This is a genomic window from Microbispora bryophytorum, from assembly GCF_043197435.1.
Classification (GTDB): domain Bacteria; phylum Actinomycetota; class Actinomycetes; order Streptosporangiales; family Streptosporangiaceae; genus Microbispora; species Microbispora bryophytorum.
Genome location: NZ_JBICTF010000002.1, coordinates 730066 through 785674, shown reverse-complemented (window position 1 = coordinate 785674; position 55609 = coordinate 730066). Strand labels below are relative to the sequence as shown.

Annotated in this window: 54 protein-coding genes (2 of these 54 running past the window's edge); 23 read left to right on the top strand and 31 right to left on the bottom strand. The window is 70.2% G+C overall.

Annotated features, from left to right (window positions below; genetic code table 11):
- Nucleotides 1–294: the end of a hypothetical protein gene (locus ACGFIB_RS08625; RefSeq protein ID WP_357238249.1), read on the top strand. 348 nt of this gene lie to the left of the window's left edge; the window shows 294 of its 642 coding nt (coding positions 349–642); its start codon lies off the left edge, out of view; the stop codon is at nt 292–294.
- A gap of 417 nt (nt 295–711) precedes the next feature.
- Here ACGFIB_RS08625 and ACGFIB_RS08620 read toward each other — a convergent pair whose 3' ends face one another.
- From ACGFIB_RS08620 to ACGFIB_RS08585, 8 genes are all read right to left on the bottom strand, one after another.
- On the bottom strand, nt 712–1701 hold the full coding sequence (locus tag ACGFIB_RS08620) for an outer membrane protein assembly factor BamB family protein (RefSeq protein ID WP_393369684.1): 990 nt from the start codon (nt 1699–1701) through the stop codon (nt 712–714).
- Between the two features lie 428 nt (nt 1702–2129).
- Nucleotides 2130–2489, bottom strand: coding sequence for a ribbon-helix-helix protein, CopG family (locus ACGFIB_RS08615; protein ID WP_393369681.1), 360 nt, complete (start codon nt 2487–2489; stop codon nt 2130–2132).
- Nucleotides 2486–2731 carry a hypothetical protein gene (locus tag ACGFIB_RS08610; protein ID WP_357258206.1) on the bottom strand — a complete coding sequence of 82 codons (246 nt, stop codon included), beginning with the start codon at nt 2729–2731 and terminating at the stop codon, nt 2486–2488. The genes ACGFIB_RS08615 and ACGFIB_RS08610 overlap by 4 nt, the downstream gene beginning before the upstream one ends.
- A gap of 387 nt (nt 2732–3118) precedes the next feature.
- Nucleotides 3119–3541 carry a type II toxin-antitoxin system VapC family toxin gene (locus ACGFIB_RS08605; protein ID WP_393369677.1) on the bottom strand — a complete coding sequence of 141 codons (423 nt, stop codon included), beginning with the start codon at nt 3539–3541 and terminating at the stop codon, nt 3119–3121.
- Nucleotides 3538–3858, bottom strand: coding sequence for a type II toxin-antitoxin system Phd/YefM family antitoxin (locus ACGFIB_RS08600; RefSeq protein ID WP_393369674.1), 321 nt, complete (start codon nt 3856–3858; stop codon nt 3538–3540). The genes ACGFIB_RS08605 and ACGFIB_RS08600 overlap by 4 nt, the downstream gene beginning before the upstream one ends.
- Before the next feature lie 300 nt (nt 3859–4158).
- Entirely contained in the window at nt 4159–5022 is an 864-nt protein-coding gene (locus ACGFIB_RS08595) for a hypothetical protein (protein WP_393369671.1), read from the bottom strand.
- Nucleotides 5019–5525, bottom strand: coding sequence for a SigE family RNA polymerase sigma factor (locus tag ACGFIB_RS08590; RefSeq protein WP_393369668.1), 507 nt, complete (start codon nt 5523–5525; stop codon nt 5019–5021). The genes ACGFIB_RS08595 and ACGFIB_RS08590 overlap by 4 nt, the downstream gene beginning before the upstream one ends.
- Before the next feature lie 871 nt (nt 5526–6396).
- The gene (locus ACGFIB_RS08585; protein WP_357258219.1) at nt 6397–7035 is read right to left on the bottom strand and encodes a FadR/GntR family transcriptional regulator; all 639 of its coding nucleotides are present in this window, start codon (nt 7033–7035) and stop codon (nt 6397–6399) included.
- Between the two features lie 83 nt (nt 7036–7118).
- Between ACGFIB_RS08585 and ACGFIB_RS08580 the strand changes: the two genes are divergently transcribed.
- Nucleotides 7119–8375 (top strand): MFS transporter, encoded by a 1257-nt coding sequence (locus ACGFIB_RS08580; RefSeq protein ID WP_393369664.1) that lies wholly within the window; start codon nt 7119–7121, stop codon nt 8373–8375.
- Between the two features lie 336 nt (nt 8376–8711).
- On the opposite strand, the gene ACGFIB_RS08575 is transcribed toward ACGFIB_RS08580, so the two are convergent.
- Together ACGFIB_RS08575 and ACGFIB_RS08570 are read right to left on the bottom strand one after the other, a co-directional pair.
- Nucleotides 8712–9623 carry a helix-turn-helix domain-containing protein gene (locus ACGFIB_RS08575; RefSeq protein WP_357238243.1) on the bottom strand — a complete coding sequence of 304 codons (912 nt, stop codon included), beginning with the start codon at nt 9621–9623 and terminating at the stop codon, nt 8712–8714.
- A 527-nt stretch (nt 9624–10150) separates the two neighbouring features.
- Nucleotides 10151–10648, bottom strand: coding sequence for a hypothetical protein (locus ACGFIB_RS08570; RefSeq protein WP_142567998.1), 498 nt, complete (start codon nt 10646–10648; stop codon nt 10151–10153).
- A 1016-nt stretch (nt 10649–11664) separates the two neighbouring features.
- Here ACGFIB_RS08570 and ACGFIB_RS08565 point away from each other — a divergent pair.
- From ACGFIB_RS08565 to ACGFIB_RS08555, 3 genes are all read left to right on the top strand, one after another.
- On the top strand, nt 11665–12888 hold the full coding sequence (locus tag ACGFIB_RS08565; RefSeq protein WP_223853778.1) for an ABC transporter substrate-binding protein: 1224 nt from the start codon (nt 11665–11667) through the stop codon (nt 12886–12888).
- A 93-nt stretch (nt 12889–12981) separates the two neighbouring features.
- Nucleotides 12982–13938, top strand: coding sequence for a carbohydrate ABC transporter permease (locus ACGFIB_RS08560; RefSeq protein WP_357258225.1), 957 nt, complete (start codon nt 12982–12984; stop codon nt 13936–13938).
- Between the two features lie 10 nt (nt 13939–13948).
- Entirely contained in the window at nt 13949–14791 is an 843-nt protein-coding gene (locus ACGFIB_RS08555; protein WP_142567994.1) for a carbohydrate ABC transporter permease, read from the top strand.
- A 196-nt stretch (nt 14792–14987) separates the two neighbouring features.
- Here ACGFIB_RS08555 and ACGFIB_RS08550 read toward each other — a convergent pair whose 3' ends face one another.
- The gene (locus tag ACGFIB_RS08550) at nt 14988–15419 is read right to left on the bottom strand and encodes a hypothetical protein (RefSeq protein ID WP_393369658.1); all 432 of its coding nucleotides are present in this window, start codon (nt 15417–15419) and stop codon (nt 14988–14990) included.
- A 168-nt stretch (nt 15420–15587) separates the two neighbouring features.
- On the opposite strand from ACGFIB_RS08550, the gene ACGFIB_RS08545 reads away from it, so the two are divergent.
- Nucleotides 15588–15926 (top strand): cytochrome P450, encoded by a 339-nt coding sequence (locus tag ACGFIB_RS08545; RefSeq protein ID WP_393369656.1) that lies wholly within the window; start codon nt 15588–15590, stop codon nt 15924–15926.
- A gap of 115 nt (nt 15927–16041) precedes the next feature.
- Here the strand turns inward: ACGFIB_RS08545 and ACGFIB_RS08540 are convergent, their stop codons facing one another.
- Nucleotides 16042–16920, bottom strand: coding sequence for an alpha/beta fold hydrolase (locus ACGFIB_RS08540; RefSeq protein WP_393369653.1), 879 nt, complete (start codon nt 16918–16920; stop codon nt 16042–16044).
- A 126-nt stretch (nt 16921–17046) separates the two neighbouring features.
- On the bottom strand, nt 17047–17412 hold the full coding sequence (locus ACGFIB_RS08535) for a DUF1330 domain-containing protein (RefSeq protein WP_142567989.1): 366 nt from the start codon (nt 17410–17412) through the stop codon (nt 17047–17049).
- A gap of 346 nt (nt 17413–17758) precedes the next feature.
- Between ACGFIB_RS08535 and ACGFIB_RS08530 the strand changes: the two genes are divergently transcribed.
- Nucleotides 17759–18310 carry a TetR/AcrR family transcriptional regulator gene (locus ACGFIB_RS08530; RefSeq protein ID WP_393369649.1) on the top strand — a complete coding sequence of 184 codons (552 nt, stop codon included), beginning with the start codon at nt 17759–17761 and terminating at the stop codon, nt 18308–18310.
- A 72-nt stretch (nt 18311–18382) separates the two neighbouring features.
- Here the strand turns inward: ACGFIB_RS08530 and ACGFIB_RS08525 are convergent, their stop codons facing one another.
- Nucleotides 18383–18634: a mycothiol transferase gene (locus ACGFIB_RS08525; RefSeq protein WP_393369646.1), complete on the bottom strand. Its 252-nt coding sequence runs from the start codon at nt 18632–18634 to the stop codon at nt 18383–18385.
- A complete protein-coding gene (locus tag ACGFIB_RS08520; RefSeq protein WP_393369644.1) occupies nt 18621–18950 on the bottom strand; it encodes a mycothiol transferase in 330 nt (109 codons plus the stop codon). The genes ACGFIB_RS08525 and ACGFIB_RS08520 overlap by 14 nt, the downstream gene beginning before the upstream one ends.
- Before the next feature lie 95 nt (nt 18951–19045).
- Here ACGFIB_RS08520 and ACGFIB_RS08515 point away from each other — a divergent pair, with 95 nt between their 5' ends.
- Nucleotides 19046–19999: a helix-turn-helix transcriptional regulator gene (locus ACGFIB_RS08515; RefSeq protein WP_393369641.1), complete on the top strand. Its 954-nt coding sequence runs from the start codon at nt 19046–19048 to the stop codon at nt 19997–19999.
- A gap of 68 nt (nt 20000–20067) precedes the next feature.
- On the opposite strand, the gene ACGFIB_RS08510 is transcribed toward ACGFIB_RS08515, so the two are convergent.
- Nucleotides 20068–22335, bottom strand: coding sequence for an LLM class flavin-dependent oxidoreductase (locus ACGFIB_RS08510; protein ID WP_393369638.1), 2268 nt, complete (start codon nt 22333–22335; stop codon nt 20068–20070).
- Nucleotides 22336–22424: 89 nt separating this feature from the next.
- Here ACGFIB_RS08510 and ACGFIB_RS08505 point away from each other — a divergent pair, with 89 nt between their 5' ends.
- The 3 genes from ACGFIB_RS08505 (at nt 22425) to ACGFIB_RS08495 (ending at nt 24431) form a co-directional block, all read left to right on the top strand.
- A complete protein-coding gene (locus tag ACGFIB_RS08505) occupies nt 22425–22937 on the top strand; it encodes a MarR family winged helix-turn-helix transcriptional regulator (protein ID WP_393369636.1) in 513 nt (170 codons plus the stop codon).
- Between the two features lie 223 nt (nt 22938–23160).
- Nucleotides 23161–24009, top strand: coding sequence for a TIGR03619 family F420-dependent LLM class oxidoreductase (locus tag ACGFIB_RS08500; protein WP_393369633.1), 849 nt, complete (start codon nt 23161–23163; stop codon nt 24007–24009).
- Nucleotides 24006–24431, top strand: coding sequence for a nucleoside deaminase (locus ACGFIB_RS08495; RefSeq protein ID WP_142567983.1), 426 nt, complete (start codon nt 24006–24008; stop codon nt 24429–24431). Before ACGFIB_RS08500 ends, ACGFIB_RS08495 begins: the two co-directional genes overlap by 4 nt.
- Nucleotides 24432–24440: 9 nt before the next feature.
- On the opposite strand, the gene ACGFIB_RS08490 is transcribed toward ACGFIB_RS08495, so the two are convergent.
- The 3 genes from ACGFIB_RS08490 to ACGFIB_RS08480 all read right to left on the bottom strand — a co-directional run bounded on the left by ACGFIB_RS08490 (nt 24441) and on the right by ACGFIB_RS08480 (nt 26450).
- On the bottom strand, nt 24441–24989 hold the full coding sequence (locus ACGFIB_RS08490) for a dihydrofolate reductase family protein (protein WP_393369629.1): 549 nt from the start codon (nt 24987–24989) through the stop codon (nt 24441–24443).
- A gap of 154 nt (nt 24990–25143) precedes the next feature.
- A complete protein-coding gene (locus tag ACGFIB_RS08485) occupies nt 25144–25707 on the bottom strand; it encodes a dihydrofolate reductase family protein (protein WP_357238216.1) in 564 nt (187 codons plus the stop codon).
- A gap of 164 nt (nt 25708–25871) precedes the next feature.
- Nucleotides 25872–26450, bottom strand: coding sequence for a peptidase inhibitor family I36 protein (locus ACGFIB_RS08480; RefSeq protein WP_142567980.1), 579 nt, complete (start codon nt 26448–26450; stop codon nt 25872–25874).
- Between the two features lie 281 nt (nt 26451–26731).
- Between ACGFIB_RS08480 and ACGFIB_RS08475 the strand changes: the two genes are divergently transcribed.
- On the top strand, nt 26732–31240 hold the full coding sequence (locus ACGFIB_RS08475; RefSeq protein ID WP_393369625.1) for an nSTAND1 domain-containing NTPase: 4509 nt from the start codon (nt 26732–26734) through the stop codon (nt 31238–31240).
- A gap of 52 nt (nt 31241–31292) precedes the next feature.
- A complete protein-coding gene (locus ACGFIB_RS08470; RefSeq protein WP_393369623.1) occupies nt 31293–31958 on the top strand; it encodes a hypothetical protein in 666 nt (221 codons plus the stop codon).
- A gap of 144 nt (nt 31959–32102) precedes the next feature.
- On the opposite strand, the gene ACGFIB_RS08465 is transcribed toward ACGFIB_RS08470, so the two are convergent.
- Genes ACGFIB_RS08465 through ACGFIB_RS08440 form a run of 6 tightly spaced genes read right to left on the bottom strand, consistent with a single transcriptional unit; the run spans nt 32103 to nt 37186 of the window.
- Entirely contained in the window at nt 32103–32981 is an 879-nt protein-coding gene (locus tag ACGFIB_RS08465; protein ID WP_357238208.1) for an SMP-30/gluconolactonase/LRE family protein, read from the bottom strand.
- Complete coding sequence (locus tag ACGFIB_RS08460; RefSeq protein ID WP_393369619.1) at nt 32978–33922, bottom strand: sugar kinase; 945 nt, start codon at nt 33920–33922, stop codon at nt 32978–32980. The genes ACGFIB_RS08465 and ACGFIB_RS08460 overlap by 4 nt, the downstream gene beginning before the upstream one ends.
- Entirely contained in the window at nt 33919–34551 is a 633-nt protein-coding gene (locus ACGFIB_RS08455; protein WP_357238204.1) for a bifunctional 4-hydroxy-2-oxoglutarate aldolase/2-dehydro-3-deoxy-phosphogluconate aldolase, read from the bottom strand. Before ACGFIB_RS08455 ends, ACGFIB_RS08460 begins: the two co-directional genes overlap by 4 nt.
- Nucleotides 34552–34556: 5 nt before the next feature.
- Nucleotides 34557–35702: a galactonate dehydratase gene (gene dgoD, locus ACGFIB_RS08450; protein ID WP_357238202.1), complete on the bottom strand. Its 1146-nt coding sequence runs from the start codon at nt 35700–35702 to the stop codon at nt 34557–34559.
- Nucleotides 35699–36403 (bottom strand): FadR/GntR family transcriptional regulator, encoded by a 705-nt coding sequence (locus ACGFIB_RS08445; protein ID WP_357238200.1) that lies wholly within the window; start codon nt 36401–36403, stop codon nt 35699–35701. Before ACGFIB_RS08445 ends, dgoD begins: the two co-directional genes overlap by 4 nt.
- Nucleotides 36404–36421: 18 nt before the next feature.
- Nucleotides 36422–37186, bottom strand: a complete 765-nt coding sequence (locus tag ACGFIB_RS08440) for an SDR family NAD(P)-dependent oxidoreductase (protein ID WP_393369614.1) — start codon at nt 37184–37186, stop codon at nt 36422–36424.
- A gap of 139 nt (nt 37187–37325) precedes the next feature.
- Here ACGFIB_RS08440 and ACGFIB_RS08435 point away from each other — a divergent pair, with 139 nt between their 5' ends.
- The 6 genes from ACGFIB_RS08435 to ACGFIB_RS08410 are packed head-to-tail and all read left to right on the top strand — an operon-like array spanning nt 37326 to nt 43812.
- Entirely contained in the window at nt 37326–38339 is a 1014-nt protein-coding gene (locus tag ACGFIB_RS08435; protein ID WP_357238196.1) for a substrate-binding domain-containing protein, read from the top strand.
- 49 nt (nt 38340–38388) lie between these two features.
- Complete coding sequence (locus tag ACGFIB_RS08430) at nt 38389–39882, top strand: sugar ABC transporter ATP-binding protein (RefSeq protein WP_357238194.1); 1494 nt, start codon at nt 38389–38391, stop codon at nt 39880–39882.
- A gap of 8 nt (nt 39883–39890) precedes the next feature.
- Nucleotides 39891–40904, top strand: coding sequence for an ABC transporter permease (locus ACGFIB_RS08425; protein ID WP_357238192.1), 1014 nt, complete (start codon nt 39891–39893; stop codon nt 40902–40904).
- Complete coding sequence (locus ACGFIB_RS08420) at nt 40901–41968, top strand: zinc-dependent alcohol dehydrogenase family protein (protein WP_357238190.1); 1068 nt, start codon at nt 40901–40903, stop codon at nt 41966–41968. Before ACGFIB_RS08425 ends, ACGFIB_RS08420 begins: the two co-directional genes overlap by 4 nt.
- A complete protein-coding gene (locus ACGFIB_RS08415) occupies nt 41965–42918 on the top strand; it encodes a DUF4380 domain-containing protein (protein WP_357258252.1) in 954 nt (317 codons plus the stop codon). The genes ACGFIB_RS08420 and ACGFIB_RS08415 overlap by 4 nt, the downstream gene beginning before the upstream one ends.
- Before the next feature lie 24 nt (nt 42919–42942).
- Complete coding sequence (locus ACGFIB_RS08410; RefSeq protein WP_393369609.1) at nt 42943–43812, top strand: DUF72 domain-containing protein; 870 nt, start codon at nt 42943–42945, stop codon at nt 43810–43812.
- A 17-nt stretch (nt 43813–43829) separates the two neighbouring features.
- Here ACGFIB_RS08410 and ACGFIB_RS08405 read toward each other — a convergent pair whose 3' ends face one another.
- Nucleotides 43830–45044, bottom strand: coding sequence for a methyltransferase (locus tag ACGFIB_RS08405; RefSeq protein WP_393369606.1), 1215 nt, complete (start codon nt 45042–45044; stop codon nt 43830–43832).
- 160 nt (nt 45045–45204) lie between these two features.
- Nucleotides 45205–45939 carry a GbsR/MarR family transcriptional regulator gene (locus ACGFIB_RS08400; RefSeq protein WP_142567971.1) on the bottom strand — a complete coding sequence of 245 codons (735 nt, stop codon included), beginning with the start codon at nt 45937–45939 and terminating at the stop codon, nt 45205–45207.
- Between the two features lie 297 nt (nt 45940–46236).
- On the opposite strand from ACGFIB_RS08400, the gene ACGFIB_RS08395 reads away from it, so the two are divergent.
- Together ACGFIB_RS08395 and thrS are read left to right on the top strand one after the other, a co-directional pair.
- A complete protein-coding gene (locus ACGFIB_RS08395; RefSeq protein WP_357238182.1) occupies nt 46237–47364 on the top strand; it encodes a serine hydrolase domain-containing protein in 1128 nt (375 codons plus the stop codon).
- A gap of 67 nt (nt 47365–47431) precedes the next feature.
- Nucleotides 47432–48787 (top strand): threonine--tRNA ligase, encoded by a 1356-nt coding sequence (gene thrS, locus ACGFIB_RS08390; RefSeq protein WP_393370042.1) that lies wholly within the window; start codon nt 47432–47434, stop codon nt 48785–48787.
- Nucleotide 48788: 1 nt separating this feature from the next.
- Here the strand turns inward: thrS and ACGFIB_RS08385 are convergent, their stop codons facing one another.
- Entirely contained in the window at nt 48789–49859 is a 1071-nt protein-coding gene (locus tag ACGFIB_RS08385) for an LCP family protein (RefSeq protein ID WP_357258260.1), read from the bottom strand.
- Between the two features lie 2 nt (nt 49860–49861).
- On the bottom strand, nt 49862–50440 hold the full coding sequence (locus ACGFIB_RS08380; protein ID WP_357238178.1) for an RNA polymerase sigma factor: 579 nt from the start codon (nt 50438–50440) through the stop codon (nt 49862–49864).
- 544 nt (nt 50441–50984) lie between these two features.
- Between ACGFIB_RS08380 and ACGFIB_RS08375 the strand changes: the two genes are divergently transcribed.
- Nucleotides 50985–51653: a class I SAM-dependent methyltransferase gene (locus tag ACGFIB_RS08375; RefSeq protein WP_393369602.1), complete on the top strand. Its 669-nt coding sequence runs from the start codon at nt 50985–50987 to the stop codon at nt 51651–51653.
- A 64-nt stretch (nt 51654–51717) separates the two neighbouring features.
- Here the strand turns inward: ACGFIB_RS08375 and ACGFIB_RS08370 are convergent, their stop codons facing one another.
- Nucleotides 51718–52974: an MFS transporter gene (locus ACGFIB_RS08370; RefSeq protein WP_393369599.1), complete on the bottom strand. Its 1257-nt coding sequence runs from the start codon at nt 52972–52974 to the stop codon at nt 51718–51720.
- An 82-nt stretch (nt 52975–53056) separates the two neighbouring features.
- Nucleotides 53057–53923, bottom strand: coding sequence for a glycerophosphodiester phosphodiesterase (locus tag ACGFIB_RS08365; protein WP_393369596.1), 867 nt, complete (start codon nt 53921–53923; stop codon nt 53057–53059).
- Between the two features lie 432 nt (nt 53924–54355).
- Between ACGFIB_RS08365 and ACGFIB_RS08360 the strand changes: the two genes are divergently transcribed.
- Nucleotides 54356–55609, top strand: partial view of a PP2C family protein-serine/threonine phosphatase gene (locus tag ACGFIB_RS08360; protein WP_393369594.1) — the 5' portion only. Its footprint extends 246 nt past the window's final position; the window shows 1254 of its 1500 coding nt (coding positions 1–1254); it begins with the start codon at nt 54356–54358; its stop codon lies beyond the right edge, outside the window.

The window sequence follows — 55609 nt, the reverse complement described above, 5'->3', positions numbered from 1 at the left end:
GACTACATCCCCAGAGGCAAGAAGTGCAGCCCGCAGCCTCGTAGTCAGAGCTTCCTATCCAAGGAAGACGCTCCCCTCACCGTTTGGCCGGGACCGGAGAGTCAGGAGTCCGGCTTCACGATCGACCCCAAGGTCGTCAGGGACGGCCAGGTCGCGGTGCTGGAGTTCAGCGTCTCTGAGCAGCCGGAGAGGACGGTCGCCGGTATTTGGGCGAGAGTCTCCAACGGACCCGTGGCCGACTGCAAGCTGGTCGACAGCACCGAGGCTCCGCTCGGCCCGCCCGAGGGCAGCTGACCATTCCCTCCAAAGGCGCGGCAGGCCGGTCATCCCCACAGGGGCGCCTACCGCACCTCTGGAGGCCCTGGGGGGTCGATGGCTTGGCGATGAGTCTCTTCTTCAACAACCGTGCGATCTTGGAAATCGCCGCAACGGGAAAATCGTTCCTGGAGGATCGAAGGCTGCCCGTGGTGTTTTCCTCTTGGATGACGAACTGAGTGACAACCGCCTCGGACGGGGGCGGACGACGGTGGATCACCGCGGACCGTAAGCCCAGGTAGGAGCGGGTATTACCCATGGTCCCGCCCCTACCTGGGTTGCTTTGCAAGCAGGAAGTCAGGGATTCGAATCCCCTAGGCTTCACCCACGTCAGGGGCCACCTCTCGTGATCGGGAAGTGGCCTTGGCAGTAGCGGATTGCGGTAGCGAGAGTGGTCTAGCTGGAGCGGTCGATAACGATCATCCGCAGCGTTCCCTTAGTGATCATAAGTACCTCTCCCGCTCCAAGGTCGCGCAGTGCGATAACCCTGGCAGCCGATGAGGACCGCTCGAGAACGTGCCCGTCAGAACTCAGGCGAAAGAGCACGCCGCCTTGACTGATTATCACGAACCCCTTGTCGTCTCGACCGACACCTTCGGCGAGTGGCTGCCCGACGCCTACGTTCCACAACGCTGATCCGTTCTCAGGGTTGACGGCGACATAACCGGCGCCCCGCTCCCGCAACAAGATCACACCACCGGTGAACTCGGCAGCCGAGGCCGTGAGGTCGGCATCATGCTGAAAGAGCCGATCCGCGAGAGCCGACGAGAACTGAATGTTGACAAGGGACCGGGGTCCGCATAACGCTAGGCAACGGTCAGGGTCGATGAGGGTGAACGCGGGGCGGTTATCGGGGTCCGCCAGTGGTTCCGGCAGGCGCCACCGGTCAAGCTCCCTGCCATCTCGTGGATCGATCAGCCACGCTTTCGTGCCGCTCCCGAGCAGTACGCCGCCGCCCCACGGCAGAGGGAGCACCGTGTTCGTGCGGTGCTGTGTCAGCCATAAAGGCCGTCCGTCGTCCGAGTTGAACCCCGCCATAGGCGTGTAACCACGCCAGCCGCCCACGATGATCGCGTCTGCGGTGGCCACGACATGCCCCGAGTACCTTGGCAGGCCAACCTGCCACACCAGCGATCCCGTCATGAGATCGACGCAGGACAGTTGATCGCTGTCCTGCGCGGGACAGAGACAGCGGTCGCTGGCGATGACCACTCCTCGCGGCCACGTTCCTATCGGGATGTCCCAGCGGACCGAGCCGTCATGGCGATTCAGGCAGACAAGCCGAGTGTGTCGTTCATGGACGACGATGCAGTCTTGCGCGACTGCCAGTGCGGAAGCGGAACCCCTTTGGTGAAGCTGCCGCTCCCACAGCGTCATCCCGATCACGCAACCAGTTCACCAGGCGGTAGCCGGTCACTTCAACCGCAGGTGGACGGGACTCGGAGGATCCCCGCCTGACGAGGCTAGAACAAGGGTCGGCGGCAGGACCGCCGTGCCATTAGCGTGCCATTGGTTAAGGGCGGTCAATAGCGGGCACTCACGGTCACTCGCGAGCGGCTTCCTGTCCAGGTGGTTGCCGTTTCCGCTGTGATCAGGCCGTTTTGCAAGCGGGAAGTCAGGGGTTCGAATCCCCTAGGCTCCACCCACTCATAAGCCCAGGCCAGGGACCGTTCCCCGTGCCGGGGCTTTGATCGTTATTCGGCCTTCGCGCTCTTCCGTGCCCGTTGCGTGCCCGATCCACTCTTGAGTTGTCCTCGCGCGAGGCTGTCGAGCTGCTTGGCCACCCGGTGCCGTCGCTCGTCCGTCGCACGGACTCATCCCGCTCTGAGGAATTGCTCAAAGGCTTCCCGTGCCAGCGCCGACACACTCTTCCCTTCTTGCTCGGCGCGGGCCTTCGCGCGTTCACGCAACTCCTCTGGAACTCTGAAGGAGACCCTTGGGGAATGTGTGCCCTCGCCTGTGAGCGATGGACGTCCGGGGCGGCCGGTAGGCACGGGTACGCGGCCCTCGTCGATCGCGCGATGAACGTCGCTGATTGCATCCCGTACGTACTCGTCGTTGATCAGGTTGCCTTTGGCGTCGTAGATCTCTTCAGAGCCGCTGTCGATATCGGAGTCGTGGTCCAGGGCGAGTTCGATGTCTTCGGGTGGCCAGGCTGCCTCGTGCTCAGTCATGGCGTCCTTCTCCGTAGCGCGGTTGGCATCACGTGGATGATCACTAAAGCTTTTTCGGTGAGGATGCCGATCACCTCCAGCTCTATGCCCCGATCATCGGGGCCGATCCAGACCCATCGGTCCTCCAGCGTCGGGTCGGTGGCCGGGACGATCGCTGGCGGCCCAGATCGGACGACATGTAAGGCATGCGCCTGTCCGATGCGGTGCTTCCGCGCCGACCGGTAGAAGCGCAACTTTTTCATGCCCATATTATGTCGGACACAACCTCTGTAGGTAGGGGGTTCCGGTCTGCAGCGCGCGCGACCCTTGAAACGGGTCGCGTCCTGGGTGTCGGGGCTACGAAGAGGACGGGGCGGACCAGGGGTTGCGGCCCGCACCCGCCGGCAGGTCGGGAGCGTGATCGCCGGGCCATTAGCGGGCCATCAAGGGCGGTCAATAGGGGGCACTCACGGTCACTCGCGGACTGCCCCTCGCCCAGGTCGGGGCCGTTGTCCCTGGTGATCAGGCCGATTTGCAAGCAGTAAGTCAGGGGTCGGCTCCACCCACTCAAAGCCCAGGCCAGGGACTGTTTTCCCCGCCCGCGCTTTGATTTGGTTCCTGCGGGCGGAAGCAACTTATGGTAGGCGCGGTCACGTGCCGTCTCGCCGGGGTCGAGTGACTGGAACCACGTTGAGCAGATGATCCAAGCCTTTGAAGTCCTTTGGGTTGCAGGTGTAGAGCGGCAGTTGGTTGGCGATCGCCACGCAAGCGATCATGTAATCGGCTATGCGGGGACGCGGTTTGCGGCCTGAGGCGATGACAGCGGTCCAGAGTTGGCCGTACTCACGGGCGGCGGTTTCGTCGAAGGGAAGCGGGTCGAACTCAGCCTCGGCGGCCTGCAAGATCTTCATCCGCTGGGCGAGTTCCTGCGGCCCGGACGCCACGAGTACGCCGACCGACATCTCTGCCGTTGTAATGGCGCTGATCGTCATCTCGTCGGGCAATTCGTCCGGGTTGATCCCAGCGCGCAGGATGAGGATGTTGGTGTCGAGCAGCCCTTGCGTGAGGGTCATTGCCCGCCCTCGGTGAACTCGCCTCTGCCGTACGCGCGATCGTAGGGGTCGTAGAGCTCGTCGTTGACGTGTCGGTCTGTGTCCTCGCGGTACTTCCGGTCATCGAGACGCGGCATACCTCGGGACAAGGCGGCGAACTCCGCTCGTGAGACGGCCCGGTGCCCGCGACGAATCGGCACGAGGTCGCCGATGTGGTGGCCATTACGAGTCACGGCGTACCGTTCGCCGCGTTCCAGGCCATCCATGATCTCTGCAGAGCGGTTGCGGAGATCGCGCTGCGAGATCTGATGGGACCGTTCAGGCTCAGAGATGCTCACCCCACAAGTGTGGAGGGGGCGTGCTATCCGGTGCCACCAAGTAGCACCACGCTATCCATCGTCGGGATGTGGGGGCCGCAAAGTCGGGCTATTAGCAGGCCATTATGGGCGGCCAACAGGGGGTGCTCACGGTCACTCGCGGACGCCCGCTCGCGGTCGTAGAGACGAGTCTGGTCTCGTGCCAGCCCTCCCCTATCGACATCGGTTACACGGGTTTCCTAGTACGACAGCTGGGCGGCGGAGCCGGTCGCGCCCCCACGCTGACCGGCTTAGCCATATCCGCCCAATTTATGTTCCGGTTCAGTCCGCGTTGTCGTAATCGGGACCGAGAGGGGCGAAGAGGACCTCCGCCTTCCGGCTGATGACCTGGCCCGTCTCGTCGTACGCGGTCACGGTCACGGCGGGGGTGTCGAGGTGCTTGCCGTCCGCTTTCAGGCGCGCCGGCACCCGCCCGATGAAGAAGCCGTTGGCCACTACGGCGTCCGTGTGCCTGCCGTCCGCCCAGTCGATCTCGACGCGGGTCACCTCCTGCGTCACGCGCCCTGCCGCGACGCGGTAGCCGCCGCCGCTCTGGTCGTCGTCCGACATGGCGTTGGAGTCGGTCCCCGTCGTGTACGCGTCCACGGTCAGCGGTCCGGAGACGCCCGCGTTGAGGTTGCCGGGCGGGGTGGATCCCCAAGGGGTGAAGACGGGGACGCTGGGAAACGCCTCCTTGTACTTCTGCGGTGTGCAGAGGACGAAGCCGGCCTTGCTCCCGACGAGTGCGGTCGAGCCGACGGCGTCGCGGTACACCACCAGCTCGCGGAAGTCCTTGACGTCGGCGTCCAGCGGGTACCGCTTGCGGGGGTCCATGCCGTCCACCGGCCCTCCCAGCGGCATGCAGTCCCGTACGGCCTGGAGCTGCACGGGGGTGTTCGTCGGCAGGCCGGCGGGGCCGCTCGCCGGCGGATCCGCCGTGACGATGGTCGTGTTCCGGGCGATGGGGACCACGACCAGCGTCCCGGCCGCGGCGGCGGCGAGCGCGCCGGCGGCCAGCGTCCAGCTCAGGCGGCGGCGTCTGGACCCCGCGACGGCCCGGGCCGCCATGGCCTGGCCGTTCACGGAGCGGGAGGCGTCCGCCAGCCGCCGTAGCTCAGTGGCGATCGTTGTTTCGTCGACGTTCATTTCCAGACCTCCTGCATGACGGGTTCGCGGACCAGTTCGCGGAGCCGGGCAATAGCGTGATGGGTCTGGCTGCGTACGGTTCCCACCGAGCAGCCCATGATCTTGGCGACCTCGGATTCCGGGAGATCCTCGTAGTAACGCAACACCAGCACGGCGCGCTTGCGCGGTGGCAGCGCGCGCAAAGCCTGCTGGAGGGTGAGGTGGTCGTCCACCTGGGCCGTGCGATCGCCCGTCATCCGCTCAGGGGGCGACTCCACCACCTTCTCCCTGCCCCAGCGGGGACTTCGCCAGCGGCTGACCTGTTCGTGGTACATGACCTTCCGCACGTACGCCTCGGGGTTGTCGCGGATCTTGTTCCAGCGGCCCGCGGTCTTGGTCAGCGCGGTCTGGAGCAGGTCCTCGGCCGCGTACTGGTCGTGGGTGAGGACATAGGCGAGCCTTATCAGGCTGTCCGACCGAGCCGACACGAAGTCGGCGAAGTCGCGTTTCTGCTCGTTGTTCAACAGATCTCCTCTGGTCGCCTCCTAAGACGCGATCCCCTACCGGACCTATGGCGTGCCGACGAGACAGCCTTGCGGGGAGGCCACCGTGCCCGTTCACCCACGAGGGGCTCGGTGGACCGCGACATGATGATTCCGGTTGTCGACCGTATCCGCGTCCCCCCGCCACAGCCGCGGCCACCCGCGCACCCGGCCTGACCATCTTGGAAGGGACAGGGCGTACTCATCCCGCAGGAACCGGCGTTACCTGTATAGGCACCAGATCAAGCACACGAGGGTGAACCAGGGGACGGGCCGTGCTTGGGCGGCCGCTGCAGGTCGCGAACATGATCGCCGGGCCATTAGTGGGCCATCAAGGGCGGTCATCAGGGGTCAGCCGCGGTCACTCGCGGACTGCCCCTCGCCCAGGCCGGGGCCGTTGTTCCTGGTGATCAGGCGGATTTGAAGCAGGAAGTCAGGGGTTCGAATCCCCTAGGCTCCACCTCGAAAAACAGCGCCTCCCTGATCGATGAGCGCGGCCCGGTCGCTGTCGTGCCCCATCCGCGCCTTGAGGTCGATGTCCGAGCGCCGCAGCGCGATCACCTCACCCACCCCAGGCTCGCGAAGGTGGTCAGCAGGATCAGCGCGCGTATGCGCCGGTCGGCCATCCGGTCGGCCGGCTCGATGACCTGGGCGATGGTGAGATGGGCCGCTCTGGCGTCTGCTCGTTGTCCGCCCGTGATCCGGCAGGGGTTCCGGCCCAGCTTGTCCTCTTAGACGGCCGTCATCAACACGGCCCGTACGGCAACACGGCCCGTACCGCCTGCTGCGGGCGCTTCGCGTTGCGGGGCAATCGTCAAAGACGCCTCGCCCGAGCGGGTGGCGATTGCGTGGTTCAGCGCATGAAGGGTTTGAAGATGGAAGCCACCTTCGTGGCAGCACGGTCGGCGTCCCGGTCCGCGATCGCCTCGACCAGCTCGTGGTGATAGCGGTGTGCCGCGTCCTCGTCCTCGCTCTTCTCGTCGCGCATGTGGGCAGCGAAGACGTCGAGCATGCTGGAGTACAGCTTGACGTAGAGAGGGTTGTGCGTCGCTGCCACGATCGCGCGATGCAGGGCGAGGTCCGCGCTCGCTCGCTGGTCGAGATCATTGGTCGACCAGCTCGCTTCTCGACGGTCGCGCAGCTCGCGCAGCAGTTCGACGTCGGCATCTGAGCGGTTCGATGCGGCCAGTGACGCTGCAGAGCTGTCAAGGGCAAGGCGTAGTTCCAGGTAGTGGCGACGGGTGCCACCGGCGAGCTGACGTTCAAGAGTGCCGGTCAGCTCGGAGTCGGAGATGACGAAGGTGCCGCGGCCCTGCTCACGGCGCAGCAGACCTGCGTGCACCAGCGACTGCACCGCCTCGCGCACCGTGTTCCGGCCGATCCCGAACTCCGACACCAGTGCGGCCTCGGTCGGTATCCGCTCACCGACCGGCCAGCGTCCAGAGGCCACCTCCTCGCGGAAGCGCTCGGCAGCCTGGTCGATGAGTCCCACTCGACGCATCGGCTGTTGCGTGTCAGACTCTTCGCAACTCATCCCATAATCCCATCATCTGCTGACCTCTACCGGAGTATAACGTGGCATTGCTCTCCTCATCGGTCGTTCCGTTACACCGTAGGCGTCTGACCTTGTGGGCCTGGCTCGCCATCGCCCTGACGGCGGTCAACCTGCGAACGGCCGTGACCGGGTTCACTCCGCTCCTGGAGATCATCGGAGCCGATCTCGGCTTCGGGGTGACGCTGTCCGGCCTGCTCGGCACTGTGCCGGCGGTGTCCTTCGGCATCTTCGGGTTTCTCGCCCCAGCGGTGACGAGGAAGTTCGGACTCGAGCGCACGGCCACTGTGGCGCTGGGACTGACGGCTCTGTCGCTCCTGATGCGCGCCTTCTCTCCAACGCCCGTGTTGCTGGTCCTTTCGACCGTGCTGGCACTGGCCGGAATCGGAGCCGCGAACGTCGTGGTCGTTCCGTTGGTGAAGGCATGGTTCGCCGATCGGCTGGCCCTGGGGACCTCGCTTTACCTGATCCTCATGCAGGCGGGCCAGTTCATCGCCCCGCTCCTCGCGGTCCCGGTAGCAGAGGCGGCGACGTGGCGGTTCTCGGTAGGGATCTGGGCGGGACCAGCTGCTGTGGCCGGTGTGGTCTGGCTCATCCTGGCAGTCAGGCTGCCCGCCGATCACCACGCGCCCACGGCCGTGACGGCGACCGATGCGGGACCGAGGATCAGCCGATCATCAACCGTCTGGGGCCTGGTGATCCTCTTCGCGATGATCTCGCTGTCCAACTACGGGATCATCACCTGGGTCCCGGCAGTGCTCACCGACGCAGGAGGCAGTGCGGCCCTGGGCGGCTCCATGGTCGCGCTCTACTCGGCATGGGGCATGCTCGCGGCCTTGGTGGTTCCGCACCTGGCCACGCGCATGACGAACCCGTTCATCGTGGTCGTCGGGTGCGCGATCTTCCTGGTAGCGGGATACCTGGGCCTGCTCCTGTCCCCGCTCGACGGCACGTTGATGTGGATGTGCGCGCTGGGAATCGGAGTGAGCACCTTCCCGCTCTGCATGACCCTCATCAACCGCCGAACCAAGAGCCCGCAGACGGCCTCCGCCGTGTCGGGCTTCGTGCAAGGCATCGGCTATGGGCTGGCGTGCCTGGGCCCGATCGGTCTGGGCCTTCTGCGCGAGGCGACCGGATCATGGTCGGTCTCGCTCCTGGTGCTCGCTGCGACCGCCGTCCCAGGGGTGATCGCCGGCTGGTTCGCTTGCCGTCCTCGCTTCGTGGAGGACTCTGAGCCACAGCCGACGAAGCGCGACGCTGACCAGCAGTCGCGACGATAGGAGTCAGCCCAGGCAGGGAACGTTTTCCCTGCCTGGGTTTTGACCGTTGATCGGCCTTCGTGCTCTTCCGGCATGCGCTGGTGCGATCGCCACTCCTGCGGCGATGACCGCCGACGACACAACGGCGATGATGTTGCCCAACATGTGGTTCAGATTCCTGGAAACGGCACCTCAGGCACATCGCCGAAGCCACCCATCTTGACATCCCTCCCGCGAGGGAATGCTCCGGTCGGGCAGGTGGTGAGCCTGGTCGCGGGGCCGTCAGCGCCATTGCTTTGATCGTCAGCCGCCTTGGCGCTCTTGCGATGGTGGGTGGCAACGACGAGGACGGGCGGCTCAGCCGTGGGCGCGCATGGCGGCAAGCAACCAGGTGAAAGCGGGCATGGCCGATGGATCGGGCTCACGGCCGTTGAGCACGGCTATCAACTGCCAGTAGCGCTCCACCTGGGCGTCGGCGACGGTCTCAAGCCACTGATGCAGCTCGCTGCGCTCACCGGCCGGCGTACCGGGGTCGATGATTCGATTCAGGACCGACCGGCCTTCGGCCGAGGCCGGTGCGATCGATTCGGCTACCGCCCGGTCAGCGTGCTCCAGGGTCAATGCGCGGAGCTCATAGCCGTGGCGCGAGGCGACCGATGATGTGCCGGCCAGTGCGATCTGCCGGAGCCGTTGCCGGAAGTCCTCGCTGGTCACCAGGTCGGCCAGCTCGATCCAGGCGTCGACCTGGCGTGGCGTCGGGTCATCCGGCAGCTCATCGGGCAGCTCTCGCATCCACTGTGCAACCACCTTGGCGTCGTCATCCAGAGTGATCCCCGCAAACGTGCTTTCGATGAACTCGTCGATGACCTGCTGCCGCTGCGTGGCGGACACCTGGGCGAGTTTGTGCGTCATAACCGTCTCCTCGGTTGTGCTGCCGCGCTTGGCAATCGTGCGGAGGATGGCGCGGCGAAGCTTCAAAGCCTTGATCTCCGCGTCCAGCGCTCGGGCGTGTACCTCGGCCGTCTCAGCCACCGTTGCCTGCTGCGCCAGGATCTTCTTGATGGCCTCCAGTCCGATACCGAGTTCGCGCAGCGTCCGGACCAGGTCAAATCGGGCCACGGCGGCGGCGTCGTACAGGCGGTACCCGCCGGCCGAGCGCTCGGTCGGAACTATCAGGCCGTTGTCGGACCAGAAGCGGATGGTATGCACCGAAAGACCGCTACGCCGAGCGAGTTGGCCTACGGTGTACAGCTCTGTTCCGTCACTCACGAGGACGAGCCTGCACCTTCGAGCCACTCGAGACTCAAGGCGGTCGGCGTCCGTCTTGGTCGCGAGATCGTGGAGCCTTTGTGGATACGTCCATCGGGACCGGGACAGCCAATCTGAAAGCGGCGATGGTGGACACGTACCTCTTCAACGATCACGAATGTGGTGCGCCGGAGTCGGCGAGGGGCGTCCCGAGGCTTCCTCGTATTGGGCGGAGGCCACCTGGGAGGAGGACCCGGATCGGCGCCGGGCCTTGGACGAGGTGGCTGGGGAGAAGCTGATCGCGGGGCTGTTGTCCCTGGTGAGCGGGCCGAATCGCAAGCAGGAAGTCAGGGGTTCGAATCCCCTGGGCTGCACCGATTGAAACGCACTCTCGCCGAAGGTCGTTGGCGAGAGTGCGTGACTATCTGAGTGGCTACGATCCCGCTTCCGCTGGAACTCGTGTATTTCGGCGCCGGCAAGCTGTCTGCACACGCTGCCTCAGCGAGGCTGCACGGTGTCTGTCCAGAAGTGGTGGCTTTTCGGACGGGTCAGTTGTAGGGGTTGTCGTAGGTCACGGACTTGGTGCGGCTGTTGTAAGTGTTGCCGGGATAGAACCAGCCGCCCGTCACGTACAAGGTGACGTTCGCGACGGTGGTGGAGTGGGTGTATTCACCGTCGTAGAGGAACAGGGACACCTGACACCCGGAGGGGGCGGTTGTCGTACTTGTCAGGGTCGGATAGAGGGCGGTATTGCCGTTGATGGAGATGTGGAAGTTCGGCATGGGGTAGGCCCCGCTCCCCCAGCACAGCCGGAGGGCGTACCTGAACTTCGTGTTCCCGTTGTCGAAGGCCAGCGTGCCGGTCAGCTGGGCGAGCGTGAGCGACGGGCCGGAGTTCGAATTCACCGTAAGGGACACGGTCTGGTCTGGGCCGTAGGCGGCGTGCGCGGGAGTGACTGGCATCAGGATCGCCGCGAGTGTTGCGATGGCGATGGCGACGGAGCTGACGACACGACGCACTTTGGAACGTTTCAATTCCAACCTCATCTCTTTTATGATTTTGGCGGATTGAACAGGAATTTATTGTCGCGGCCTCCAGGCGTCCAGGCAGACGATTGAGAGCCACTGATTCGGCCCGGCGGTAACCTATCGCCATGGCAGCTCTCGCGAGGGTAGGCCAGGGATGCCACCAGGTCGGGGGTCATTCCTGCAGAGCCGTAATACCGGCGTGGTGGGTGAAATTTTCATTCCACCCGGAGGCGGTCTAAACCGCCACCGGAGACGGCTAATAATCCTGAAAGGAGCAATCGTCAATACCGGTGGATCAGGATCTTTTGTCGGTTGGTGACGTTGGTCTGGTGCCGGACGGCGGCGTAGGTGGGCTCGGTGGGGTTGGTGGTGCGCAGGTGCACTCGTGCTCGGCCCGCAAGCACCTCGTCCAGCAAGCACCTCGTCCAGCAAGCACCTCGGCCCGCAAGCACCCCGGCCCGCAAACACCTCGTCCAGCGCGGACCAGAAGCCGATCATCACCAGCAGGCACAGCTTGCGCTCCTCCGGCCGGATGTTGACGTGGATGCCGGATCTCTCCTTCGGTTCTGGTGACCTGCCGGGCGGGCCGCTTCCGTCGTCCCGGCGGAGGGGCGCGGCGTGGTCCCGAAACATAAAACCGGCGGGCCGATTGTTTCAGACGCGTCACCTCAGAAATATTGACGCTCAGGTCGGCAGAGGCCTAATGTCCTGGAGCATTGATCGACATGACATCCCGAAAGTTTCATGCTCAGGAGTGATGTCAGAAGGCTCTGTAGGTGAAACACCAGGTCGGCATGGCGCTGCTGAACCTGTCCGGGCGCTCGCGGTCCGGAGCCTGAAGTAGCACGGCAGCGTCGCCGTCCCACGCTCCAGGCACGCAACGGGTCCTGAAGGTAGGAGGTGCCCGGCGAGCGCAGCGCACTCTCTCGCTGCCGGGCCGCACATCAATCCCTGACCACAGCAAGCGAAAAGAGGTCGCCGTGAAGTTTCGCAACGTCTCAGCGGTCGTGTTAACCGTTACCGCGGCCCTCGGCATGGCAGCGTGCTCAGGCTCGTCGTCCGAGACTTCCTCCGGCGCGTCGGCCGGCTCGTCGTTCGAGTTCTGGTCGTTCACCGGGATCGACGCGAAGGGGTCCGCCGCCGAGTACAAGGCGAAGAGGCCGGACGTCGAGATCAAGCTGACCGAGGTGGGGAACGCGCAGGAGACGGCGCAGGCGCTCACGACGGCGCTGGCCGGCGGCAAGGTGCCCGACCTGGTGCTGATCCAGGGCGACGACCTGCCCAAGTTCGTCCAGCAACCGCAGAACTTCGTCGACCTGCGCACGCTGGGCGCCGACAAGATCAAGGGCGACTACCTCGACTGGGTGATCAGCCAGCCCACGGCCAAGGACGGCTCGATCATCGGCATCCCTACCGACGTCGGCGGCATGGCCATCGCCTACCGCGCCGACCTGTTCAAGAAGGCCGGGCTGCCGACCGACCGCGAGGAGGTGGCCAAGCTCTGGCCCACCTGGGACGCCTTCATCGAGACCGGTAAGAAGTACACGGCGGCCACCGGCAAGGCGTTCGTCGACAACGCCGCCACGAGCGTCTACTCGCAGGTGGTCAACCAGGGGGAGGAGAAGTACTACGACCCCGCGGGCAATCTGGTGTACGAACAGAGCCCCCAGGTCAAAGCCGCCTTCGACCAGGCGCTCAAGGCCGTCGCCGCCGGGATCACCGCCAAGCAGAGCACCTTCACCGAGGGCTGGAGCGCCGCGATGAAGAAGGGGGACTTCGCCGTCATCGCCGCACCGGTCTGGATGCTCGGCTCCATCCGCGACAACGCCCCCGACACCAAGGGCGAGTGGGACATCGCCACGATCCCCGGCGGCTCGGGCAACTGGGGCGGCAGCTTCCTCGCCATCCCCAAGGGCGCCAAGAACCCGAAGGCCGCCTGGGAATACATCGCCGCCACGCAGTCGCCGCAGGGCCAGCTCGACCACTTCGCCCAGGCCAGGTCGCTGCCCGCGACCCCGTCGGTCTACAAGGACCCCAAGCTCACCTCTGCCAAGGACGAGTTCTTCTCCGGCGCATCGATCGGCACGATCTACACCGACTCGCTGCTCGGCCTCAAGCCGTTCCTCATCGGGCCGGACAGCACCACGATCGGCACGGAGTTCACGAACGCCCTCACCAACGTCGAGCAGGGCAAGGGTGACCCCGCGAAGGCGTGGGACGCGGCGGTGACCAACATCAAGGCCGCGATCGGCGGCTAGGGAGTGTCAGACACGACCTAGGACCCTTCACGAGCGCCGCCGGCGCGAGCCGTCCGCGACGGCACGCACCGGCGGCGGGGAAGCGAGCAGACCGTGACGACGAGCATCAGCCCCACCAAGGCGGGCCTGCCCCCCGCCCCGCCGGTGGACGCGGCGCGGCGCGGTTTCACCGAGATCATCGCCCCCTACGCCTACATCACCCCGTTCTTCGTGATCTTCGCGGTGTTCGGCCTCATCCCGCTGCTGTTCACCTTCTACGTGGCGCTGTTCGACTGGAATCCGATCGGCGAGCACGTGTTCGTCGGCCTCGACAACTTCAGCCGGCTGCTCGCGGACACGCGGTTCTGGAACGCGGCGCGCAACACCGTGAGCATCTGGTTGCTGTCGACCGTGCCGCAGTTGCTGATCGCGCTGGTGCTCGCCCACATGCTCAACCACGTACGGCTGCGCCTCGCCGTGTTCTTCCGCATGACGATGCTCGTGCCGTACATCACCTCGGTGGCCGCCACGGCCATCGTGTTCGCCCAGATGTTCGACCGCGACTACGGGTTGCTGAACTGGCTGCTCAGCCTCATGGGCTTCGAGCACATCGACTTCATCCAGTCGGTGACGGGCAGCCACGTGCTGATCGCCGTCATGGTGACCTGGCGGTGGTTCGGCTACACGACGCTGCTCTACCTGGCTTCCCTGCAGGCCGTTCCCCGAGCGATCTACGAGGCGGCCGCCGTCGACGGAGCGGGAGGTGTGCGGCAGTTCCTGCACATCTCCCTCCCCGCGTTACGCCCTGTGATCGTGTTCACGATCGTGACCTCGACGATCGGCGGGCTGCAGATCTTCACCGAGCCCCTGCTCATCAACCGTGGTGCGGCCAACACCTGCGGGCCGATCCGCCAGTGCCAGACGCTCACTCTCTTCCTGTTCGAGCAGGGGTTCACCCAGTTCAAGTTCGGTTACGCCGCGGCGATCGGCGTGGCGCTGTTCGTGATGGTCGTCGCACTCGCCGGCCTCAACTACTTCCTGTCCACCCGTATCCGCCCGGTCAAGGGCTGAGGGGGCGATCATGCGCACGACGAGGCCACGCTCCGGCGATCGGGTCCGATGGTGGGCCTACGCGCTGCTCGCGCTCGCCGCCTTCGCCTGCCTGTTCCCTCTGTACTGGATGTTCATCGTCGCCACCACCGACACCGCGACGGCGATAAAGCTGCCGCCCGAGATCGTGCCGGGCGGCAACTTCTTCCACCTCGCGGGCCTGGTGTTCTCGACCGTGCCGTTCGTCCGGTCGATCGTCAACAGCCTGGTCGTGGCCGGGACGATCGGCGTGGGCCAGGCGGTGCTGTGCGCGCTGGCGGGCTTCGCGTTCGCCAAGATGCGCTTCCGTGGCCGCGACGCGTTGTTCCTGTTCGTCGTCCTGACGATGACCGTGCCGACCCAGCTCGCCATCGTCCCCCAGTACATGATCATCTCGGCGCTGAACTGGGTGGACACCCTCCAGGCGCTGATCGTCCCCGGCCTGGCCAACGCCTTCGGCATCTTCTGGATGCGCCAGCACATATCGTCCGCCATCAGCGACGAGATCCTCCAGGCGGCCCGCATCGACGGGGCGTCGACCTGGCAGACCTTCTGGCACATCGCATTCCCGTTGGTGCGTCCGGCGGCCTTCGTGCTCGGCCTGCTGGGCTTCGTCACGGCGTGGAACGACTTCCTGTGGCCGTTCGTGGTGCTGAAGTCGCCGGAGATGTACACCGTCCAGATCGCGATCAAGGCGCTGCAGAACAGCTTCAACATCGACCTCGGGCTCGCGATGTCCGGCTCCTTCCTCGCCACCCTCCCGCTGCTCGTCCTTTTCGTCTTCGTCGGGCGGCGCATGGTGGCCGGCATCATGAACGGCGCCTTCAAGGGCTGAGGCCGCGGAAGTGGCCGTTGCGACCTCGTACGGCAGCGGAGTGCACAACTGCGCATTCATTCGCTCGCCGAGCGGCTTGAAAGGTTCGGAATCAGACGGAATTCGAACCCGGGATAAGCGGACTTGTGGGCCGATGGGGAGCGGCAGGGCCGGCCGCCTCGCCAAGCGCCGAGTGTGGCAGCCGGCCCGTTCCGAGTCAGGCCGCGAGCTGCTTCTCGTTCCAGGTGTAGTAGACGTAGGTGCTGCCGGGCCCGGTCAACGTGCCGTAGACCTGCCAGAAGCTGTTGGGGCCGATCGAGTAGCGGAAGACCTTGTCCCCGGGCCGGTCGTCCGTGAACACGGTCTGTGACCCGTTGGACCAGATCCGTACCTCGATCGTGAAGGTCTCGGTGTCCGGGATGTCGAGGCAGACCTCGTACGTGTACGCGGACGGACCGCCGATGTTGTAGCTGTGACCGTCCACGGCCGGTCGCTCGATGTTGGAGGGGACGTAGCTGTTCAGAACGCGGGTGTACCCGCCCGTGGAACAGTCGACCGCGGGGGTGTCCGCGGACGCGGGACCGATGCCGGTGAGCGTGGCGCCGAGGGCGCCGGTGATGACGGCGAGAACGGAGATGGTGCGCTTCATGCCTCTCCTCATCCGTGCAGTGACCCTCCAACTAAGTAGTTGAAGACTGAACTGATTCTGACCCATTTGCCACATTCGGACAAGTCTGGGAAAAGTATCGTGGAGATTCGAGTCAAGAGTCGCGTTCAGCCCTAAGGGTCCCTTTCTCCGTACGAGCGCATCGATCAATTGATCGCCACCAAGCGCAGTGACCCCGGCGACGACATGACCTCCTTCCTCATCGCGGCACGCGACGAGGAGTCGGCCGGCGCCGGCTTCACGGATCAGGAGCTCCGCGACACGCTGGTTCTGATGATCAACGCAGGGTGCGAGACGACCGTCAACGTCATCGACCAGGCCGTCTTCGCGATGCTGACGTCCCCCGACCGGCTTCGCCTCGTCAGCACGCTCTTCGAGCGTTTCCCTGCCATGTCACTCGCGGTGCCGGCCGCCGCACTGCGGCCGATCCCCACCCTCATCAGCAACGGTCACCGTGAGCTGCCCGTGCACCTGCGCGCCGTCGAATAGCACCACCGAATAGCACCACCGAATAGCACCGCCGAGGAGCACCGTCGAAAAACGCCGCCGAGTGGCGCCGTCGACGCCGGAGGCACCGACGGCCTCCGGCATCGACGGCTGGTGGTCAGGCGCGAACGAACTCGACGATCGCGCGGGCGAACTCCTGAGGCTGCTCAAGATGGCCCATGTGCCCGCTGTTCTCGAGCACCGTCAGGCGGGAACCGGCGATGCTCTCATGGGCGACGCGTGCCCAGCGCGTGCCGCCGAAGAAGTCGTGCACACCCGAGATGATCAGCGCCGGGACCTTGAAGTCAGGCAGTCGGTCCCGCACGTCGAACGGCGCGGGCTCCTCGCCGTGCATCGGGCCGATCCACGCGTTCAGACCGGCGCGCATCGGCTCCAGGTCCTGCTCGTGCGCCCAGTAGTCGGCGAAGTACGCCGGGAGGATCTCCCGTAGGGAGGTGGTGTACGCCTCGTCGTCCTGCGCCGCCAGCGCTCGCTGGAACGCGTCCGGAATCTCGCCGGCCGCGGGCCGGTGCGGGAGTCGCTGCGGAAACCCGCTGATGTTCGCCATCGCGTCGGCCCAGAACTCCTCTCCTGTCACCGGCGAGGTGGAGTAGAGGATCGCCCCGGCGACGCGGTCCGGGTGGTCGAGCGCGTAGCGCTGGACGACGAATCCGCCGTGCGAATGGCCGAGCAGGAAGACCGTGGGCACGCCCAGATGCTCGACCACGCCATGGACGAACCGGGTATAGGTGTCGATCCGGTAGTCGCGGTGGTCGTCGAGGCGGCCGGAGGATCCCGTGCCGATCGGCTCCAGATACACCATGGTCAGGTGCTCTTCCAGGGCCGGCAGCCGCAGGTACTCCCAGGCGATGCCCGGACCGCCGGAATGCACCAGGCACACCGGCCCGGTGCCCGCGACATGGAAGACCTGCCGCGTGCCCTCGATGTCGATCTCATGCCTGCCCCGCGCGATGGGGCGGGAGGTGGTGGAACTCATTCGTCATCCCTTGTATCTCGGCCGGCGATCGGTGACGCCTGCTGAACTCGAAGGCTTCTTCCGGCAGGGGCCCGGGGGGCCGGCCCCGGCAAGCGGATCGGGGCCGTACGCCCGTCTCCTTGCCGCTCAGTTGTGGGAGTCGGAAGCCGCCTGAACGGCCGCCCGGACCTGCTGGGCGAATCCCCGCACGGTGTAGTCCGCAGGAAGGCTGTCGATCAGTACGACATCGGAGATGGCGTTGTTGAGACGCAGGGGCAGGATCTCCTGGTATTCCGGCGAGTTGTACCACTGGTCGGCGGCGGCACGGTCGGGGAACTCCATGAGGACGACCAGGCCCGGCCACGCTCCCTCCACGACGCTGGCCTCGCCGTTGGCGAGCCACCTGCCGCCGTAGGGCTTCACGGTGGCCTCGACCTGTTCGAGGTAGGACAGGCCCGCGTCGTTCGGGACGTCCCCGGGGATGCGGAGGTGGTTGATCAGGTAGGTGCTCATGTCGAACCTTTCGGTGAGTGGCTGCGCACACAGGCCCGGCGCAGCGACACTTAGATTACAGATGTAATCTAACAAAGGCTCCCATATGACCGGTTTCGTGACGCACCTCACGGTGCTCTCGGGCGATCCCCTGGCCGTGCCGGCGAGTCCGGGGTCTGGCGTCGGCCACGAAGGCTATGCCTCGTACGTGATCGGGTGGTGCTCGGGTGCGCCCCAAGGGGTCTCCGGAACATGCGGCGGCGCGCATAGATTTTGGCTATAATCTAATTTGCGCGGCCAGATCGGGACGCCTGGGATGAAGCCTCCGACACGTTCTCGTGTGAATCGAAACGACGAGGGATCGAAGATGAGCCGAGTATCGCAGGCCGAGGCCCGGGCCAACCGAAAGCGTGTGGTGGAATCCGCCTCGCGCCTCTTCCGCGAGAAGGGGGTGCGCGAGGTGAGCGTCGCCGACGTCATGCGGTCGATCGGCATGACGCAGGGCGGCTTCTACAAGCAGTTCGCCTCCAAGACGGCGCTCGTCGACGAGGCCACGGCCGAGGCCTTCTCCGACATGCTGCGGCGTCTGGAGGCCATGGACGACACCCACGACGGTCACGATGCCGCGTGGTCGTCGCTCATCGACTCCTACTTGTCACCCGAGACACGTGACAATCCCGGCAGCGGATGCCCGGCAGCCGGGTTCGCCGGTGATTTCGCCCGGGAACCGGAATGGCGCGACACCTACGCCGCCGGAATTCGCGACATGGCCGGCTGGATCGCTCCGGAGGACACCGGCCTGGCGGCCCTGTCCACCCTTGTGGGCGCTCTCCTGCTCGCGCGGGCGACGGCGGGCTCCCCTCTCTCCGAAGAGATCCTGCGAGCAGCGCGAAAGGCGGCGGCTCGGCTGACCGAGTGAACGCCGGCGGAGCCGGCCGCTCCGTGTCCCCCCATGCACCATGTCAGGCGCCGTGTCCGCCCATGCTCCGTGTCACCCCATGCTTTTGGCGCCGTCCAGGGACTCGCGGATGATGTCGGCGTGGCCGGCGTGCTGGGCGGTCTCGGCGGCGATCTGCATCAGCACTCGGCGGGCCGACCACCGCGCGCCGGCCTCGAACCACGGGGCCTTCGGCAGTGGCTGGTCCGCGTCCAGGTCGGGCAGGGTGGCCACCAGCTCGTCCGTACGGCGGGCCACCTCGGCGTAGGCGGCGAGCAGAGCGGCGAGTGTCTCACCGGGCAGCATCCGGAACTTGTCGGCCCATTGGCCCCAGTCGGCCCCAGTCGGCCTCGGTCATCGCCGTGGCGTCGCCCATCGCCGACGGGCCGTCCAGGATGAAGCCCGTCCAGCTCCGCTCGACCAGAGTGACGTGCTTGATCGGCCCGCCCAGGCAGAGCTCACTGGCGGTGGTCCGCTGCGCGGCCTGCTCGTCGGTGATGTCGCGGGTCGTGAGGCGCAGGAAGTGCCGGCTCTGGGCCAGTGCCGCCAGCAGGTCCGCGCGCTCGCCGGTGACGGCCGGCGCGTCGGTGAGGTCGGGAGTGGTCAGCTCGTTGCCGGTCACAGTCCTCTGCCTTCCGTCGTTCCGCTTCGGTCGAGTGCCACGTTAGGAGTCATAGCGGTCACTTTCTGACCTGAATCGACGAGACAATCGCCACCATGGCGAACACCAGCACACGGACGCTGCGACTGCTCTCCCTGCTCCAGACCCACCGCTACTGGCAGGGCAGTGAACTGGCCGAACGGCTGGGAGTCTCCGTTCGCACCCTGCGCCGGGACATCGACCGGCTGCGTGAGCTGGGTTATCCGGTCGAGGCGCAGCGCGGTGCCGACGGCGGTTACCAGCTCGCCGCGGGCGCCGCGCTGCCGCCGCTGGTGATCGACGACGAGGAGGCGGTCGCGCTGGCCGTGGGACTGCAGACCGCCGTCCAGGGGGCGGTGGAGGGCATCGCCGAGTCCTCGGTGCGGGTGCTGGCCAAGGTGGTGCAGGTGATGCCCACCCGGTTGCGGCACCGGGTCGAGGCGCTGCGCACGATGACCGTACCCGCCGGGTGGGACGGCCAGGCCGCCACCAGCGTCGACCCGGACGTGCTCACCACGGTCGCGCTGGCGTGCCGCGACCATGAACGGCTTCGCTTCACCTACACCCCCGCGGACGGCCGGCGGACGGACCGGCACGTCGAGCCGCACCGGCTGGTCCGGCTCGGCCGCCGCTGGTACCTGGTCGCGTACGACCTCACCCGGCACGACTGGCGGAGTTTCCGGGTCGACCGGCTGACCGAGCCTGAGGGCGCCGGTTCCCGATTCCGTCCCCGGGACCTGCCCGCCGCCGACGCCGCCGCGTTCGTCCGCGCCGCCATGGAGAACCTGCCCCGTTCGTACCGGGTGGAGGCGCTCGTCGACGCTCCGGCGGTCACTGTGCGCCAACGCATCGGCCAATGGTGCACGGTCGAGGAGGTCGACGCCGAACGCTGCCGGATGCGGATGGTCACCCCGTCTCTGCACTGGCCGGCCATGGCACTGGGCATGGCCGACGCGGAGTTCCGCATCCTCCACCCGCCCGAACTGCTCGACCAAATCCATGAGTGGGGGGCCCGGTTCCAACGCGCCTGACCCCGGCCGACGCATGGACAAGCGGGCGGATCACACGCACGCGTGCGCGTGATCCGCCCGGATGACGCTCAGCCGTCGGCCGGCTGGATGGGGAAGTTGGCGCGGAACACGTTGTCGGGGTCGTAGGCGCGTTTGACCTGCCGCAGCCGGTCGAGGTTCGGACCGAACGCGTCGGCCAGCCGCTCCGGCCGGGTGTCGGTGTCGAAGGACAGGTAGAGGCCGTCAGTGTACGGCGCGACCTCGGCGTCCCAGGCGGTGTTCAGGGCCGGCTGCGCCGCGCCCATGGCCGTGAGCAGGAAGTTCTGGTGCCGGTGCGGATAGGCGGTCGCGTCGGGAGCCAGGTCGTGGGCGGCGCCGCCGGTGGCGCGTATCTGCAGGAAGTAGGACAGCCCAGAGCGTGCGACCCTCTCGAAGGCGCGGCTCACGTCGCCGTCGAGGTGGGTGACCAGGCCGGAGCGTACGGCGGGGTCGCCGCCGCCGGTGTGGTGCCTGTCGGCTGGCTGCACCACGCCCGAATAGGGCAGCACGTATCCCTGGTGCCCCAGCAGCGGGCCCGCCTCGGCGAGCCGTTCGAGCTCGTGCACCGCGGCCTCGGTGTCCGCGCCGGCGTAGACGGTCATGAGCTGGGCGACCGCGTCCTGGCCGCGGCGCGGCGGGGACAGGATCAGGAAGCTCGTCAGCTCGCGCGGGGCCTTCTCCACCGCGGCGCCCCAGCGTTCGAGCAGCCCGGCCGTGTCGCGGGCGTCCAGGGTCATCTGGGAGAAGACGACGTCGCCGAGCTCCATCGCCTCGATCTCGACCCAGGTGACCACGCCGAGGTTGCCCCCGGCGCCGCGCAGGCCCCAGAACAGGTCGGGGTTGTCCTCCCGCGAGGCGTGCAGCACCCGCCCGTCGGCGGTCACGACCTGCGCGGCGACGACGTGGTCGATCGTCAGGCCGAACGTGCGGCCGAGCAGGCCGACGCCGCCTGTCGTCGCGAGGCCGCCCACGCCCACGCCGCCGTAGTCGCCGGAGCTGATCGCCCATCCGTGCGGCACCAGCGTCTCGGCGACCGCGCCCCAGGTCGCGCCCGCGCCCAGCCGCACCCTGCGCGTGGCCGGATCCACGACCTCGACGGTGTCGAACGCGCCGAGGTCGAGCACGATGCCGCCATCGTTGGTGGAACGGCCGCTGATCCCGTGCCCGCCGGAGCGTACGCCGAGCGGGACGTCCTGGGACCGGGCGTACGCGAGCCCCTCGACGACCTGGTCGACCGTCCGGGGGCGCAGCACCAGGCCGGGGGACCCGGCGCGCAGGTAGTTGTGCCGCACGGACTCGTAGGCGCGGTCGCCGGGCTCGACGGCGCCGGCCGCGAGGCTCGCCGGGACCGCGTCGTAGTCGATGCCGTCGCGGCGCAGCGCGATCGCGGCGGCTCCGCGACGGGCGGCCGCGGGGACGGTCCCGGTGGTCGCCCGCTCGCGCGCCACCGCGTCCCGTACGGCGGGAGCGATCTCCTCGCCGTACACCTGGATGAGCCGCGGGTCGTCGGTGCCCAGGACGAACGTGCCGATGCCGTCCTCCAGCGCCAACGCGGTCAGCTCCGCCACCCACTGATCGACCGGTCCGTGCAGGAACCCTTGGCGGGTCTCGGCGACCGCGCCGCTGATGTTCAGCAGGCGGCGCACCTGCGCCGGATCGCGGCCGGCCTCCGCGGCGGCCTCGTCGATGATCGTGTTGCCGCGCCGCAGGTCGCCGTCCTTGAGGTAGGCGAGCGAGGGCAGCCAGCCGTCGGCCGCACGCGCCACCAGGCGCAGCATCCGCGGCTTGTAGGCGCCGAGCCAGATGGGGATGTCGTGCGCGGGGGCCGGGCCGCGTTTGGCCCCCGCGACGCGGTGGTGCGCGCCGTCCACGCGCAGGATGCGGCGCTCACGCGCGTCCCAGATGCCGCGGATGATCTCGATGGCCTCCTCCAGCGCGGTCACGGACTCGGTCGGCGTCAGGCGGGTGCCGCCCATCGACTCGATCGCGTCCCAGAAGGCGCCCGCGCCGATGCCGAGCGCGAACCGGCCGCCGGACAGCAGGTCGAGCGACGCCGCGGCCCGGGCCAGCACCGCCGGGGGGCGCAGCGGCAGGTTCAGCACGTTGCCGGAGACGGTGACCCGCTCGGTCTGCGCGGCCACCCAGGACAGCAACGTCCAGGTGTCCAGGAACCCCGGCTGGTAGGGGTGGTCCTGGAACGTCACGAGATCCAGCCCGGCGGCCTCGGAGACCTGGGCGAGCCGGACCGGCGTCTGCGGGTCCTGGTTCTGGGGTGTGAGGAACGTGCCGAAGGCCAGTTCGTGGCCGTAGTCCGTCATTCCGGGCCTCTCGGAAAGTAATCTGTCGTACAGACTATATGCGACACAACTTATCGAGGGCTCAGCGTATTCCGGGTTAGGGTGGAGGTGTGACCGCGCGCGAACAGACCGACACCCCTCCACCGTCGACGCAGGGTCCCGTGCTCGGATGGTCCCTCGCCGTGCTGCTGCGGGAGTGGAACGCGCGCGTCGAGGGCGCTTCACACGACCTGCCGCACGGCGTGCGCGGCTACCAGGTGCTTTCCGCGGTCGTGCACGACGCTCCGCCCACGCAGGCCGCGCTCGCCGCCCGCCTCGGCATCGATCGCACGGTCATGACCTATCTGCTCGACAAGTTCGAGGGGTGTGGTCTCCTGGAGCGCCGCCAGGACCCGGCCGACCGCCGGGCACGGCGCATCGTGCCGACCGACCACGGCCGGCGGGTCCTCGCCGACGTGAACGCGCGGGTCGCGCGGGCCGAGGACGAGCTGTTGTCCGCCCTCCCGCCCGGGGACCGGCGTGTCCTCCTGGCGCTGCTGGAGCACGCCGCCGCCGGGGCGGCTCCGGGCGTGGACCGCTGCGCCGCCGCCGCGGGATCGGCCGGACTGACGCGGGAGGCGTGACCCGGGACGTCCCGGCCCGGCACGTCCCGGCCACCCGTGCAGCAGTCGTCGCCGGTGGTGCGCAGGCACTCCCAGGATCTCCGTACGCTCGCCGAGCAGCCGGTGCAGCGGGCTCGTGCCGCGCGCGCATCGGCCGCATATGCCGGCGAATCCACGGCCGGACAGCCGATGAGCGGGGACTTCTTTCTTCACGACGGCCTGATCGCCTGAATACTCTGATTTCGTGAAACTAGGCGTCAACGTCCCGAACTTCGGGCCGGGCACCCGCCCCGGCGTGCTGCGCGGCTGGGCCGAGACGGTGGAGGGGCTCGGGTTCGACCTGCTCATGGTCTCCGATCACGTCGTGGTGACCCCCGACGTGGCCGAGCAGTATCCCGCCCCGTTCTACGAGCCCTTCACCACGCTGTCCTGGCTCGCCGGGATCACGACCAGGGTCAGGCTGGGCACCACCGTGCTGATCATGCCCTACCGGCACCCGCTGCTGACCGCCCGGATGGCGGCCAACCTCCAGGACCTGAGCGGGGGACGGCTGGTGCTCGGTGTGGGCGTGGGCTGGGCCCGGCAGGAGTTCGAGGCGCTGGGCGTGCCGTACGAGCGGCGCGGGGCGCTGACCGACGAGCACCTGCGGGCGATGCGCCTGGCCTGGCAGGACGAGGAGGACTACCGGGCCGGGCACGTTCCGATCTGGGTCGGCGGCGGCAGCGACGCCGCTCTCCGCAGGGCGGTGCTCCTCGGCGACGCATGGCATCCCCTGCGCTTCACCCTCCCGTGGCTGGGCGAGCGGATGGACCGGCTGGCCGCCGTCGCGGAGAGCCTGGGGCGTCCCGCACCCGTGCTCGCCCCGCGCATCATGCTCCGGCTCACCGGCACCCCGGTGACGGGCGAGGGACGCCGAGCCGGCGAGGGCACCCTCGACCAGGTGATGGACGACCTGGAACGGCTGCGCGCCCTGGGCGCCGAGACCGTCCTGCTGGACCCCTTCTGTGGGGACCCGCAGGAGACGAACCACCCGGAGACGGCGTGGTACATGCTTGAGACGGTGGCCGCCGCGTACGCGAAGGAGCATCCATGACCCCCGGCGACGAGAAGTTCCTCCGCAGGGCGATCGAGCTGGCCGCCGAGGCACGGGCGGGCGGCAACCCGCCGTTCGGCTCGCTGCTCGTGGGCCCCGGCGGCGACGTACTCGCCGAGGAGCGCAACACCTCGCTCACGGAGGCGGACATCACCGCTCATCCCGAGCTGAAGCTCGCGCGCTGGGCCGCCCGCGAGCTCGACCCGGCCGCCGCGGCCGGCACGACCATGTACACGAGCTGCCAGCCGTGCGGCATGTGCGCGGGTGCCATCGAGCGCTCCGGGCTCGGCCGCGTCGTCTTCGCGCTGTCCACCGACCAGCTCGGCGGGCTCAAGCCGCAGGCCGCTCCGTCGTCCTTCCGGCAGGAGGGGCCGGCGCTCTTCGACGAGGCGCGCGTGCCCGTCGAGGGCTACTACCTCTGACGCGCGCCGTCAGCCCGCGTCCGGGACATAGCGCAGGTTGAGCACGCCGGTCGTGAACGTCTCGGACTTCACCAGCGTCAGCCTGTGCGTCGGGGTGTCCTCGAACAGCCGCTGCCCCCGGCCGACGACGATCGGGTGGACGAGCAGGTTCAGCTCGTCGAGCAGCCCGTTGGCGAGAAGCCACCGCACGGTCGTCGCGCTGCCGGACATCTGGAGGTCGCCGCCCTCGGTCCGCTCCTTGAGCGCGCGCAGCCCGGCCGCGACGTCACCGTTGACGACGGTGGTGTTGTTCCAGTCCGCCTTCTCCAGGGTCGTCGACACGACGTACTTGGGGGCGTTGTTGAACGCCTCGGCGATCTCCGGGTCCTGGTCCGTCGTCGTCCAGTAGGCGGACCACTCCTCGTACAGCGTGCGGCCCATCAGCATCCCGGCCGAGTTCTGCATGCCCGCCTGGACCACGGCGCCCATCTCGTCGTTCCAGTACGGGAAGTGCCACTGGTCGGGCGACTCGACGACGCCGTCCAGGGAGATGAAGAAGTTCGCGACGATCCTGGCCATGTGCTGCGCTCCTTTGGTCGTATGACGGTGGCCGCGAACGGAAGACTAGGCGGGAACGCTCGCGCGGGTCTTGTACCGAAACGACACGGCCGTACGGCTCCTCCATAACGTCCGGCGGAGCCGCCGCAGCAGGTGGGCGGCGGTTCCCTGTGGACTAACCGGCGACGGGCTGGTCGGCGACGGGCTGGTAGGAGAGGGACAGCACGCCGGTCGGGAAGGTTTCCGAGGACGTGAGTGTCATCGGGATCCGCAGGCCCTCCTCGAACAGGCGCTGGCCCTTGCCCACCACGATGGGGTGGACCAGCAGCCGAAGCTCGTCGAGCAGGTTGTGCCGCATCAGCGAGCGGACGAGGTTCGTGCTGCCGCTGATGCCGATGGTCTTGCCCGGCTGCTGCTTGAGCTCGGTGATCTCCTTGACGAAGTCACCGGTGACGAGGGTCGAGTTCTGCCATTCGACCGTGTCGAGGGTCGAGGAGACGACGTACTTGCGGACGTTGTTGATGAAGTCGGCGAAGGGGTCGTCCGTGCCGGCCTTGTCCGGCCAGTAGGCCGCCCAGCTCTCGTACATGACCCGGCCCATCATCATCGCGTCGGACTCGGACATCAGTGCGCCGACGGCCGCGCCCATCTCCTCGCTGAAGTAGGGGAAGTGCCACTGGTCGGGCGCCTCGACGACGCCGTCGAGCGACATGAAGAAGCTGGCGACGATCTTGCGCATCTGGATCTCCTCGGTCTCGCGCTTGCGTGACTCCAGAGTCGCATCCGACGAGTCAGATTGTCAAGACAGTTTTTATTGTCGGACTGACCGTGTCCTCCAGGCCCCGGACTGGAGGACACGGCTCCGGGCGGGACGGAAGGCGCCCGCCCGGGTGGGGGGCGTCGTCAGCAGAACAGCTCCACGTGGTCCGCCCGGTTGTTGTTCACGTCCCCCACGTAGCTCCAGCCGGCATGCGGGCTGGAGCTCCAGAGTGAGTAGTCGAACTGATGGCCGTACGCCGGGTCGCCCAGGTCATCGTGCTCGATGAAGGCCACCTGCCAGTTGGTGTTGTTGTGCACCGAGGTCGTGCGGTCGCTCCACCCGTAGGTGGCGAGGTCCTGCCGGCCGCAGTCGTGGAGCTTTCCCCGGGGGTATCCGAAGTTCTTCCCGTCGTAGAAGCAGTACCAGGCGGACGGGCAGTCGGCGGTCCCGGCCGCCACGGCGACCTGGCCGGGGAGGGCGTAGGTCACCACGAACCTGCCGTTGTCGTAGGAGATCTCGTTGCGACTCGTCTGTACGCCTCCCGGGGCCGCCTTCAACTGAAGCTCCACCTGCTGACGCAGCTCCGCGTCCGAGCGGGCCTGCCGGTGGAGCAGGGACGGGTCGTCCGCCACGCTCGCCGCGTGCACGGACGTCCCCGTCAGGGCGACCGCCGTGGCCGCGACGCCGGCCAGCAGGACGGCTGCGATCTTCGATCTGCGCATGGTGCCTCCACACAACGAACCAGGAGAGTTCGCCCCACACCAGGGGGCGGGATCGAGCCGAGCATCGGACGGGCCGGTATACAGCGCGTATAGGCCCTGATAGAGGACGATTCGCCGCCCGCGAATCGTCCTGGATCCTCCGTGGATTCGCCGTCCTGACTGGATCGTTGACAGACAAGGCGAAGATCCTGGATTCTTCACTCCGGTGTCCCGACAGAGGCGGAATCTGAGTGGAATTTCACGTCCTGGGGCCGCTCAGCGTTTCCCGCGATGGTCACCTGGTGCCTGCCGGCGGAGCGCCGAAACTCCGGCTCACCCTGGCCGCGCTGCTGTCGAAGGCGGGCCAGCCGGTGTCCGTCGACTGGCTGATCGCCGCCGTCTGGGGCGACCGGCCGCCCGCGTCCGCGCGGCGCAACATCCACCTCTACGTCCACCAGTTGCGGCGGGCGTACGGCGCCCACGTCCTGCCCGGACGGCCGGGCGGCTACGCGATCATTCCCGACGCGCTCGACGCGGCGCGGTTCCGCAGCCTCGCCGCCCAGGGAAGCGCGGCACTGGACCGGGGAGACCTCGAATCCGCCCGTGACCGGCTACGCACGGCCCTGAACCTCTGGCGGGGGCCGGCGTTCGAGGAGTTCGCCGACTGCGCGCTCGTCGCCGACGAAGCGCTTCGGCTGGAGAAGTCGCGGCTCATCGTGCACGAGCGGCTGGCGCAGGCCGAGCTCGCCCTGGGCCGGCACGTCGAGGTGGCCGCCGAACTCGCCGACCTGATCAGGGAGCATCCGTACCGGGAGAGCCTGCACGGGCATCTCATGCTCGCGCTGTATCGGTGCGGGCGGCAGGCCGAGGCGCTGGAGGTCTTCCGCGGGACCCGCGACCTCCTGAACGATCAGCTCGGCATCGAGCCGGGCCCCGTGCTCCAGCGTCTGCACGAGGCCATGCTCCGGGGCGACGAGGACCTCCTCCCTGCCCTGGCCCCGCCTCAGGAGGCGGAGCGGCGGAAGACGGACGACTGCCCCTATCGGGGTCTGATGGCGTTCCAGCCGGAGGATGCGGCCTGGTTCTTCGGCCGTGCCCACCTGGTCGACCGGCTGCGCGCCCTCGTCGACCGGCTTCCCGTGGTCGGCGTGTTCGGCGCGTCGGGGAGCGGCAAGTCGTCTCTGCTGCGCGCCGGCCTGCTGGGATCCGTCTCCGGCGGGGACGGTCTCTACGGCGGGGACGGCGTCTCCGGTGAGCAGGGCGTGTCCAATGAGCAGGGCGTGTCCGGTGAGCACGGTGTCTCCGGTGGCCACGGTGTCTCCGGTGCGCACGGGGTCCCGGGCGGTGACGGTGCGGCGGTGCCGTGGCGGGGCCTGCTCATGACGCCGGGGGAACACCCGTTGGACGCGCTGGCCGACGTGGTGGCGAAGGCGTCGGGTGGCGACCCCGTGGCGCTGCGCGACGCCCTGGCCCGCGATCCGGGTGCGCTGACTACCGCACTGGCCACAGCACTGGCCACAGCACTGGCCACCGAACCGGCCTCCACATCGGCCACCGGGCTGAGCGGCGGGGTGAGCGGCGGGGTGAGCGGCGGGGTGAGCGGCGCGCCGGAGAGCCGCCTGGTGCTGGTCGTGGACCAGTTCGAGGAGATCTTCACGCTGTGCTCCGACGACGGGGAGCGCCGCCGGTTCGTCGAGGCCCTCCTCGGCGTCGCACTGGGCGTCGCACCGGACAGCACGCCGGGCATCACACCGGGCATCACACCGGGCATCACACCGGGCATCACACCGGGCATCACACCGGGCATCACACCGGGCAGTGCATCCGGCACCGGCCGCCGCGTCGTCCTCGTGCTCGGCGTCCGCGCCGACTTCCTCGCCCACCTGACCCAGCACCCCGCCCTGGTCGCGGCGCTCGGCGGCGAGGCCCAGATGCTCGTCGGGCCGGTGTCGTCGCCGGACCTCCAGGAGATCGTCGTACGGCCCGCCGCCCGGGCGGGGCTCACCGTGGACCCCGACCTGCTGGCCACGGTGCTGGCCGACGCCGCCGAGGAGCCGGGCAGCCTGCCGCTGGTCTCGCATGCGCTGCTGGAGACCTGGCGGAACGCGACCGGCACGAGGCTCACGCTAGCGGCCTACCAGGCGGCCGGCGGCGTACGCGGAGCCATCGCGCAGAGCGCGGAACGGGTCGTCGGCGAGTTCGCCCCGGCGGAGCGGCAGGCCGCCCGGAGGATCTTCCTGCGGCTGACCGCGCTGGGAGACGGCACGGAGGACACCAGGCGGCCCATCTCCCGTACGGAACTGGTGGGCGTGGCCGACCCCGATGTCACCACCCGCGTGCTCGACCGGCTCGCCGCCGCGCGGCTCGTCGTCCTCGCGGAGGAGACGGTCGACGTGGCGCACGAGGCGCTGATCAGGGCCTGGCCGCGGCTGCACCGCTGGCTCACCGACGACCGCGAGAACCTGCTCGTCCATCGGCGGCTCACCGACGCCGCGCAGACGTGGCGGGAGCTGGGCCGCGACCCGGGCGCCCTGTATCGGGGCGCCCAGCTTCTGGTGGCCGGGACCTGGGCCGAGGACCATCCGCAGGAGCTCAACGACGTCGAAAGCGCCTTCCTGCGGGCCAGCCGCGCGCTGGAGGACGGCGAGCGCACCGCGGCGCGGCGCCGTACGCGGCTGCTGCAACGCCTGCTGGCCGGGATGGCCGCGCTCTTCCTGCTCGCGCTGCTCGGCGGCGGCGTCGCCGTACGGCAGGGCAGGGAGGCAGGCCGTCAGCAGCTTGTCGCCCTGTCGCGGCAGCAGTCCCTGCAGGCCCGATCGCTCCTCGCCACCGATCCCGATCTCGCCGGTCTGCTGGCGATCGCGGCGTACCGGCTCGATCCGGAGCCCGAGACGCGGGGCGCCCTGCTGAGCGTGTCGGCCGCGGCGCGCCGCCGCGTCGAGCTCAACGCGGAGGGGCCCGCGGTCTTCGGACTGGCGTTCAGCCCGGACGGGTCGCGGCTGGCCGCGGCCGGCACCGACGGAGCCGTCGGCCTCTGGGACCTGCGCACCCGCACCCGCGTCGCCGTCTTCCCCGGGCCGCTGCCCCGTACGGGACCGGGAGAGATCCACGCCAGGGCGGCGGCGTTCGGCCGCGACGGCAGGCTGCTCGCCTCCGTGGTCAGGGACGCGACGCTCGGGTCGAGCAGGGGCGTGGTCGTCGTATGGGACGTGGCCTCCCGGCGGCCGGTGTTCCAGCGGCAGCGGGAGCGGCTCACCGACGCGATGGCGCTGAGCCCGGACGGGACGAGGATCGCCGTCGGGGCGGGCAACGGCGCGGTCGAGCTGTGGGACCTGCGCGACGGGAGCATGCGCACCCTCAAGGGGCATCGGGAGGAGGTCGTGGCCCTCGCCTTCAGCCCCGACCAGGCGTTCCTGGTGTCGACCACGGGCGGAACCGAAAAGCCCCTCGTGTGGGACGCCGCCTCCGGGGCGAAGGTCGCGGCGCTCGACGCCGTGAACGTCCACCGGCTCGGCTTCGATCCCGCCGGAGGCATCCTCGCCACGGGATCCTCGCACTACGGCGTGCGGTTCTGGCGGATCGCTCATGACCATGTGACTCGCCTGCCGGGGCTGCCCAAGCGGTCGCCGTACACCTGGGACATGTCGGCCCCGGTCGCCGGCCGGATCGCCGTCGCCGACGAGGACGGCCTGATCACGATCTGGGACGTGGCGCGACGGCAGCCCGTCGAGACCTATCAGGACAGAAGCCGCACCGAGACGCTGTCCCTGGCCCTGAGCGCCGACGGTTCGATGCTCGCCTCGGCCGGGCTGGGCCGGACCATCGTGGTCCGCGAGCGCGCCGTTCCTCCGTTCAGCGGACACAACCAGGCCGTGAACGACATCGAGGTCAGCCCGGACGGCCGGCTCGTGGCCTCGGCGAGCAGCGACAGGACCGCCCGGCTGTGGGACGTGGCCGGGAATCCGATCGCGACGTTCGGCGACCACCCCGACCACGTCCGGGCCGTCGCCTTCAGCCCGGACGGCCGCCTGCTCGCGACCGTCACGCGCAGCCACACGCTCACCCTCTGGGACGCAGGCAGCGGGCGGAGGCTCGGCACGGCGGCGTACCGGGGGCTCGGCGCGTCCACCGACGTCGGCTTCGATCCGCGCGGGCGCTTTGTCGTCGCCACCGCGCTCGGCCGGTTCCGCTGGGACGTCCGCGATCCGGGCAAACCAGTTGAGGTGCCGTTCGCGGGCGGATATCTCGTCTCGGCGCTGGCGTTCAGTCCCCGCGATCCGCTGCTCGCCACCACCGGCCCGGCCGGTGACCTGGTCGTCTGGGACCTCGCCCACGACAGGGAGGTGCGCGCCCTCAGGACCAGGCAGGGCTCGGTGCTCGACGTCGCCTTCAGCCCGGACGGCAGGTCGATCGCCACGGCGGGCGCCGACCGCACCGTGAAGCTCTGGGACACGCGGACCTGGGCGTCGTACGCCACGCTGACCGGCCACACCGCCCCGGTCCAGGCCCTCGCCTTCAGCCGGGGCGGGCGGTCGCTCGCGTCCGCGGGGGACGACCGCACGATCGTCGTCTGGGACCTCGCGACGATGCGGCCTTCGGCCACGCTGACCGGGCACACCGCGCCGATCAGGGGCCTGGCCTTCACCGCGGGCGCAGACCTGATCTCGGGCGGGGAGGACGGCAGGATCATCCGTTGGGAGCTGCGGCCCGGCCCTCTCGCGGGACGGTTGTGCGAGGAGATCGGCCGCGACCTCACCCGCGCGGAGTGGGCCGCCCACTTCCCCACGGTGGACTACCGGCCCACCTGCTGACGGACGTCGCGGCCCTGGACCGGCTCCGCTCGCGTTTGTGAGACTGCCGGGCATGACAAGCCGGCCTTCCACCGCCGATCTCCGCCGCAGGCTCGCGCACGTCCGCTGGATAGCCGGCGGCGCCGGAGCCGGCAAGAGCACCGTCACCCGGGCCCTGGCCGAACGGCACGACGTACTCGTCTACGACGGCGACCGAGCCGAGCTCGGCTACGTCCACAGGTGCGACCCGCTGCGACAGCCCTACCTGTGGGCGTTGCTGCGAACGCCCGTCGAGGACAGATGGGCGAGCCGCACCGCCGAGGAGATCTTCCACGCCATGCCCAGCCTGCACGGCGAGACCTTCGGCTTCGTCCTCGACGACCTGCTCGCCCTGCCCGCCGACCGTCCCGTCCTCGTCGACGACTTCCGTACGCTGCCGAGTGAGGTCGCGCCGCTGGTCAGGCGGCCGGAGCAGGCCGTCTTCCTCCTGCCGGCGCCCGAGTTCCGGGCCCGCGCGCTGGGTGCCAGGTTCGCCGATCCCGCCCGAGCGCGCGCCAACTGGGGAGACGGTGACCACACCGTCGCCTTGGCCAGGCGACTGGCCCGCGACGGGCTCTGGGACGAGGAGGTGAGACGCCAGGCCCGCGAACTCGGGCTGCCGGTCCTGCCCGTCGACGGCTCCCGCAGCGCCGCGGAGCTGGCCGTGGAGCTGGCCGCGATGTTCCGGCTCGTCAGCTGAGGGTAGGGATCACGGTTACACGTTCGACCCGGCCTCCGGCAACACGGTGGCGATCACGGTGCCGCCCACCTCGGCCCGCTACGTGCGGATCACCGTGACCGGCAACACCGGCTGGCCCGCCGCCCGGATCGGCGAGCTGGAGGTCTACGCCGGGTAGCGGGTGAGGAGGGCGGCGCGGGCCGGTGGGGCGCTCACCCCCGCGTCGCACGTCCACAACGCCCCGTCGGCCGGGGTCGGGTCGGCGAGGCCGTACCGTGCGGAGGTCACCAGCAGCCGTGTCCCGTCCTCGCCGCCGATCGCCACGGACGACGGCTGCCGGCACGGCAGGTGCACCACCCGGTCGACCTCGCCGTACGGGCTGACGCGCAGGACGCGGGACTCTCCCCAGACCGCCGTCCAGACGAAGCCCTCGTCGTCAACGGTCATGCCGTCCGGACTTCCGCCGTCCAGGCGGATGAGCGGCTGCGGGGCGCCGAGCGCTCCGGTGCGCGGGTCCAGGGGGTAGGCGCTGATGACACCGCGTGCGCTGTCGGCCAGGTAGAGCCGCCTGCCGTCCGGGGAGAACGCGGGCCCGTTGGCGACGGTCACCCCGGTGAGGGCGGTGACCACGGTCCCGTCGGGATCGACTCGGTAGAGGCTGCCCGCACCGGGCGTGCCGTCGTAGGCCATGCTGCCGGCCCAGAACCGGCCGGTGGGATCGACCGCGCCGTCGTTCATGCGGCAGCGCACGCTTCTGCCCGCCTCGGGGCGCGCCAGCCAGCGGGCCGTGCCGTCCGGGCCGAGGACCGCGACGCCCTCGCCGGCGGCCGCGAGCCAGTGCCCGGGGCGGTCCAGGAGCGGGGCGACCGCGCCCAGCGGCTCACCACCGGTGCGCAGCAACGGCGTCAACGCCGCGCCGGGTCCCGGGGAGACCTCGTACAACGCGCCGTCGAGAATGTCCACGACGACCCACCGGTCTCCGAGCCAGCGGGCGCCCTCGCCGAGCTCGAGACCGGCGTCGACCAGCATCTGCGGCGATGTCAACGCAGCGTCTCCCCTTCGGGCAGGGCCAGCGCGGGCAGCTCCGCCCGCGTAGGCAGCCCCTCCCAGTCACCGGCGCAGGCCACGCTGGCGGCGCCGAGCAGGGTCGCCCGTTCGAGCCGGCCGTACGCGTCGAGCCCGTCGAGCCGCCCGGACAGATATCCGGCGGTGAACGCGTCGCCCGCGCCGACGACGTCCACGACGGGCACCCGTCGAGCCGAGACGTCGAACGAGGTCCGCGCGTCGTGGTAGCTCGCGCCCGCCGCGCCGCGCTTGACGACGACCTCCTCGACACCGGCGTCCAGCAGGGCCGCCACGCGGTCGTGTTCGCCGTCGCCGCCCGCCACGATGTCCAGCTCGTCGTCGGAGGCGATCAGCACCGTGACGTACGGCAGCAGCGGGCGCAGCGCCCGCGCGGCCTCCTCCCGGGACCACAGCAGGGAACGGTGGTTGACGTCGAGGCTCACCCAGGCGCCGGACCGGTGCGCCTGCCGGGCGGCGGCGGAGACGGCCTCCAGCGGCGCGGGCCCCAGCGCCGGCGTGATGCCGGTGAGGTGCAGGCCCGTCTGACCCGCCTCGACGGCGGGGCGCACTTCGTCCCACGACAGCGTCGAGGCGGCCGAGTCCCTCCGGTAGTAGTGCACCCGGGCCCGGGCCCCGGCGGCCACGTCCCGGAGCAGCAGGCCGGTCGGGGCGTCCGTATGCCGGACGACGTGGTCGGTCAGGACGCCCTCGGCCCGCAGCGTGCGCAGGACCAGCTCGCCAGGCTCGTCGCTGCCGAGGGCGCCGGTCCAGCGGGCGGTGTGCCCGAGGCGGGACAGGGCGATCGCGACGGTGGCCTCCGCACCGGCGGTGGACACCCGCGAGTCGCCGCCGAGCCGCAGCGGTCCCGCGCAGCGGACCGTGACCATCGCCTCGCCGATCGTCAGGACGTCGGCCCTCATGCGGCGCCCACCAGGTCGAGCGCCGCGGCGGCCCGGCGGCGCAGGTCGTCCAGGGAGCCGCCGCGTGGGGCGTCGCCCAGCAGCGGCGAGCCGAGGCCGACCGCGACGGCGCCTGCCTCCAGATAGGCGTGCACGCTGTCGAGGCCGACCCCGCCGACCGGAACGAACGGCACGGCCGGGAACGGGTCGCGCAGCGCGCGCAGGTAGGAGACCCCTCCGGTGAAGGCGGGGAAGAGCTTGACGGCGGCGGCGCCCCGCGCGGTCGCGGCGACGACCTCGGTGGGGGTCAGCGCCCCGGCGAGCACAGGCAGCCCGAGGCGCAGCGCCTCGTCCACTCCTTCGCCCAGGCCGGGCGTGACGACGAACGTCGCGCCCGCGTCCCGGGCCGCGACGGCGTCCCGCGCGGTCAGCACGGTCCCGGCGCCGAGGTGCACGCCCGCACCCAGGGCGGAGGCCGCCTGCCGGATGACCGACAGCGCGTCGGCGCCGCTGAGCGAGACCTCCATCAGGGTCACGCCCTCCTCGGCGAGGACGTCGATGCTGCGCAGCGCCGCCGCCGGGTCGTCGCCGCGGACGATGGCCAGGAGCCGCCGGGCTCTGAGGAGGTCGAGTAGATCGTGTGGTTGCACGCCGGTCACCATTCTGCGAAGGAGCGGTCGGGGTAACGCCAGATCGGAGAGCGCCAGGTGTGGCCCTGCTTGTCGGCCTCACGCACCGCGGCCTCGTCGACCATGATGCCCAGCCCCGGCCCGGTCGGCCGGGAGAGCCGGCCGTCGGTGAAGGCGAAGACGGACCGGTCGACCAGGTAGTCCAGCAGTTCGTTGCCGTCGTTGTAGTGGATGCCGAGGCTCTGTTCCTGGATCAGGAAGTTGGGGGTCGCGAACGCCACCTGGAGGCTGGAGGCCAGGGAGATCGGTCCCAGTGGGCAGTGCGGGGCGAGCAGGGCGCCGAACACCTCGGCCTGGGCGGCGATGCGGCGGACCTCCGAGATGCCGCCGGCGTGGGACAGGTCCGGCTGCGCCACGGCGACGCCCGCCTGGAACGCCGGCAGGAAGTCCCAGCGGGAGTAGAGCCGCTCGCCCAGGGCGATGGGGATGTTGGACGCCTCCACGAGGCTGCGCACCTGCGGCATCGACTCCGGCACGACCGGTTCCTCGACGAACAGGGGCGTGAGCGGTTCGAGCAGCGGCAGCAGCCGCCGGGCGTTCGGATAGGACACCCGGCCGTGGAAGTCGACCGCGACGTCCCGGCCCGGGCCGAGCGCCTCGCGGACCGCCGCGACGCGGGCGATGACCTCGTCGATCTCACCCGGCCCCGCGATGGGGGACATGCGGCCGCTGGCGTTCATCTTCACCGCGGTGAAGCCCGCCTCCACCTGGCGCCGGGCCTCCTCCTCGATCTCGCCGGGTTCGTCGCCGCCGATCCAGGCGTACGCGCGGACGTGGTCGCGTACGGGACCGCCGAGCAGTTCGTGGACGGGGACGCCGCGTGCCTTGCCGGCGATGTCCCACAGGGCCTGGTCGAGGCCGGCGACGGCGCTGGCGAGCACGGGCCCGCCCCGGTAGAAGCCGCCCTTGGTCATGACCTGCCAGTGGTCCTCGATGCGCAGCGGGTCGGCGCCGACGAGCAGCTCGGCGATCTCGCCGACCGCCGCCCTGACCGAGTGGGCCCGTCCCTCGACGACCGGCTCGCCCCAGCCGACGTGTCCCTCGTCGGTCTCCACCCGGCAGAACAGCCACCGGGGCGGGACCAGGAACGTTTCGATACGGGTGATCTTCACCGGTCTCCCTGGAGGCGGGCCGCGCGGTCGACGTCGGCCATGGACTTGTCGAGGAGCGCGAGCGCGCAGGTTCTGGCGGCCTCGCGGTCTCCGGTCCTGATGGCGTCGAGCAGGGCCCGGTGGCTCGGCACCGGGTCGTCCACGGTGACGACGTCGTGGACGATGCGGTCCCGTTCCGCGAGCACGGACTCGATGACGACCTCCATGCGGACCAGGAGCTCGTTACCCGTCGCGGCCAGGACGGCGCGGTGGAACCGCAGGTCGGAGGAGGCCGCCTCGGCCGGGGTCGTGGCCGCGGTCATGTCCTCCAGGGCCGCCTCGAGTTCGGCGAGGTCGGCGTCGGTGCGCCGGTCGGCGGCCAGCGCGGCGGCGGCCGGTTCGAACATCTGCCGCACCTCGGCGAGCTGCCCGAGCATCTCGCTGCCCCGGCTCTCGAACTCCCAGCTGATGACGTCGGGATCGAGCAGGTTCCACTCGCCGCGGGGGCGCACCACCGTGCCCCGCTTCTGCCGCGAGTCGACCAGGCCCTTGCCGGCCAGCACCTTCAGCGCTTCGCGCACCACGGTGCGGGACACCTGCAGCTCGGCCTCCAGCTCGACCAGGTCGATGCGCCCGTTCTCGGCGAACTGCCCGGTGACGAGGCGGCGGCCGATGGTCTCGACGACCTGGCCGTGGATGCCACGCCCTTTGTAGGTGCTCATGCTCTGCGGTCATCCCTCTCAGGAGGAGTTCTTCGTCGCGCTCCAGCCGCCGTCGACGACGAGGGTGGTGGCGGTGATGTAGGACGCCTCGTCCGACAGCAGGAAGGCGATCGCCGCGGCGACCTCGGCGGGGTCGCCGAATCGCTTGGCGATCGTGGCCTCCACGCTCAGACGCCGATCCCCCTCCGCCACACGGTCCCACGCCGGGGACATGATCGGCCCTGGTAGCACGGTGTTGACGCGCACCCCGGGGCCGTAGTCCACGGCGAGCTGGCGGCCGAGACCCACCAGCGCCGCCTTCGTCGCCGCGTACGCCGGGTGGCCGGGCAGGCCGACGAGGGCGTGCACCGACGAGACGAGGACGACCGCCCCCGACGTCGCCTTCAGATCCTCGTGTAGCGTGCGAAAGGCCAGGTAGGAGGCGGTGAGGTTCACTTCCAGCTGCCGGTTCCACGATGTCGCGCCCAGGTCGTGTACGGGTCTCACGTCCACGACGTAGGCGTTGCTGACGAGGTGCCGCACCGGGCCGTACTCCCGGTGGGCGACGCGGCGGAGTTCCCCCCACGCGCTCTCGTCGCTGACGTCCATGCGCACGAATCTTGCCGTGCCGCCCGCCTCGACGACAGCCGCGGCGACGTCCTCCCCGGCCGGGGAGATGTCGCACAGCAGGACGGGCGTGCCCGTCGCGCCGAGACGCCTGGCCGTGGCCGCGCCGATGCCGGAGGCGGCGCCGGTCACGACCGCGCAGCATCCGGTCTCCGTGGAAGGTCCGGGGAGGTTCACGCGGCCACTCTACGATAAGTGTTTTTTTATGACAATTTATTGACAGGCACGTTACGTCCGCCCCATCATCTGGAACGTGGCGCAGCGCGCCCTACCCGGTGGCGTCGCCAACCGAAGACAGACTCATGGGAGGCCATTCGTGGCATCAGTTCGACTCACGGTGATGCGGTGCATCGCCCTGCTGGCCGTCGGCGCCGTGCTCGCCGCCTGCGGTCAGTCCGCCGGGTCAGGCGGCGCATCGGGCGCGAAGGAGCAGTTGCGCGTCGGGGTGATCTACCTGGACTCGCAGGGCTTCTACGCCGGCGTGAAGAAGGGCATCGAGACCGCCGCCGCGCAGGACTCGCAGCTCAAGCTGCTGGGCAACAACGCGCAGGGCGACGCGGCCAAGGAGTCCTCGTACATGTCCACCCTGGTCGCCTCCGGCGTGGACGCGATCATCACCTCGGCCGTCTCCGCCACGGCGTCCACCCCCGCGATCGCGGCGGCGAGCAAGGCCGGCATCCCGGTCGTCTGCTACAACACCTGCATCAACGACGCGGACGCCAAGAAGTACGTCTGGGGCTACGTCCTGTCGGACCCGTACGTCTTCGGCAAGAAGCTGGGTGAGCAGGCCGGGAGGTACTTCACCTCCCAGAAGGTCGACAAGCCGAAGATCGCGATCCTGAACTGCGACTTCGTCGAGGTCTGCAAGGAGCGAAAGCGCGGCTTCAAGGACGGCCTGGCCGAGTCGGTGCCGGGCGCCCAGTACGTCGCCGACCAGGAGGGCGCGGTCGTCGACAAGGCCACGCCGGTCGCCGAGAACATCATCACCGCCAATCCCGAGCTCGACGCGTTCTACGCCGTGGCGGGCGGCGGCACCCTGGCCGGCATCAAGGCCGTCACCACGCGCTCCCGCGTCGGCAGGACCGTCGTCTTCGGCAGCGACATGACCGTCGACATCGCCAAGGCCCTGGTCGACGGCAGCATCCTCAAGGCGGAGATCGACGTCCCCGCGCAGACCGTGGGCAAGCTCGCGTACGACGCCGCCCGCAAGGCGTCCGGCGGCGCAAAGAACGACTCGTTCGTCATCCCGGTGGACCCGATCCTCTACACCGCCGACGACAAGGCCACGAACGAGAAGTGGCTGACCGAGCACGCCGACGGGATCCCGTAAACCGCTTCAGGTTCACTCGTCCCCACCGAAGGCTCCCAGGAAGGCTCCCATGTCGAACACCGACGTCGTCGCGGAGGTGCGTGCGGGCACCAAGCGCTACCCCGGCGTCACCGCTCTCAGCGACGTCGACTTCGCGGTGCGGCGCGGCGAGGTCCGCGCGCTGCTGGGCAAGAACGGCGCCGGCAAGTCCACCCTGATCAAGGTCCTGTCCGGCGCCGAACATCTCGACTCCGGTGAGGCGCTCGTACGCGGCAAGCCGCTGGCGGGCCTCGGGACGCGGGACGTCGCCGCCCTGGGCGTCGCGACCGTCTACCAGGAGCTGAGCCTGGTGCCGGAGATGACGGTCGCGGAGAACCTGTTCCTGGGCGCCTGGCCGCGCTCCCGCGGCGCGCTCGACGTGCGCAGAATGCGCACCGACGCGAAGGATGCGATGGCGCGCATCGGCGTGGACATCGACGTCGACAGCCCGGTCGGCTCGCTGGGCTCCGCCGGGCAGCAGCTCGTGGAGATCGCCCGCGCGGTCAGCCAGCGGCCCACCCTGCTCATCCTCGACGAGCCGACCAGCTCACTGGCCGCCGCCGAGGTCAGGCAGGTGATCGACGTCGTGAGGACCGTCGCGGAGCAGGGCGTGGCGGTCATCTACGTCAGCCACCGCATGGACGAGATCCGGCAGGTGGCCGACACCGCGACGGTCGTCCGCGACGGCAGGATCGTGGAGACGCTGCCGGTGCGCACGGCCTCGACCCACGAGATCGTCGCGATGATGCTCGGCGCGGCGCCCGAGGCCGTGGCGTCGCGGGCTCGCCGCCCCAGCGCGGAGCCGCCGGTGCTGTCGGCGCGTGGCCTGGTCAGCGACCGGCTGAACGGCCTCGACATCGACGTGCGGCCCGGCGAGATCCTGGGCGTCGCCGGGGTGCTCGGCTCGGGCCGCACCGAGACGCTGCGTGCCCTGGTGGGGCTCGACCGCCCGGCCTCCGGCGAGATCCGCGTGCGCGGCGAAGCCGTACGGCCCGGCGCGTTCGCCGCCATGCTCCGCAGGGGGCTCGGCATGACGCCGGAGAACCGGCGGCGCGAGGGGATCGTGCCGCTGATGGGCGTCGACGAGAACATCGTCATCAGCGACCTGCGCGGGGTGAGCAGGTCGGGCGTGCTGGACCGCCGGGCGATACGGCAGGCCGCCCGGGCGCTCATCGACCGCCTGGCGATCAAGACCGCCCGTCCGGGCACGCCGATCGGCACGCTCAGCGGCGGCAACCAGCAGAAGGCCGTGCTCGCCCGGTGGCTGCACGCGGGAAGCGACGTGCTGCTGCTCGACGAGCCCACCCGCGGCGTGGACGTGGAAGCCAAACGCCAGATCTACCACCAGATGCGTCTGCTGGCCGACGACGGGCGCGCCGTGGTCTTCGTGTCCAGCGAGGTGGAGGAGCTGGCCGACGTCTGCGACCGGATCGTCGTCCTGCGCGGCGGGCGTGCCGTGGCCGAGCTGAGCGGCGACGAGATCGAGCTCAACAGGGTCATGGCCCTGGCGATTGCCGAGGAGTGAGGGAGAACATGAGCACGACCACGCCCACGGGCCCGCCCGTGGCCACGGCGGACGCCCGGCGCGGCCGGCCGGGACGCAACACGCAACGGCTGAACGAGATCGGGCTCGTCGGGGCCATCGTGGTGCTGTTCGTGGTGCTCTCCGCCACGGCGCCGGGGTTCCTGTCCGTGACGAACCAGCTGGCCATCCTGCGCGACGCGGCGACGATCGGCGTCGTGGCGTGGGCGATGACCCTCGTCATCGTGGCCGGTGAGATCGACATCAGCATCGGCCCGGCCGTGGCGTTCTCCTCGGTGCTGCTGGCCAAGGCCACCGGGGAGTGGCACATCCCGTTCGCCCTCGCCGTGCCGGTCTGTCTCGCGGTGGGCCTGCTGCTCGGAGCCGGGGCCGGCTTCCTGCGCGCCCGCTGGGGCATCCCGTCGTTCGTGGCGACGCTGGGCCTGTGGAGCGCCCTGCGCGGGCTGGCGCAGTACATGACCGACGGCCTGCCGGTCCCGCTGGAGGCCAACGGGTTCCTCGACGTCCTGGCCGGGAGCATCCTCGGCATCCCGACCCCGGCCATCATCATGGCGGTCCTGTTCGCCGTGTTCCTCTTCGTGGCCAACCGCACGGCGTACGGCCGCTCGGTGTTCGCCGTCGGCGGCAACGCCGAGGCCGCCCGCCTCGCGGGCATCAACGTCTCCCGGATCCGGGTCATCCTGTTCGCGACGACCGGCCTGCTCGCCGCGGTGAGCGGCCTGCTGCTGGCCGCGCGGCTCGGGTCCGGCAACGGCGGCGCGTCGGTCGGCCTCGAGTTCGACGTGATCGCCGCGGTCGTGATCGGCGGCACCTCCCTCGCCGGCGGCAAGGGATCCCTGCTCGGCACCCTGCTGGGCGTCGTCTTCATCACCGTCATCGGCAACGGCCTCGTGCTGCTCGGGGTCAACGCCTTCTTCCAGGACGTGGTCCGCGGCGTCATCATCGTCGGCGCCGTCCTGATCAACGTGTTGCTCTCCAAGCGGAACGGAGCCCGCAGCTCATGACCACCATGAAAGGCGTCTTCCTGCCCGGCGACCTCACCGCCGTGCTCCGCGACGTCGAGGTGCCCACCCCCGGTCCCGGCCAGTTGCTCGTACGGGTGGGCGCGTCCGGCATCTGCGGCAGCGACCTGTCCTACATCTACCGGGGGCACAAGACCCACGCCGGCCAGGAGGGCGCGGCGTACAAGGGGGTCGTGGCCGGGCACGAGCCCAGCGGCCAGGTCGTGGAGACCGGTCCGGGCTGCCGGCGGTTCGGGGTGGGCGACCGAGTGATCGTCTACCACATCTCGGGCTGCGGACGCTGCTCCAACTGCAGGCGTGGCCACATGATCAGCTGTTCCGACCCCGAGCGCAGGTCGGCGTACGGCTGGCAGCGCGACGGCGGGCACGCCGAGTACATCCTGGTCGAGGAGAGCACGGCCGTGCCGCTGCCGGACGAGCTGTCCTACGTGGACGGCGCCCTGATCGCGTGCGGGTTCGGCACCGCGTACGAGGGCCTGCTGCGCACCGGGGTCGGCGGGCGCGACGACCTGCTCGTGGTCGGCCTCGGGCCGGTCGGGCTGGCCGCCGCCATGATCGCACGCGGTCTCGGCGCGACCCGGGTGCTCGGCGTGGAGCGCTCGCCCGAGCGCGCCGCGCACGCCCGGTCCCTCGGCCTGTTCGACGAGGTCCTGATCGCGGACGACGGGGTCGCCGAGGCCCTGGACGAGGCGACCGGGGGACGCGGCTGCTCGGTGACGATGGACTGCTCGGGCTCGGCCGCGGGCCGGAGCGTCGCGATCCGGGGCGCGGCCGAGTGGGGCCGCATGTCCTTGGTGGGCGAGGGCGGCCGGCTGGAGACGGAGGTCTCCGACCTGCTGCTGCACCGCCAGCTCACCCTGTACGCCTCCTGGGTCACCTCGCTGCAGGCGATGGAGGAGCTGGCCTTCCGCCTGGTGCGGTGGGGCGCGAGCCCGCAGCGGCTGGTGACCGACGTGCTGCCGCTGGAGCAGGCCGACGAGGCATACCGATTGGCCGACTCGGGGCGCACCGGCAAGGTCTGCCTGGTCCCCTCGCTGGACCGATGACGAGTTCGGAGCCGCTGGTCCGGCTCGCCGCGCCCTGGGGAGAGGCGGTCGTCCTGCCGGGACGCGGCGGGCGGATCATCTCGCTGCGCGCCGCGGGCCGGGAGTGGCTGTGGCGCAACCCCGAACTGCTCGACGCGTCGCTCGCGCTCACCCCCGCCGCGCGGCGGCTGCCCGCCCCCACCGGCTTCGCGAGCTGGGCGAACTGGGGCGGAGACAAGACCTGGCCCGCCCCGCAGGGATGGTCGTCGGCGCAGGAGTGGGCGGGGCCGCCCGACCCCGTGCTCGACGCCGGCGCCTACACCGTGCTGGAGCGCGACGACCTTCGCGTGCGGATGCGCAGCGGCGACGACCCGCGCACCGGGCTGGCCGTCACCCGCACGGTCACGGTGCCGGCCGGCGAGGCCGTCCTCGTGGTGGACAGCGAGCTGGAGAACGTCACCGGCCACCCGGTGCGGTGGGCGGCCTGGACGGTGACCCAGTTCGCCACCGAGTCGTTCCGCGACGATGACGATCCCCGGTGCGGGGTGTGGGTCGGGCTGACCGAGCGGCACCGGGCGCCGGTGACGTTGTTCGCCCCCGACGGCGCGCCGGTCCTGGAGCGGGTCTCCCCCTCGGCGGGCCGGGTGCCGGTGCGCGACGTGGTCGGGAAGATCGGCGTCGGCGGCACGGCCGGATGGCTGGCGGTGGTGGCCCCCGGCGGGGCGACGCTGACGCAGCGGTTCGACGTGCGGCCGGGCGCGCCCTACCCCGACGAGGGCTCGGAGATCGCGATCTGGATGCAGTATCCCAAGGAGGAGGAGCTGGAGGGCCTGGAGGGCCTGCGCCCCACCGCCCGGCTGGTCGAGGCCGAGACCATGTCGCCCCTGACCTCGCTCGCGCCCGGCGAGGTGCTGCGCCACCGCGTCACGTGGTCCGTGACGGACGTGCCGCCGCCCGGCGCAGGGGAGTGATCCGAACCGGATAACGTCGGGGCCATGCGGCTTCATGTGGGATGCGCGATGTGGACGCACGCGCCGTGGCGGGGGCGTCTCCTGCCGCACCCGCTTCCTGCGGGGGAGCGGCTGCGGGCCTACGCGACCTGGTGCAACGCGGTCGAGGGCAACACGACGTTCTACGCGACGCCCTCGCGGAGCACGGTCGAGTCCTGGGCGGGGCAGACCGACCCCGGCTTCCGCTTCGTGGTCAAGCTGCCCAAGCCGATCACCCACGAGCGCCGCCTGACCGGGGCCGACGATGAGCTGCGGGCCTTCCTCGACGCGATCGAGCCGCTCGGCCCGCGCGCCCACGCGCTGTGGATCCAGCTTCCCGGCTCGTTCGGCCCAGCGGACGTCGGTGCGCTCGCGGCCTTCCTCGGCCGTCTTCCCCGCGACCACCGCTACGCCGTCGAGGTCCGGCACCGCGCGTTCTTCGACGACCCCCGGGCCGTGCGGCTCCTGGAGCGGGTGCTGACGGGGGCCGGCGCCGAGTGGGTGCCGTTCGACACGACGGTCCTGTTCCGCAGCCCGCCGACCAGCGACGGCGAGCGGGACGCCTGGTCGAAGAAGCCACGCGTGCCGCTGCGGACCGCCGCACTCACCGACCGCCCGATCGTCCGCTACATCGGCCGCGACGACCCGGAGCGTACGGCCGAGGGCTGGCGGCACTGGGTGGACGCGGTCGCCGGGTGGCTGCGCGAGGGCCGCTCGCCGACGGTGTTCGTCCACACCCCGGACAACGCCGACGCGCTGACGCTCGCCCGCCGGTTCCACGACGACGTACGCGCCGAGGTGCCCGGCCTGGAGCCGCTGCCCGAGCCCATGCCTTTGAACGGGCCGCTGCCGGACGAGCCGCTGACCCTGTTCTGAGCCGGCGCGGATCAGGGTCAGCGTTTCACGGCCCGCAGCACGACGAACTTCGGGTCGCTCGCGACGACCTCGCAGTTGCCGAAGAGCCGGCGCAGCTTCACGTGGTAGCCGAGGTGGCGGTTGCCCACCACCCACAGCTCGCCGCCTCGCCGCAGCGCGGCACGCGAGCCGTTGAACATGCGCCAGGCGGTCGCGTCGGTCCTGCCCCGATGGGTGTGGAACGGCGGGTTGTTCAGCACCAGGTCGGCCGTGCCCGGCGGGAAGTCCGCGAGGCCGTCGGCCGCCACGAACCTGGCGGCGGCCTGCGCCCCGGCGTTCGCCCGGAAGGTGGCCTCCGCCGAGGCCAGCGCCTGGTAGGACTCGTCGATGAACGTCACCTCGGCCTCACCGTTGGACAGCGCCGCGGCGAGCCCGACCACCCCGTTGCCGCAGCCGAGGTCGACCACGTGCTCGGGCCCCGTACGCGCGGGCAGGCTGCGCAGCAGGAGGCGGGTGCCGGCGTCGAGGCGCTCGGCGGAGAAGACGCCGGCGTGGTTGACGACGGTCAGGCCGGAGACCACCCCGACGTCTGCGGGCAACGCGTAGCTCCGCGGCCACGGATTCGCCCCTCGCGACACCTCGGGGCCGGGCGAACAGAAGATCAGCCGCGCCTTCCTGACCGCCAGCGAGGTCCGGGTCGGCCCGAGGACGCGCTCGAACAGCGTCAGCGTCGAGGTGTGGATCTCGGTGACCATCCCGGTGCCGACGACCACCGTGCCCTCGTGCACGTGAGGGGCGAGGCGGTGCAACTGGTCCTCCAGGAGGGCGAGGCTCTTGGGCACCCGCACCAGCAGCACGTCGATCCGGTCCGGCGGCGCGTCCCTGGTCGTGTGCAGCCGTACGGCGTCCGCGTCGAGGCCGTTGCGCTCGAGGTTGGCGCGGGTGGCCTGCTGCCCGAGGAAGGAGTCGCTGATCTGGACCGGCCGGAGGATCGGCTGGTGGATCGACTCGTGGACGGGGCGGCGCGCGGCCGGCGTGGTGGTGAGAGCGGTGGCGAGAGCGGTGGCGAGAGCGCCCCACCGGTCGCCCAGCACGACCAGGCTGCCCGACAGGTCCACCGGCCCGCCCTCGCGTTCGTCGAGGTGCCGCAGCAGATATTCGTCGGCCGCGTCCCACGCGCGGAGCGGGTCGCGGGGATCCTGGGGAAAGCGGGCGAGGTCGAGATCACCGCGCGCCGTCGTCATACGGTCCATCGCCGCTCAGGCTAGTGGGCCCTCCGCTCGGGTTCGTGCGATGAGTCCCCCACCAGCCGCGCGTGACGTCCGAAGACAGGCGAGCCGGCGGTTGGGTGTCTCCCGAAACCGGCTGACGTCCCCGCGGTGGCCGCCGGGGCCGTCTGTCCGCGATCCGTGCTCAGGTAGCGCTGTCCGAAGTCGTCTCGACCTTCGTGTGGAGGATCTCGCGGGCCTGGTCCGCGGCACGGGCGATGCTCTCGGAGACGAAGGCGACGAAGCGGGCGATGTTTTCCAGGCGGGCGGCGGCCGGGGTTCCGGGGCCGAGGACGCCGACTCCCTGTCGTGCGACCTCGCCGAGGTGGGCGGTGGCACGGGCGCTGGCCATCATCGACTGGTACAAGACGTCGTCGTCGACGACGTAGCGCTCGCGGCGGCGTTCGTCGCGTTCCCGGCGGATCAGGCCCTGGCTCTCGAGGAACGTGGTCGCTTTGGAGACGGACGCGGGGCTGACCTGCAGGCGTCCGGCGAGTTCGGAGGCGGTGAGGCTGCCGGCGTCGGTGGTGTAGAGGCCGGCCAGCATCCGTGCCGTCATCTTGGGCAGGCCCGATTGCATGAAGACGGTGGCGAACACCTCCTCGTACTCACGCACCGCTTCGGCATCGCGTCCGGGTGCCTGCGGGGATGTGCCGGGATCCCGGGGCGCCGCCTTCCTGCGGCGGTGGGTGCGGCGCTCAGTGGCGCGGTGAGCCAGATCGGCGCGGTAGGCGGTGGGGCCGCCGTTGCGCATCACCTCACGCGTGATCGTCGAAGTGGGGCGGCCGAGCCCTCTGGCGATCTCCGCGTAGGCGAGGCCGTCGGCCAGTCCCAGCGCGATCTGCTGGCGGTCCTGCTGGGTGAGCCTGCCTCCCGGCATCGTGGTCTCCTTCGTGGTCTGTGGCCTCCTCAGCCTAGCGTTCACTTTCAATCTATTGCAACGGACAGACGGAGAACGTTGCATTAGAATTCACGGCCATCGCAACGATTTATCGGCAATGACCTGGTATTTCGTCGTTCATACGCAACAATTATGTTGTGCAGTTCGCAAATGCAACGTAGCGTTTCCTGCGTCCGAAACAACGGGCACAGGAGAGCGCGTGCAGCAGTCCGTCCCCCGCGACCTCTGCCCGCAGCCTCCATCCGTCCAAGCGAAGTCACCTGAAGGAGCCCCACCATGTCCGTCACTCTCACCGGCCAGGTTCGCCCGGAGCTGCAGAAGATCATCGAGGAGATGGTCGATTCCGGTTTCGTCGGGGTGACGCTGCGGGTGCACGACGAGCACGGCGAGTGGACCGGCAGCGCCGGGCTGCGCGAGCTGGGCCGCATCGAAGAGCCGCCGATCGACGGGCACGTCCGGATCGGCAGCAACACCAAGACCTTCACCGCCACGGTGGTGCTGCAACTGGTGGCCGAGGGCAGGATCGGGCTGGACACCGCGGTGGACGACTACCTGCCCGAGTTCGGGCTGGACCCGCGGATCACGGTGCGGATGCTGCTGCAGCACACCAGCGGGGTGTTCAACTTCACCGGTGAGTACTTCGAGGACGGCACGTTCGTGCCGGGGATCCCCGCCACCCCCGCGGGCAAGGAGTGGGTGGACAACCGGTTCCACACCTATCGGCCGGAGGAGCTGACTCGGCTGGCGTTGTCGAAGCCGGCCCGCTTCGAACCGGGCACCGACTGGAGCTACGCCAACACCAACTACGTGCTGGCCAGGCTGCTGATCGAGAAGGTCACCGGCCGCTCGGTCGCCGAGGAGATGCAGCGGCTGATCCTGGGGCCGCTCGGCCTGTCGGGCACCATCCAGCCGACCTCCGAGCAGGAGATTCCGGAGCCGCACGCCCACGCCTACTACCGGTACGACGAGGACGGCCAGACCCGGACGGTCGACGTCACCCGCCACAACCCGTCCTGGATCTCCAGCGGTGGAGACATGATCTCCACCACACAGGACCTGCACACGTTCATCTCCGCACTGCTGGGCGGCAAGCTGTTGCCGGCCGAGCTGCTGGCCGAGATGTGCACGCCCGAGGCGAAGGCCGGCTACGGCCTGGGGGTGTTCGTGCAGGAGGCGCCGGGTGGCGGCACCATCATCACGCACAACGGCGGCATGGCGGGTCACGCGGCGCTGATGTACAGCACGCCCGACGGCAGCACGACCCTGACCGCCGCCCTGAACTATGTGGACGACGCCGATCTGTCCATGGGCGAGGCGTTCCAGAAGGCGACGCAGCGCCTCGTCGCCGAGGTGTTCGGCGACGGGCGGGCCGCCTCGGCCGAGGCGGCCTCGCAGACGCGCTGAAGGTGTGCGGTGAAACCGGTTCGGCGACGATCAACGGCTGTGCTAGCGTTCGCGGCATGATGCGCGCCTGCCTGACGACGACGCCGGAGACCGTCCCGGCGCGCTGATTCGTACTTTCATCGAAGCCCCGGGGCGAGCGCCCCGGGGCTTCGTCGTCCGGTCACTCGCCTCGCCGCAGCCGAAACGCGAGGAGACCGCGATGCACGACCACCGCAAGCTGGGCCGCGAGCTCGGCCTGTTCGACACCGACCCGCTGATCGGCTCCGGGCTGCCCTACTGGCTGCCCGACGGAGCCGTCATCCGGCACACCCTGGAGGAGTACATCCGCGACGCCGAACGGCGGGCGGGCTACCGGCACGTCTACTCCCCCGTGCTCGGCAAACGGGAGCTGTACGAGATCTCCGGGCACTGGTCGCACTACAGCGACGACATGTTCCCGCCCATGGACCTCGGGGGAGAGCAGGTCGTGCTGCGGCCGAGCCTGTGCCCCCACCACGCTTTGATCTACCGCTCCCGCTCGCACAGCTACCGCGAGCTGCCGCTGCGCGTCGCCGAGCTGGGCGGCATGTACCGCTCCGAGCTGTCGGGCGTGCTCGGCGGGCTCACCCGCGTGCGGGCGATCCAGCTCAACGACGCGCACATCTTCTGCACCCTCGACCAGGTCGCCGCCGAGGCGGCCGGGGCCCTGGAGATGATCAGGCGCGCGTACGCCGCGCTCGGCATCCGCCCGGTCCGCTACCGGCTGTCCCTGCCCGGGGCCGGCGGCAAGTACGTCGCCGCCCCCGAGATGTGGCGGCGGGCGACCGCCATGCTGACCGACGTCCTCGACCGCTCCGGCCTGGCCTACGAGGCCGCGGAGGGCGAGGCGGCGTTCTACGGCCCGAAGATCGACGTGCAGATCGCCGACGGCGCCGGGCGGGAGGCCACCCTGTCCACCGTGCAGGTCGACTTCCACCAGCCCGAACAGTTCGACCTGCACTACATCGGCCCGGACGGCGGCAGGCACCGGCCCGTCATGGTCCACCGCAGCATCATCGGCAGCGTGGAGCGGGCCGTGGCGCACCTCATCGAGGTGTACGGCGGCGCCTTCCCGGCCTGGCTCGCCCCCACCCAGGTGGTGGTCCTGCCGGTGACCGAGGCCGAACTGCCGCAGGCCGAGGCACTCGTACGGCGCTGCGCCGAGCTGGGCCTGCGGGCGGAGGTCTCCGGGCCCGAGCACGGCAGCCTGGGCGCCCGCGTCCGGGCCGCCCGGCTGGCGCCCTACCAGGCCGTGATCGGCGCGAAGGAGGCCGTGGGCGACGAGGTCGCGCTGCGCCTGCGCGACGGCCGCGCCCTGGACGCGATGCCCGCCGCCGAGGCGCTGGCCCGCATCGGCGGTCTCGTCGCGGCCCGCGCCGCAGCCCTGTGGGAGCCCGAGCCGTGACTCAGAGCGCGGCGAGCCGGTCGAACAGGCGGGCGGCGTCCGGCTGCCGCCACTCGACGCGGTTCGGATCCTTCGTGTAGGGCCGCCAGGGCACCATCGTGAACGTGACCCGGGTGCCGGCCCGTTGCACGTCTCCCACCAGAGCGAGCATGGTGTCCAGGTCCAGACCCGCGTCCGCGGTGAGGGACGTCGCGGCCACGCGGACGAGGGCGGCCAGGGCGGCGGGATCGTCGAGACGGGAGACCTTCTTCAGCAACGCCTGGATGAGGGCCTGATTCCGCTTGACGCGGGAGATGTCGGAGCCGTCGCCCAACGCGAACCGCAGGCGTGCGTAGGCCACCGCGGTCCTGCCGTCGAGGACGGACCGGCCGGCGGGCAGCTTCAGCTTCGTCTTGGGGTCGTTCACGGCTTGGGGGAGGGTGACCTCCACACCGCCGAGCGCGTCGACCAGCTTCTCCAGCCCGTCGTAGCGGACGGCGACGGCGTGGTCGACGCGCATGCCCGTGGTGCTCTCCACCGTCTTCCACGCGCAGGTCAGGCCGCCGATCGCGTACGCCTGGTTGATCATGTCCTCATGTGCGGCGACGGTCCGGCCGTCGGCCGACCGGCACTGCGGGATCCGGACCATGGAGTCCCGGGGCAGGCTGACGGCCGTCGCCCGCTTCCGGTCGGCGGACAGCCGCAGGAGGACCATGAGGTCGCTGCGCTCGCCCAGGTCGCCGACGCGTGCGGACGTCGCACGCCGGTCGGAGCCGAGGAGCAGCACGGTCAGGGCCTCGCCCTTCTTGGGCGGGCGGGCTCCCGCGGGCGGTGCCACGGTGTGCGCGCCGGTCGTCCCGCGCAGCAGCACGGTCGGCACCACGACCAGCGCCGCGGTGACCACCGCGACCGCGGCCAGCGCGATCCAGCCCGCCCGGCGTCCGCCGGTGAACGGCGTCAGGCGCCGGCGGCGCCCGCCCGCCGCCTCGTCGAGCAGGCGGCGCCGCTGGCGCGCGAGACCGGCCGGGGGCTCATGTTCGAGGGCGCGGTCGAGGCCGCGGCCGAGGTCGCGGAGCATCGTGAGGTCGTCCATGGCTACTCCTCGTCCCGCAGCGGATTGGTGTGGCCGAGCGACTCGCGCACCTTGCGGCGGGCCCGGTTCAGACGTGAGCGCACGGTGCCCACGGGGATGCCGAGGGACTGCGCCACCTCGTCGTACGACAGGTCGGCCCACGCGATGAGCAGCAGGACGTCGCGATCGCCCTTCGACAGGCGCGCCAGCGCGGCGGCCAGCAGCGGGCGGACGGCCGTCGCGCTCACGCCGTCCTCGACGCGTTCGGCGGGGGACTCCGCGACGTCGTCGAGCGGGCTGCGGGTGAGCGCCCGATAGCGGGCGGCCTCGTCACGGTGATGCCGGGAGACGAGCTTGCTGACGATGCCGAACAGCCAGGGACGGGCGTCGGGGCGGGCCAGGTCGTAGCGGTCCCGGCGCCGGAACGCGACGAGGAACGTCTCACCCACCAGGTCCTCGGCGACCTCGGGGCCGAGGCGGCGGGAGACGTAGCGGTAGAGCATCGAGGCGTAGCGGTCGAACAGTGCCGCGAACGCCTCGGGCCGCGCCCTGGACTCGGCGATCAGGTCCGAGTCCAGGCGTGGGGTGGCAAGGGGGATCATCAACGACACCATGGCATCGAGCCGGCCTAACCCTTCGGGGGAACTGACAGCCATGTCTCGCCACTCGCCGCGCTTCGGGTTCACGGTATGGACGGATCATACTCGTCAACGTATAGTCGCCTACGAGTATCACGATGGAGTGAGGGCGATTCCCGGACGGCGGAAGGCGAGCGATCTTCGGGGCCTGGCCGTGCTCGCGAGGCGGAGTGCGACCTCGCCATCCGCGAGGCCGAGGCGTCCTGGGTCCGGTCCTCCGTGGAGGAGCTGACCACCGGGTCGTTCCCCGGCCTGGCGATGTGGCGGGCCTGGCGTGAGTCCGGGCGGATGTCGCCCGAGGCGGGCGAACTCGCGGAAAGGGACCTCAGAACGAACTGAACTCATCAGGACGGACCCCGGCCGAGGTGCGGGAACACCTGGCCGGAGTCCGTGACCCTCGAACCGAAACCCGCGGGCGGAATCCGGTCGGAAGGTGGCAACCGCAAGGATAACCGGGCTCCCTCCACGGGCCGGTTCGGACACGCATGATCCGGAACCGGAGGAGACCATGGAGAAGATCACGCAGAAGCAGGCGCCCGGCATGGAGGGCGCGATGGCCCGGTGGTACGCGCGCCAGCGCGCCTCGGCGCCCCAGATCGCCGCCGTACGACGGTACGCGGCGCAGGTCACCGCCGGTCTGCCGGCCGGGGCGGCCGTCCTGGAGGTGGCCCCCGGGCCCGGTTATCTGGCCGTCGAGATGGCCCGGCTCGGCTGCGCGGTGACCGCGATCGACCTGAGCCGCACGTTCGTGGAGATCACCACGGAGAACGCCGCCCGGGCAGGGGTGCGCGTCGACGTGCGGCTGGGCGACGCCGCCGACCTCCCCTATCCCGGCGGCTCGTTCGACCTGATCGTCTGTCAGGCCGCCTTCAAGAACTTCGGGCGGCCCGTCCGCGTGCTGGACGAGATGCACCGGGTGCTGCGTCCCGGCGGCACGGCGGTGATCGACGACATGAGCCGGGAGGCGTCCCGTGCCGCCATCGACGAGGAGGTCAGGGGGATGCGGCTCACGCGGCTGAACTCCCTGATGACCAAGATGCCGCTGCTGGCGCTGCGCCGCCGCGCCTACTCCCGGGGCCTGTTCGCGCGCCTCGCCGCCGAGAGCGCGTTCGGAACCTGTGAGATCCGCGCCGAGGGGATCAGCGTCGAGGTCCGGCTGACCAAGCCGGCCCGGTAGGCGCCCGCGGGCCCGGGGCGCGGCCTCCCGGCCCCACCTCGGGCCCCTGGCCGGCGGGTGGCCGTCATCGCGACGCGGCTACGCCCGCGGGCTCGTCGTCGACGACCCGCAGGCCGCGTACGCCGGGGGCCAGCAGCGCGGCCAGCGTGACCAGGATGATGATCGCCCCGCAGACGACCAGTGCCGGCCGCGGCCCCACCGCGATGGCCACGGGCCCGGCCAGCAGCAGGCCGAGCGGCCCGAACATGAGGGACCCGAGCGCGTCGTAGGAGCTCACCCGCGACAGCGACTCGGCCGGGATCTCGCGCTGCATGGTGGTCTGCCACAGCACGCCGAAGATGTCGAAGCACACCCCCATCACGAACGCCCCGCCCACGATCGTCCACAACGGCGCGCTCAGGCCGAGCAGCACGTACGGCGCGGCGGTGGGCAGCGTGAGGAGCGTCGCGACCAGGATGGGCCGCCGGGGCCGCAGGCGCAGCGTGACGACCACCCCCACGATCATGCCGACGGCCTCGCCCGCGAGGACGGCCGACCAGGCGGGCGCCCCGCCCAGGGACTGCTTGGCGACCAGCGGCCCGAGCACGCCGTGGGCGGCCTGCAGCGCCATGACCAGGACCGAGAACTGGGCGACGACCACCCACAGCCACTGCCGCGAGACGAACTCGCGCCAGCCGTCCCGCAGCTCGGCCAGCACCGAGTGCCCGCCGCCGGCCGCGCGCGCGGCAGGCGTGAGGCGCAGCAGCGCGATCAGCACGGCGGCCACGGTGAACATCGCCCCGCTGGCCGTCAGCGCCCACCCGCTCCCCAGCAGGACCACGGCCGCGCCGCTCAGCACGAGGCCGGCGACGCGGGAGATGTTCTGTCCCAGGCCCAGCAGCGCGTTCGCGGTCTGCAACCGGTCGGTGGGCACCACGTCCGGGATGATTCCGGTGAGGGCGGGGAACAGGACCGCGGAGGCGATGCCGCTCACCGCGCTCGCGGTCACGAGGGCGGGCAGTGGCGTCCAGCCGGTGAGCATCATCGCGGCGAGGCAGAAGTACGCCGCCGCGTTGAGCGATTCCCCCGTCATCATGACCCGGTGGCGCGGCAGCCGGTCGGCGATCACCCCGCCGACGAGCATGAACAGCACCATCGGCAGCGCCTCGGCGGTGAGCACGGCGGACAGCGTCGTGGCGGTCGCGCCCGGCAGGCCGAGCACGCCGAAGGCGAGGGCCACCGGCGCGAAGGCGGTGCCGAGTACGGAGATCGTCCGGGCCGCCAGCAGCAGGGCGAACCGCCGATCCCTGAGAAGGCCGAGATCACGGCGGAGGCCGGGCATGAGGACGACTCCAAAGGACGTGGAACACGGGAAAGAGGGTGGCGTCTCATCGTGCCGCCCCCGCCCGCGCCCGTCACCTCATTTACCGCGGCCCGGCGGCATAGCGGTGGCACCTGCCGTCGAGCCAGGCGCGGTAGTCCGCGGTGTGGCTGGTCATCACGCTGGTGGGAGCGCGGTCGAACACGGCCTGCCACCGCGGCACGTTGAGCTGCCAAGGGGGCGGTGGCTCGTCCCATTTGACGCCGTCGGCCCACTTCGCCGCCGACCCTCGCAGATGATCCGGCAGCCGGTCGGCGAGCCCCGCCTCGATCCACTCGTCACGCGAGTAGACGAGGATCGGCTGCTCGTCCTGCCGTTCGACGACGGGGTCGACGATCTCCCGCCATGCGGCGGCGCCGTAGTCCGGGTCGGCCAGGACGGGCCCGGCGGACTTCTTGATCTCCAGCAGTGCGACCAGCCCCCGGGCGCGGACGTGGTCGAGCCACTCCCGCAGCGTCGGCACGCGCTCACCCGCGTACGGCCCGCGGGCGACGCGGCGGTCGCGCAGGTCGCCGGGCCCGTCGGCCCACCCGATCTCGCGGATCTCCTGCCGGGGACCGGTGAGCCCGTTGGTCGTCCTGTTGTGCCACATGACGGCCTTCGTGCCCTGCCGCGTGAGCTGGACGTCGGCCTCGACGCCGTCGGCGCCCCATGAAGCCTGGTCGTCGACCGCCCGCAGCACGTTGGGCTGGCGGATCACGTCCTTGGCCTTGGCGCCGGCGCTCTTCGGGTAGCCGCCGTGGCCGATCAGCAGCGGGCAGGGCGGCAACTCCTCCGCGGGTGCGGGTGCGGGTGCGGATGCGGGTGGGGGTGCAGGTGCGGGTGCGGGTGCGGGTGGGGGTTCGGGTGCAGGTGGGGCGAGCAGCGCGACCACGAGGGCCGGCGCGATGCCCGCCGACGCTCTGATCATCGCTCGCCCTCCCCACCAGCCGGCCCAAATCGATCAGCCCTCAATCGATCAACGCAGATCGACCAGCGCATTGTGCGCGGCCGTCAGGGGAGCGCGCGGCCCGTGCCGCGCGGCCGGACCCTTTCTTGACGACAAGAGGGAGTGTTTCTGGATCGCGCCGGGCGGGCGCGTCGATGACGTGCGCGGAGTCGACAGGGGGGTGCGCCCAGGACGGACGGAGCCTCGCGAGGAGACCAAAGGCATCCAGCGCCTATCCTGAAGGGTGGAGGGTAACCTCATCGGGAAGGCAAGAGCGATCCTCCCGAAAGTCCGCTCTTGTGGATGCCTGAAGAAGGGTGGCCGGCGGATTCAATGAGTGGAGGTGATCGCATCCTGCGGCTTACTGCTGTTAGCGGCTCGTCTCTCGACGCAGGCGAATCGTATCCCGAGGCGATGGCCGGGCTGGTGCAGGCCATGCTCGATGCGATCCCGGTGCAGACCGTCTGGCTGGCGCCCGTCCGGGGCCAGGCCGGTGCGATCGTCGACTTCGAGGTGTGCGCGGCCAGTCCCGAGGCCAGGGACGTCCGCGACAGGGCCGGCAAGGAGCTCGTCGGCCTCCGCACGCTTGAGGCGTATCCGGGCGTCGCCGGCTCCCCTCTGTGGGACGCCTGCCTCCGCGTCATCGAGACCGGGGATCCCGAGGACGTCGATCCCTACGTGCACCGGGAAGACGGGCACGGCGTGCCTCATCTGTCCACCTACGGCGTCCGCCTCGCATGGCTGCAGGGCGGCCTGCTCGTCTCCTGGGACCGCCGCGACAGGGAGGAACGCCTGTCGGCCCGGCTGCTCCACACCGAGCGCCTGGGCCACCTCGGATGGGGGCACTGGAGCCTGATCACCGGCGATGCCGAGTGGTCCGACCAGCTCTACATCATCCATGGGCGCGACCCCGCCGAGGGGCCGTTCGCGCTGGAGTACTACCGCGAGATCGCCCACCCCGACGACGTCCCGATCGTCGCGCAGGCGCTCGCGACGCTGACCGGCACCGGCGGGCCGCACGAGTTCGACATCCGCATCCGTGTCGGTGACGAGTACCGGCACATCAGGGCGACGGCCGAGGTCACCCGGGACGCGAACGGGATGCCCGTCGAGATCCACGGCGTCGTGCAGGACGTGACCGACTGGCGCAGGACCGCCGACGAGCTCGCCGAGGTCACCCAGCGGCTGGAGGAGGAGTCGCAGCTCACCGCGCGACTGCAGAGCATCATCCTGCCGATGCAGGACTCGGTGCCCGGCCTGCAGCTCGGCGTGCGCTACTTCCCGGCCGAGACCGCGCCGCTGGGCGGTGACTGGTATCAGGCCATCCACCTCGACCACGGCGAGGCGCTGCTGGCCGTGGGCGACGTCGCCGGGCACGGCCTGGCCGCCGCCTCCGCGATGGCCAAGCTGCGGCACGCGATCACCGGGCTGGCCTTCGCCGACCACGATCCGGCGCAGATCCTCGTGGCGCTGAACCGGCTCCTCCGGCGGATGCGGCCCGACGTGCTCGCGACGTCGGTCGTGGCCCGCTACCGCACCAAGGACCGCACGCTGAGCTGGACCCATGCGGGCCACCCGCCGATGCTGCTCGTCAGGGGGACCAAGGTGCACCGGCTGCTGCACCCCGGCGTGCTGCTCGGCGTCTTCGAGGACGTGAGCTACAGCTGC

Excerpts from the sequence above, each read along its gene's own strand:
- ACGFIB_RS08485 (WP_357238216.1), bottom strand. The coding sequence starts at position 25,707 with ATGCGCAAGATCGTCGCCAGCTTCTTCATGTCGCTCGACGGCGTCGTC.
- ACGFIB_RS08405 (WP_393369606.1), bottom strand. The coding sequence starts at position 45,044 with ATGGACCGTATGACGACGGCGCGCGGTGATCTCGACCTCGCCCGCTTT.
- ACGFIB_RS08615 (WP_393369681.1), bottom strand. The coding sequence starts at position 2,489 with ATGACTGAGCACGAGGCAGCCTGGCCACCCGAAGACATCGAACTCGCC.
- ACGFIB_RS08535 (WP_142567989.1), bottom strand. The coding sequence starts at position 17,412 with ATGAGCACCTACCTGATCAACCACCTCCGCATCCCCGGGGACGTCCCG.
- ACGFIB_RS08605 (WP_393369677.1), bottom strand. The coding sequence starts at position 3,541 with ATGACCCTCACGCAAGGGCTGCTCGACACCAACATCCTCATCCTGCGC.
- ACGFIB_RS08565 (WP_223853778.1), top strand. The coding sequence starts at position 11,665 with ATGGCAGCGTGCTCAGGCTCGTCGTCCGAGACTTCCTCCGGCGCGTCG.
- ACGFIB_RS08510 (WP_393369638.1), bottom strand. The coding sequence starts at position 22,335 with ATGACGGACTACGGCCACGAACTGGCCTTCGGCACGTTCCTCACACCC.
- ACGFIB_RS08380 (WP_357238178.1), bottom strand. The coding sequence starts at position 50,440 with ATGATCCCCCTTGCCACCCCACGCCTGGACTCGGACCTGATCGCCGAG.
- ACGFIB_RS08495 (WP_142567983.1), top strand. The coding sequence starts at position 24,006 with ATGACCCCCGGCGACGAGAAGTTCCTCCGCAGGGCGATCGAGCTGGCC.
- ACGFIB_RS08570 (WP_142567998.1), bottom strand. The coding sequence starts at position 10,648 with ATGAGGTTGGAATTGAAACGTTCCAAAGTGCGTCGTGTCGTCAGCTCC.
- ACGFIB_RS08370 (WP_393369599.1), bottom strand. The coding sequence starts at position 52,974 with ATGCCCGGCCTCCGCCGTGATCTCGGCCTTCTCAGGGATCGGCGGTTC.
- ACGFIB_RS08530 (WP_393369649.1), top strand. The coding sequence starts at position 17,759 with ATGAGCCGAGTATCGCAGGCCGAGGCCCGGGCCAACCGAAAGCGTGTG.
- ACGFIB_RS08415 (WP_357258252.1), top strand. The coding sequence starts at position 41,965 with ATGACGAGTTCGGAGCCGCTGGTCCGGCTCGCCGCGCCCTGGGGAGAG.
- ACGFIB_RS08365 (WP_393369596.1), bottom strand. The coding sequence starts at position 53,923 with ATGATCAGAGCGTCGGCGGGCATCGCGCCGGCCCTCGTGGTCGCGCTG.
- ACGFIB_RS08540 (WP_393369653.1), bottom strand. The coding sequence starts at position 16,920 with ATGAGTTCCACCACCTCCCGCCCCATCGCGCGGGGCAGGCATGAGATC.
- ACGFIB_RS08460 (WP_393369619.1), bottom strand. The coding sequence starts at position 33,922 with ATGAGGGCCGACGTCCTGACGATCGGCGAGGCGATGGTCACGGTCCGC.
- ACGFIB_RS08420 (WP_357238190.1), top strand. The coding sequence starts at position 40,901 with ATGACCACCATGAAAGGCGTCTTCCTGCCCGGCGACCTCACCGCCGTG.
- ACGFIB_RS08400 (WP_142567971.1), bottom strand. The coding sequence starts at position 45,939 with ATGCCGGGAGGCAGGCTCACCCAGCAGGACCGCCAGCAGATCGCGCTG.
- ACGFIB_RS08610 (WP_357258206.1), bottom strand. The coding sequence starts at position 2,731 with ATGAAAAAGTTGCGCTTCTACCGGTCGGCGCGGAAGCACCGCATCGGA.
- ACGFIB_RS08480 (WP_142567980.1), bottom strand. The coding sequence starts at position 26,450 with ATGCGCAGATCGAAGATCGCAGCCGTCCTGCTGGCCGGCGTCGCGGCC.
- ACGFIB_RS08470 (WP_393369623.1), top strand. The coding sequence starts at position 31,293 with ATGACAAGCCGGCCTTCCACCGCCGATCTCCGCCGCAGGCTCGCGCAC.
- ACGFIB_RS08490 (WP_393369629.1), bottom strand. The coding sequence starts at position 24,989 with ATGGCCAGGATCGTCGCGAACTTCTTCATCTCCCTGGACGGCGTCGTC.
- ACGFIB_RS08550 (WP_393369658.1), bottom strand. The coding sequence starts at position 15,419 with ATGAAGCGCACCATCTCCGTTCTCGCCGTCATCACCGGCGCCCTCGGC.
- ACGFIB_RS08515 (WP_393369641.1), top strand. The coding sequence starts at position 19,046 with ATGGCGAACACCAGCACACGGACGCTGCGACTGCTCTCCCTGCTCCAG.
- ACGFIB_RS08430 (WP_357238194.1), top strand. The coding sequence starts at position 38,389 with ATGTCGAACACCGACGTCGTCGCGGAGGTGCGTGCGGGCACCAAGCGC.
- ACGFIB_RS08375 (WP_393369602.1), top strand. The coding sequence starts at position 50,985 with ATGGAGAAGATCACGCAGAAGCAGGCGCCCGGCATGGAGGGCGCGATG.
- ACGFIB_RS08395 (WP_357238182.1), top strand. The coding sequence starts at position 46,237 with ATGTCCGTCACTCTCACCGGCCAGGTTCGCCCGGAGCTGCAGAAGATC.
- ACGFIB_RS08595 (WP_393369671.1), bottom strand. The coding sequence starts at position 5,022 with ATGAACGTCGACGAAACAACGATCGCCACTGAGCTACGGCGGCTGGCG.
- ACGFIB_RS08385 (WP_357258260.1), bottom strand. The coding sequence starts at position 49,859 with ATGGACGACCTCACGATGCTCCGCGACCTCGGCCGCGGCCTCGACCGC.
- ACGFIB_RS08555 (WP_142567994.1), top strand. The coding sequence starts at position 13,949 with ATGCGCACGACGAGGCCACGCTCCGGCGATCGGGTCCGATGGTGGGCC.
- ACGFIB_RS08525 (WP_393369646.1), bottom strand. The coding sequence starts at position 18,634 with ATGCTGCCCGGTGAGACACTCGCCGCTCTGCTCGCCGCCTACGCCGAG.
- ACGFIB_RS08445 (WP_357238200.1), bottom strand. The coding sequence starts at position 36,403 with ATGAGCACCTACAAAGGGCGTGGCATCCACGGCCAGGTCGTCGAGACC.
- ACGFIB_RS08410 (WP_393369609.1), top strand. The coding sequence starts at position 42,943 with ATGCGGCTTCATGTGGGATGCGCGATGTGGACGCACGCGCCGTGGCGG.
- ACGFIB_RS08425 (WP_357238192.1), top strand. The coding sequence starts at position 39,891 with ATGAGCACGACCACGCCCACGGGCCCGCCCGTGGCCACGGCGGACGCC.